This window comes from Psychrobacter sp. UBA2769 (genome assembly GCF_002352555.1).
Lineage (GTDB): Bacteria > Pseudomonadota > Gammaproteobacteria > Pseudomonadales > Moraxellaceae > Psychrobacter > Psychrobacter maritimus.
Window position 1 is genome coordinate 86,949 of the sequence record NZ_DEIR01000014.1, and the last position, 57,671, is coordinate 144,619.

At 43.5% G+C, this 57,671-nt stretch carries 38 protein-coding genes (2 of these 38 cut by a window edge); 27 read left to right on the top strand and 11 right to left on the bottom strand.

Annotated elements, in window-relative coordinates:
• Both B3Q63_RS06020 and B3Q63_RS06025 read right to left on the bottom strand, forming a co-directional pair.
• Nucleotides 1-1,376, bottom strand: partial view of a peptidylprolyl isomerase gene (locus tag B3Q63_RS06020; protein ID WP_296174870.1) — the 5' portion only. 43 nt of this gene lie to the left of the window's left edge; 1,376 of the gene's 1,419 nt are visible here — the first part of the coding sequence; the start codon lies at nucleotides 1,374-1,376; the stop codon falls past the left edge of the window.
• 198 nt (nucleotides 1,377-1,574) lie between these two features.
• Nucleotides 1,575-4,757, bottom strand: coding sequence for an LPS-assembly protein LptD (locus B3Q63_RS06025; RefSeq protein ID WP_296174872.1), 3,183 nt, complete (start codon nucleotides 4,755-4,757; stop codon nucleotides 1,575-1,577).
• A gap of 412 nt (nucleotides 4,758-5,169) precedes the next feature.
• On the opposite strand from B3Q63_RS06025, the gene B3Q63_RS06030 reads away from it, so the two are divergent.
• Together B3Q63_RS06030 and murU are read left to right on the top strand one after the other, a co-directional pair.
• On the top strand, nucleotides 5,170-6,279 hold the full coding sequence (locus B3Q63_RS06030) for an aminoglycoside phosphotransferase family protein (RefSeq protein WP_414706316.1): 1,110 nt from the start codon (nucleotides 5,170-5,172) through the stop codon (nucleotides 6,277-6,279).
• Between the two features lie 112 nt (nucleotides 6,280-6,391).
• Nucleotides 6,392-7,120 carry an N-acetylmuramate alpha-1-phosphate uridylyltransferase MurU gene (gene murU, locus B3Q63_RS06035; RefSeq protein ID WP_296174877.1) on the top strand — a complete coding sequence of 243 codons (729 nt, stop codon included), beginning with the start codon at nucleotides 6,392-6,394 and terminating at the stop codon, nucleotides 7,118-7,120.
• 109 nt (nucleotides 7,121-7,229) lie between these two features.
• On the opposite strand, the gene B3Q63_RS13090 is transcribed toward murU, so the two are convergent.
• The 7 genes from B3Q63_RS13090 to B3Q63_RS06065 all read right to left on the bottom strand — a co-directional run bounded on the left by B3Q63_RS13090 (nucleotide 7,230) and on the right by B3Q63_RS06065 (nucleotide 17,333).
• A complete protein-coding gene (locus tag B3Q63_RS13090; RefSeq protein WP_372829867.1) occupies nucleotides 7,230-7,346 on the bottom strand; it encodes a DUF2474 domain-containing protein in 117 nt (38 codons plus the stop codon).
• A gap of 103 nt (nucleotides 7,347-7,449) precedes the next feature.
• Complete coding sequence (gene cydB / locus B3Q63_RS06040) at nucleotides 7,450-8,466, bottom strand: cytochrome d ubiquinol oxidase subunit II (protein WP_201565654.1); 1,017 nt, start codon at nucleotides 8,464-8,466, stop codon at nucleotides 7,450-7,452.
• Complete coding sequence (locus B3Q63_RS06045) at nucleotides 8,466-9,971, bottom strand: cytochrome ubiquinol oxidase subunit I (RefSeq protein ID WP_414706317.1); 1,506 nt, start codon at nucleotides 9,969-9,971, stop codon at nucleotides 8,466-8,468. Before B3Q63_RS06045 ends, cydB begins: the two co-directional genes overlap by 1 nt.
• A gap of 627 nt (nucleotides 9,972-10,598) precedes the next feature.
• Nucleotides 10,599-13,163 carry an esterase/lipase family protein gene (locus tag B3Q63_RS06050; protein ID WP_296174880.1) on the bottom strand — a complete coding sequence of 855 codons (2,565 nt, stop codon included), beginning with the start codon at nucleotides 13,161-13,163 and terminating at the stop codon, nucleotides 10,599-10,601.
• A gap of 492 nt (nucleotides 13,164-13,655) precedes the next feature.
• Nucleotides 13,656-14,834, bottom strand: a complete 1,179-nt coding sequence (locus tag B3Q63_RS06055) for a tetratricopeptide repeat protein (RefSeq protein ID WP_296174883.1) — start codon at nucleotides 14,832-14,834, stop codon at nucleotides 13,656-13,658.
• 260 nt (nucleotides 14,835-15,094) lie between these two features.
• Nucleotides 15,095-15,733, bottom strand: coding sequence for a 2-polyprenyl-3-methyl-6-methoxy-1,4-benzoquinone monooxygenase (gene coq7 / locus B3Q63_RS06060; protein ID WP_265089279.1), 639 nt, complete (start codon nucleotides 15,731-15,733; stop codon nucleotides 15,095-15,097).
• A gap of 259 nt (nucleotides 15,734-15,992) precedes the next feature.
• Nucleotides 15,993-17,333 carry an MFS transporter gene (locus B3Q63_RS06065; RefSeq protein ID WP_296174886.1) on the bottom strand — a complete coding sequence of 447 codons (1,341 nt, stop codon included), beginning with the start codon at nucleotides 17,331-17,333 and terminating at the stop codon, nucleotides 15,993-15,995.
• Nucleotides 17,334-17,657: 324 nt separating this feature from the next.
• On the opposite strand from B3Q63_RS06065, the gene B3Q63_RS06070 reads away from it, so the two are divergent.
• Entirely contained in the window at nucleotides 17,658-21,251 is a 3,594-nt protein-coding gene (locus tag B3Q63_RS06070; RefSeq protein WP_296174889.1) for an autotransporter assembly complex protein TamA, read from the top strand.
• Nucleotides 21,252-21,349: 98 nt separating this feature from the next.
• Complete coding sequence (locus B3Q63_RS06075; RefSeq protein ID WP_296174892.1) at nucleotides 21,350-26,359, top strand: translocation/assembly module TamB domain-containing protein; 5,010 nt, start codon at nucleotides 21,350-21,352, stop codon at nucleotides 26,357-26,359.
• Between the two features lie 123 nt (nucleotides 26,360-26,482).
• Here B3Q63_RS06075 and hemP read toward each other — a convergent pair whose 3' ends face one another.
• Nucleotides 26,483-26,647 (bottom strand): hemin uptake protein HemP, encoded by a 165-nt coding sequence (hemP, locus tag B3Q63_RS06080; RefSeq protein WP_296174895.1) that lies wholly within the window; start codon nucleotides 26,645-26,647, stop codon nucleotides 26,483-26,485.
• A 249-nt stretch (nucleotides 26,648-26,896) separates the two neighbouring features.
• On the opposite strand from hemP, the gene B3Q63_RS06085 reads away from it, so the two are divergent.
• The 19 genes from B3Q63_RS06085 to B3Q63_RS06175 all read left to right on the top strand — a co-directional run bounded on the left by B3Q63_RS06085 (nucleotide 26,897) and on the right by B3Q63_RS06175 (nucleotide 50,672).
• The gene (locus B3Q63_RS06085; protein WP_296174897.1) at nucleotides 26,897-28,075 is read left to right on the top strand and encodes an NUDIX domain-containing protein; all 1,179 of its coding nucleotides are present in this window, start codon (nucleotides 26,897-26,899) and stop codon (nucleotides 28,073-28,075) included.
• A 503-nt stretch (nucleotides 28,076-28,578) separates the two neighbouring features.
• Nucleotides 28,579-30,003, top strand: a complete 1,425-nt coding sequence (locus tag B3Q63_RS06090) for a lipocalin family protein (RefSeq protein WP_296174899.1) — start codon at nucleotides 28,579-28,581, stop codon at nucleotides 30,001-30,003.
• 440 nt (nucleotides 30,004-30,443) lie between these two features.
• Entirely contained in the window at nucleotides 30,444-31,889 is a 1,446-nt protein-coding gene (locus tag B3Q63_RS06095; RefSeq protein WP_201620204.1) for a glyceraldehyde-3-phosphate dehydrogenase, read from the top strand.
• Nucleotides 31,890-32,238: 349 nt separating this feature from the next.
• The gene (cgtA, locus tag B3Q63_RS06100; RefSeq protein WP_201565473.1) at nucleotides 32,239-33,453 is read left to right on the top strand and encodes an Obg family GTPase CgtA; all 1,215 of its coding nucleotides are present in this window, start codon (nucleotides 32,239-32,241) and stop codon (nucleotides 33,451-33,453) included.
• 140 nt (nucleotides 33,454-33,593) lie between these two features.
• Nucleotides 33,594-34,766 carry a glutamate 5-kinase gene (proB, locus tag B3Q63_RS06105; RefSeq protein WP_201625671.1) on the top strand — a complete coding sequence of 391 codons (1,173 nt, stop codon included), beginning with the start codon at nucleotides 33,594-33,596 and terminating at the stop codon, nucleotides 34,764-34,766.
• A 289-nt stretch (nucleotides 34,767-35,055) separates the two neighbouring features.
• On the top strand, nucleotides 35,056-36,192 hold the full coding sequence (hemE, locus tag B3Q63_RS06110) for a uroporphyrinogen decarboxylase (RefSeq protein WP_296174905.1): 1,137 nt from the start codon (nucleotides 35,056-35,058) through the stop codon (nucleotides 36,190-36,192).
• Between the two features lie 193 nt (nucleotides 36,193-36,385).
• Nucleotides 36,386-37,453, top strand: coding sequence for an N-acetyl-gamma-glutamyl-phosphate reductase (gene argC, locus B3Q63_RS06115; RefSeq protein ID WP_201620202.1), 1,068 nt, complete (start codon nucleotides 36,386-36,388; stop codon nucleotides 37,451-37,453).
• 103 nt (nucleotides 37,454-37,556) lie between these two features.
• Nucleotides 37,557-38,453 (top strand): hypothetical protein, encoded by an 897-nt coding sequence (locus tag B3Q63_RS06120; RefSeq protein WP_296174909.1) that lies wholly within the window; start codon nucleotides 37,557-37,559, stop codon nucleotides 38,451-38,453.
• 160 nt (nucleotides 38,454-38,613) lie between these two features.
• Nucleotides 38,614-39,021 (top strand): ATP-dependent Clp protease adaptor ClpS, encoded by a 408-nt coding sequence (locus B3Q63_RS06125; RefSeq protein WP_201565456.1) that lies wholly within the window; start codon nucleotides 38,614-38,616, stop codon nucleotides 39,019-39,021.
• Nucleotides 39,022-39,719: 698 nt separating this feature from the next.
• On the top strand, nucleotides 39,720-42,284 hold the full coding sequence (locus B3Q63_RS06130; protein ID WP_296174911.1) for an AAA family ATPase: 2,565 nt from the start codon (nucleotides 39,720-39,722) through the stop codon (nucleotides 42,282-42,284).
• A gap of 158 nt (nucleotides 42,285-42,442) precedes the next feature.
• Nucleotides 42,443-43,180 (top strand): uracil-DNA glycosylase, encoded by a 738-nt coding sequence (locus B3Q63_RS06135; protein ID WP_201620198.1) that lies wholly within the window; start codon nucleotides 42,443-42,445, stop codon nucleotides 43,178-43,180.
• Nucleotides 43,181-43,283: 103 nt separating this feature from the next.
• A complete protein-coding gene (tadA, locus tag B3Q63_RS06140) occupies nucleotides 43,284-43,835 on the top strand; it encodes a tRNA adenosine(34) deaminase TadA (protein WP_296174915.1) in 552 nt (183 codons plus the stop codon).
• Nucleotides 43,836-44,022: 187 nt separating this feature from the next.
• Nucleotides 44,023-44,781: a (d)CMP kinase gene (gene cmk, locus B3Q63_RS06145; RefSeq protein WP_296174918.1), complete on the top strand. Its 759-nt coding sequence runs from the start codon at nucleotides 44,023-44,025 to the stop codon at nucleotides 44,779-44,781.
• Nucleotides 44,782-45,015: 234 nt separating this feature from the next.
• Nucleotides 45,016-46,707: a 30S ribosomal protein S1 gene (gene rpsA / locus B3Q63_RS06150; protein ID WP_201565441.1), complete on the top strand. Its 1,692-nt coding sequence runs from the start codon at nucleotides 45,016-45,018 to the stop codon at nucleotides 46,705-46,707.
• Between the two features lie 254 nt (nucleotides 46,708-46,961).
• The gene (locus B3Q63_RS06155) at nucleotides 46,962-47,267 is read left to right on the top strand and encodes an integration host factor subunit beta (RefSeq protein ID WP_183620940.1); all 306 of its coding nucleotides are present in this window, start codon (nucleotides 46,962-46,964) and stop codon (nucleotides 47,265-47,267) included.
• Between the two features lie 263 nt (nucleotides 47,268-47,530).
• On the top strand, nucleotides 47,531-47,941 hold the full coding sequence (locus tag B3Q63_RS06160; protein WP_201565439.1) for a lipopolysaccharide assembly protein LapA domain-containing protein: 411 nt from the start codon (nucleotides 47,531-47,533) through the stop codon (nucleotides 47,939-47,941).
• A 76-nt stretch (nucleotides 47,942-48,017) separates the two neighbouring features.
• On the top strand, nucleotides 48,018-48,716 hold the full coding sequence (gene pyrF / locus B3Q63_RS06165) for an orotidine-5'-phosphate decarboxylase (protein ID WP_296174922.1): 699 nt from the start codon (nucleotides 48,018-48,020) through the stop codon (nucleotides 48,714-48,716).
• 215 nt (nucleotides 48,717-48,931) lie between these two features.
• Complete coding sequence (locus B3Q63_RS06170; protein ID WP_296174925.1) at nucleotides 48,932-49,726, top strand: metallophosphoesterase; 795 nt, start codon at nucleotides 48,932-48,934, stop codon at nucleotides 49,724-49,726.
• A 109-nt stretch (nucleotides 49,727-49,835) separates the two neighbouring features.
• Nucleotides 49,836-50,672, top strand: coding sequence for a histidine phosphatase family protein (locus tag B3Q63_RS06175; RefSeq protein ID WP_201565434.1), 837 nt, complete (start codon nucleotides 49,836-49,838; stop codon nucleotides 50,670-50,672).
• 176 nt (nucleotides 50,673-50,848) lie between these two features.
• Here the strand turns inward: B3Q63_RS06175 and rpsT are convergent, their stop codons facing one another.
• The gene (gene rpsT, locus B3Q63_RS06180) at nucleotides 50,849-51,115 is read right to left on the bottom strand and encodes a 30S ribosomal protein S20 (RefSeq protein WP_010200097.1); all 267 of its coding nucleotides are present in this window, start codon (nucleotides 51,113-51,115) and stop codon (nucleotides 50,849-50,851) included.
• A 575-nt stretch (nucleotides 51,116-51,690) separates the two neighbouring features.
• On the opposite strand from rpsT, the gene B3Q63_RS06185 reads away from it, so the two are divergent.
• The 4 genes from B3Q63_RS06185 to B3Q63_RS06200 form a co-directional block, all read left to right on the top strand.
• A complete protein-coding gene (locus tag B3Q63_RS06185) occupies nucleotides 51,691-52,392 on the top strand; it encodes an NAD-dependent epimerase/dehydratase family protein (RefSeq protein ID WP_201565432.1) in 702 nt (233 codons plus the stop codon).
• A gap of 109 nt (nucleotides 52,393-52,501) precedes the next feature.
• The gene (gene rraA, locus B3Q63_RS06190) at nucleotides 52,502-53,017 is read left to right on the top strand and encodes a ribonuclease E activity regulator RraA (protein ID WP_227670523.1); all 516 of its coding nucleotides are present in this window, start codon (nucleotides 52,502-52,504) and stop codon (nucleotides 53,015-53,017) included.
• Between the two features lie 238 nt (nucleotides 53,018-53,255).
• Complete coding sequence (gene mfd, locus B3Q63_RS06195) at nucleotides 53,256-57,029, top strand: transcription-repair coupling factor (RefSeq protein ID WP_296174936.1); 3,774 nt, start codon at nucleotides 53,256-53,258, stop codon at nucleotides 57,027-57,029.
• 253 nt (nucleotides 57,030-57,282) lie between these two features.
• On the top strand, nucleotides 57,283-57,671 hold the 5' portion of the coding sequence (locus B3Q63_RS06200; protein WP_183620932.1) for an HIT domain-containing protein. Its footprint extends 46 nt past the window's final position; 389 of the gene's 435 nt are visible here — the first part of the coding sequence; the start codon lies at nucleotides 57,283-57,285; its stop codon lies off the right edge, out of view.

Genomic DNA, 57,671 nt, shown 5'->3' on the forward strand with positions numbered 1-57,671 from the left:
AGCCAGTCTTCTTTGGCTTGTGGGGCAAGACGCTGATATAGCGCTTGGCGTGCCATATTACGACGATACTCATCGCTGACATCTTGTTGACGCTTACCTTCGACTTTTAAGATATGCCAGCCAAATTGCGTTTTGAATGGTGCAGAATAATCGCCGACCGCAGTATTTTTCATCATCGCTTCAAACGGACCAATCATTTGCTCTTCACCAACCCAATCCAAATCGCCACCGCGTCCTGCTGAGCCGGGATCATCTGAATAAGTCGAGGCTAGGCTAGCAAAGTCAGCGCCATTACGTAATTGAGCATAGAGATCATTGATTTTTTGTTCAGCAAGGGCATCCGTTTGCAGCTCATCGACTTTGACTAAGATATGGCGCGTATTCCATTGCGGTACTAGCATGGTATCACTGGATTTTTTATCAGCCAGTTTAATGATATCAATGCCTTCAGGCGTGATTAAAGGCGCACTCACAGCACCGACCTCAAGTTTGGTGATTTCGCTTGCCAGTTCAGTCGGTAAGGCTGCCGCTTTATGAAAGCCCATATCGCCACCCTGCAACTGAATAGGATAGCTGCCTTGGCTTGCTGCGATAGCTTCCGTCACATCAGCATTTGGTGCTTGCAGGCGTGTACGTAGACGCTGCGCGACTTTTAATGCCTCATTACGTTGAGCTTCTGACAAGCGGCTATAGTCATCCATATATGGGATACGCACGTGGACAGTTTGATATTCGCTTTGACTTAAACGCTTGGCTTCAGGAGATGCCAAAAATGCATCGATATCTTGTTCACTGATACGTACACGGCTAGAGATTTGGCGTTGTTGCAAGGCTTGGATAGCGGCATCTTCAATCAATTGCGCGCGTAAGGTGGCATAGCTGCCCGGTTTTGCAGCGTCTAAACGTTGCTGCAGCGCACCAATGCTATTAAGTCCTTCCGCTTGGGCGATTTGAGCCAAGCGTTGATTGATGGCGGCTTCATCAGGATTTAAGCCAACACGTTTGACCAAAGACAGCTGTAATTCGCGCAAGATAAGAGCGTTTAACACTTCAGACTGTAGCTGTGCTGAATTGGCAATCGGTTCACCAGCCGCTTGAGCACGTGCTTGGGTTTGCGCGATAGCAGCGATTAAATCACTTTTTAAAATAGCATTTTCATTAATCAATGCAATGATGCCGTCTGTACTATTGGCAGGCGTCAAACGGTTCACGCTATTTTGTCCAGCTGCGGCATTTGCTTGAGCTGCTTGGGAGGCTTGTGCTTTTGCAGGCTTCACGGTTGCTGCTTGTGCGCTAAAACTTAGGGCAATAGCGCCAGTCATAGTCATAGAAAGCAATACAGCTCGGCTAGTTTGACCTAAAGAAAAAAATCTCATGATGCTCCTCATCAATGTCATTGCATCGGATGGTAATCGGTTAAGCCTATTGACGATACTTTGAATATTCAAGTAGCGGCTAAGGTTGTCTATAATAAATAGGGTAAAAACAATGTTGTAGACTGTTATATCACAAATAACAGTCTATAAATAATGCCATCAATCATACGTTAATCTAATCGTATAGACGATGCTTTATTAATCCTTCCATGCGCTTTGAACGGGCTCAAATCCTAACACTTTATCAGAAAGCAAGCGCGTTAAACGGCTGCTGCCGCTACCAAGACCGTTAAGTCTGATTTCTGCCATAATCGCTTGCGTTGGTTTGTCTTTGATATTTAAGTCATTATAGTAACGACGACCATAAACGGCAAAACCAAAACAGCAATCCTCATAATCGACACCAATTAACGAATCAAGCATCTTATCACGATTATAATCATACTGACCTTGCGCCAATACGCGCCAGTTATTATTAATAGGGAACACGGCTGACGCGGTAAATGCTGACAAGGGTAATTGGTCGGTGTTTTCATCACGCATACGCTTCACAAAACCGACGTTAAATAAGCTGTTGTCAGACGGCTGATAACGCAGCTCGGTGGTGATATAGTTTAAATCATAGCTATTGGTAAGCGCGCCACTCATATCTATCCAGACGTTATTATAAGGCTGGGTACTGGTATCCCATACCATCCCTGAAGACGATGATGTCAGGATAGGTTTCTCTTCATCAAGTGTCACGCGTCCATCATCGATGTAAAACTGCTCTGCAATGCTACCATCAAAACGTGTCACACCCGTTGCATCGATGTAACGATAGTTAATACCGGGGGTAAAGGCCTGCAAATCTTGCAAACGATCATGACCTAAAAACCAGCTGTCCGAAAAAAGCTGCTCATAGTTAATAGAGGCAACACGGGTATTAAAGTTAGGAATCTCGTTTTGGTCTTTATAGGGCGAATAGGTGTATTTTAAGCGCGGACTTAATAAGCGATAACCGCCCAAGGTATCGTCAAATGCACCAAAAGGTGAACCTGCTTGATAAAAGTGCAAACCGGCGTCAATACTGGCCTGTGGCACCAATACTGACTGGCTGCCATCGTCTTTATTAAGCTCGTTATCTGCTAAGCTGTCTTCATCATAAGAGGTATACAGATGCTGTAAGCTGAGCTTAGGTTTAATATAGCCCCAAGATCTTTCCATGGGGTAAACGGCGCTGAGTTTATTATAAATCCGCGTGCCACTTTTTTCATTTTCAGAGCCGTCATCGATAGACTTTTTAAAATAAGCGGTATCACTAACGCCGGTGATATCAAAGCTTTTTGCCCACGGTAAACGATAATCAAGCTTGAGCTGCGGCAAGCGCGAATAAGGTTTATCTTTATCTTGTAATACCTGTCCATTATTGGTGATGGCGTCTAGAGTCTGAAAAGTTTCTACCTTTAACTCGCCATTGACATAATCATTATAGTAATTAACCCGCGCACTGCGTGGTAGGTTTAAGGTATTGTCTGATAAACCTAAGGTATCAAAGTCATTGAGATAGTCTGCATCAGATACATAACTGTATTTTGCATCACCACTTAAGCGCGGAATGCTTTTAGATGACCAATAATGTTCATAAAACAAACTGCTGCGATCTTCGCCGTCATACTCTTTATCATTGGGCAGATATGAGCCATTAAAAATACCTTCGCCATATTCTTCAGTCAAATAACGAAATTCACCTGAGAGCATCGGGTTACGATTGGTATAAACACGGGTATTAAGGGTCGCATCATAGTTCGGCGCTAAATTAAAGTAATAAGGTACATCAACCTCAAGACCACTTTCGCTACTGATACTAGCATTGGGCAGTAAAACTCCGCTACTGCGTCGATTGTCTATAGGAAAGTTAAAATAAGGCAAATAGAAGACAGGCACATCAGCGATACGGAAGGTCGTATTATAAGCTTCGCCGCGACCGGTTTCGGTATCTAAGTCGATACTTTTGGCATCAAACTGCCATTTTCGGTTGGTGGGCGGGCAAGTGCTGAACATCACCTCATCAAGCTCGTATTGTGTCTCATTCGGTCGATTTAAGCGCTTGGCATAACCGTGTGCTTGTAGCTCTACACTGGCAAAGGCCACGTCTTTGGCCGTTGATTGTCCCGTCTCAGTATTATAATTTAAGCTGTCAGCAACCCCAATGAGACCACCTTTTGACGCTTTATCAGTAAGGCTGGTCTTATTATTTTTGCTATTATTGCTTTGAATGTTTCCAGCTTGGGGTGGAATAGTGGATGAATTGCCATTGGAAGTGGCTTGGTCGGTAAACATCACTTTACCTTGCGCCGCTGCCACGCCATTGGTTAAGTCTAGAACAATCTTGTCCGCTTCGATATGCTGGGTGCCTTGGTCAACTATGACATTGCCTGATAGCTCGGCATAATCGACATTATCATAGTAACCATAATCCGACTCGGCAAATAGCGGTGCTTGATTATTCGGAATGCCGTTTAGATTGGGTGCTGGCTGGCCATTACTCTCGCCTGTTTCATTAACCGCTCGTTGATAATTGGGGTTTTTCTTGGGGTAGACCCATTGACCTTCGCAGCGTTGGGCGCTGTCGATGGTATTTGGTAGCAGCTTTAAGTCGTTGCCTACGGGCGGAATGGTTTGCGCGGTAAACGTATTTTGAATATCATTTTGGTTGTTATCTGCTACATTATCATTGCTATTATTGTTTAACGTTGCAGGGTCAGTTTCAGGCGTTAATTCATAAAATTCTGCCAAGCGTCTGAGGCTTTCTTGGATGCTTTCATCACTGTCGTTAACTTGGCGGCTGTTAACTTTAGTCTCAGCTGTAGTAATATTATTTACTGGCGCAGCGGTATTTTTTTGATTGTTGTCATTAGCATTGGCATTGGCATTATTACTATCACTGCTGTCATTAATTTCTGTGACATCTATACTGGCATTATAATTGTTATTATCTAAAGCATTATAATTGTTATTATCTAAAGCATCATCATTGTCAAAGGTAGGATTAGTGGCTACAGAGTTATTTGTCCCTATATGATTAGCACTAGCTGCTGCATTTTCTATTGCTATGTTGTCAGTTAATCCATTGGTATTGTTATAGCCCGTATTTTGCTTATAATCGCTTTGATAACTGACGTCTTGATTGACAGTATTAATGTTGTTATTGATATTGTTATTGACGTCAGCCGCAACCTTTGGGGCATAAGCGCTAGCACTATCGACCGCTAACGGCTCAGTGGTCTGCGTATCTATCTGTGCATCATTATTAATAGCGGCACTGACGGCTAGGCTTGATAAGCCTAAGGCGCCAAATAAAATCAAACGGATGCTTTGGTAAAGCGGAGAATATAACAAGGGCACACCTATGTATGATTGTAGAGCCTATTGGATTGCGATCATTGGATTACTAGGAGTATTTTAGCGATATTTAACGGCTAATAAACCAGTAATTCATACGATAATCTCGAAAATCAGAACGTTTTACGTATAATGACGACTAATCATAGTCAAAAAAAACCAAATCAGCTACACTATTTAGCAAAATTTATCATATAGCTAAATATAACTGGGCGAGCTATTGTTAATAGACAGCTCAGATAGTAGCTTATAGACAGACTAGATCTATACTGAGTAATATAATATGGCTCGATGCATTAATTAACTTGCTTAGAGCCGTTGTTAGGCTAAGCCAAGCGCTTCCTATTTTAACAACTATTTGCCCCACTTATCACTACTTTAGTCATTTACGACTGATATTTAACCTGCGATGTTTTTTATGACCGATAAAACTATGTTAGAACCTAGCGTACCCGCTACTCGCCAGCAGCAATTAGAACAATGGCTGCAAGAAGTATTTGCCAATCAACCATTCATTCTTGATAGTTTGCCCGGTGACGCCAGCGCACGCCAATATCACCGTATCCAGCTACTTGACAATAATGAGGTAGAAACGGCGCGCTATATTGTCATGGATTCTGCTGATGAACAAGAGGCGTTGCAGCAGTTTATTAATGTGGCAAAACTGATGTCACCGGCAATCAATGTCCCAACGCTGGTCGCTCAAGATATAGAAAAAGGCTTTTTGGTATTACAAGACTTTGGGGCGGTAGAGTTTGCGCATCTATTAGTAGATGCGCCGCCTGTACAGATTAATGATTATTATCAATTGGCGATGCGTACTTTGGTTGACTTGCAAACAGTGCCAGTAGCCACCGCAAAAGCTGAGCACCAATTGCCAGATTATGATACGGTACTTTTAACCCGTGAGATGGATTTGTTTAGCGAATGGTTTATCCCTTATATTGGCGTGGAGCTTGAAGAGACGCTATGGGAAAATCTTAAAGCTGTTTTGATAGCTGAGATTTTGGCACAGCCGCAGGTGATAGTGCATCGTGATTATCACAGTCGCAACCTTATGCAAGACCAGGCAGATCATACGCGCTTAGGCGTCATTGATTTCCAAGATGCGGTAGTAGGCTCGTATACCTATGATTTGGTATCGTTAGTACGAGATGCCTATGTAGAATGGCCGGAGAGTCAAATCACAAGTTGGGTGCAGGATTGTTGGCAATTACAAAAGCAGGCAGGGCTTGTGACCGCTGATAATGCGGCTCAGTTTGAAAACGATGTCAATGTCATGGGCGTACAACGGCATTTAAAAGTGTTGGGTATTTTTATCCGTTTATTTGAACGTGATGGAAAGAGTCGCTATTTGGCCGATATCCCAAAAGTCATGCGTGACTTGATTTTTGAGCTAGAATGGCTGGCAGAATATGGTAATCCTGATATGAAGCAGGCAGTCGGCCCGTTTAATGAATGGTTGCGAGAGATTATCTTGCCTGCTTATCAAAGTAAATTTGTGCAACAATATATCTAAATAAATACATCTAAATAGCATTAATAAAGTAAAAGTGGTTAAAACATTAACCGCCTTTATAGTGTTTAAAAGTCAATAATTAACAATAGACAGCCAACAATAAGGAGCGCGTATGTCGGTAATAACGCAAGCAATGATTTTGGCGGCTGGCAAGGGTACGCGCCTGCGTCCGCTAACACTTGAGACGCCAAAGCCTTTGGTTGAAGTCGGCGGGCAACCACTGATTGTCTGGCATATTAAAGCGCTACAAGCTGCTGGCATTACTGATATTACTATTAATGCGTCATGGCTTGCGGATAAGCTGATGCAGGCACTGGGCGATGGAGCCGAATATGGCGTCAAGCTCCATTGGTCGGTTGAAGATGATGAGCCGCTTGAGACGGCTGGCGGGATTTTTAACGCGCTACAAACAGGCAAGCTGCAAGATGCGCCCTTTATCTTAGTCAACTCTGATGTTTGGACGACCTATGATTTTGCTCAGTTGCAGGACTATACGCTGGGGCCTGACCAATTGGCTCATTTATTGTTGATTGACAATCCTGAGCATAACAATGGTGGTGATTTCGCGATCAATAATGGACTGGCAATCGAGCAGCCGATTGCTGATGCCGACAAATATACTTTTGCGGGTATCAGCGTGGTATCAGCTAGACTGGTCGATGGGCTGGTCTCAGGGCAGCCAGCGCCACTTGCACCACTGCTAAAGCAAGCAATGCTAAAATTTCAAATTACCGCTGAAGTAATTAAAGACAATTGGATAGATGTTGGTACGCCTGAACGCCTAATGCAAGTGAACGAATTTATCGAAACTCACGGCGTCGATGATCATCGCGGCGCATAAACTGTTCTACGACAGTTAAGATTCAAGCAAATAAAAAAGCAGGGCTGAATATTATAATATTCAGCCCTGCTTTTTTATGGATATAGGAATGTAGGTATAAGGATAAGTTTTAAACACCCATTGCCAGTTTAATTAACTGTGCAATGGTAAAGATAACCAAAAACCCCGCCACATATAAGCCAATAAACCATGCCCATTGTGACTGTTTTTTACTGAGCTTTTTCATAACTATTTCTCCGTAATCTCCTATAACGTATTCTTAAGCTCATTGAGCCAAGCACAGCTATTATCCATTATGTGCAATAGATAATAGCCAAGGCTATTCTGCTTTAATACATATGCTCATGGTCAGTTTTGCCCTTAAAGGTATAATAAGCAAAAGCGGTGTAGCTCAAAATGATTGGCAGCATAATACCGGCACCGATGAGCATAAAGGATAGCGAAGTATCGGCAGCAGCAGCTTCATAGATGGTCATCTGATACGGTACGATATACGGGAATATGGCAAAACAAACCCCGATATAGCCCATCAAAAATAGTGCGACAGTCAATAAGAACGGACGATATTCACGTTCGCTGGTCAGATCTTTACGCATCAAGAAAAATAACAGCACCACGATAATTGGCATCGGAGCAAGATACAGCAGACCTGGGAAACTAAACCAGCCTTCAAGCGCATCAATCCCTGAGAAATACATAAATACCGTTACCGCAATCATCGCCACAATTAAAGCAGAGAGCAGCCAGCCTGAGACTTTACGTGCCCATACTTGTAGGGTATGTTCGGTTTTAATAATCAACCACGTAGAGCCCAATAAAGCATAGCCAATTAATAGGGCAAAGCCACACATAATTGAGAAAGGTGAGAACCAATCAAAAGGACCACCGGTATATAAACGATTACTGGCTTCTAAACCTTGTACCAATGCCCCAAGCATAATACCTTGGGCAAAAGTCGCCACGACAGAGCCGATAAAGAAGAAACTATCCCACACATAGCGGTGCGAGGTGGCTTTAAAGCGGAACTCAAACGCCACGCCGCGCATAATCAGACCAAATAACATAAAGATGACGGGCAAATAAAGACCGGTCATAATGATGCCATAAGCGACAGGGAAGGCGGCGAATAAACCACCTCCGCCGAGCACTAGCCACGTCTCATTACCATCCCAAAAAGGGGCGATAGAGTTCATCATGCGGCTGCGGTTTTTATCGGAGCCCGCAAATGGAAACAGAATACCGCAGCCCAAGTCAAAGCCATCAAGCAAGACATAAATAAACACAGATAGAGCAATTAAGCCGCCCCAAATTAAGGGTAAATCTAATACATCACCATAGTTAAACATTAGCGTAACCCTCCATCATCGACATCGTCAGCAGGTTTATCCAAGTCGCCTTCACGCCCTTTGGTTTTATCAGCCGCCTGCTTATCACCGCTCAAGGTACGACCTTGTCCTTCAGTGACAGAATGCTCATAGAATTGATCTTCCGACGGATCTTCGTACGGTTTTGGTCCTTGGGCAATCAGACGTAGGATATAAAAACTGCCCGCCCCAAAGACAAAGACATATAGCACGATAAAGCCAATCAAGGTTGTCGCAACTTGCTGCGCCGCAACCGGTGACATACTTTCAGCGGTACGAATGACACCATATACTGTCCATGGCTGACGACCCGTTTCGGTCACAAACCAGCCAGCAAGTAGCGCGATAAAACCAAGTGGTGTCATCATCATCCATGCTCGGTGAAATAGCTTACTCTCAGGGTTGAACTGTTGTTTTTTAAAGTACTTATAAAGACTAAACAGACCGACGAGCAACATCAACATGCCGATAGCAACCATGATACGGAACGACCAAAAAACAATAGGAACGTAAGGTCGATCTTCTGGTGCCCAGTTCTTAAGTCCTTTAACTTCACCGTCTAATGAGTGCGTTAAAATTAAACCTGAGGCATAGGGGATTTTAATTTCGTAATGGTTTTTTTCCGCTTTTTGATCTGGGATGCCAAATAAGACAAGAGGCGCACCGCGCTCGTTTTCCCACAGACCTTCCATCGCCGCTACTTTAGCTGGCTGATGTTCTAAAGTGTTTAGACCATGCATATCACCAATCAGTACCTGTGCTGGTGCGACAAATATCGCCATAATCATCGCCATGCCTAGCATGACGCGACCGTGTTGTCGATGTTCAGCATGTTTTCTGGACTGTAGATAATAAGCACCAATACCACCAATCACAAAGGCGGTGGTCAAAAATGCTGCCGTCATCATATGCGCATAGCGGTAAGGGAATGATGGGTTAAAGATAATCTCAAGCCAATTGGTTGGATATAGCAGCCCATCAGCGCCCATCAAAAAGCCTTGCGGCGTTTGCATGAAGCTGTTGGCGGCCAAAATCCAAAATCCTGATATCATCGTACCGATAGCGACGATGGCGGTTGAGGCAAGGTGCATACGCTTACTTACCCGTCCCCAACCAAATAGCATAATGCCTAAGAAAGAGGCTTCTAAGAAAAACGCTGTCAATACTTCATAGGCGAGTAGCGGACCTAGGATATTACCGGCTCTGTCTGAAAACACCGCCCAGTTGGTACCGAACTGATAGGACATTACCACGCCCGAAACCACACCCATACCGAACACCACGGCAAATATTTTTACCCAGTGTTTATAAACTTCGGCATAAATAGGCTCACCGGTTTTCAGCCAACGATACTCAAGCACCGTCAGCCAGCTGGCAAGTCCAATAGAAAAAGCGGGGAAAACAATATGCCATGAGATAACGAAGGCAAATTGGATACGCGCGAGCATCAACGCATCAAGTTGATCAATCATAAATGTAGCAAACATAAACGGTTACCCTTATCTGTTAGCTGAATAGCGCTGGCTTCCATGATACGCTCAAGTAACTGTCCGTAACCGTCCATCAATCAGGGCGCTCATTATTACGGGCAATGGCTAAGTATTATTTAGCGGCAAATGTGGTTAAGACAAAACCTTTGGCTAACATAGCGTCAATAACGGCTAGGCTCTAGTAACTACTAATCAGTCATCTAAGCAGTAATCGCTGCTATATCTTTATAACTACTAGTTTATAATTACTAAATAGTTACTATTTAGCTAAAGTAAATAATTCATATCCTTACAAATTATTAAATATTCATCAAATGACGGTATTGCTGATATTTGGTACTTAAGTATTATGCGCCCGCCCATTCGTACACGCAAGTTGCACAATATGGTTATCGCACACCTATTAGTCATAAAGTATTTACAATGTTAGTCAAATAAATTTCAAATAACAGTCATTGTTTAAATATTGTTATCAATATATACATAACAGTAATATGAAAATACATGTTTTAACAATAGGCGTTTACCTTTTTAGGAGTAATAAAAAGTTGAGGGTGTGTGCTATTAGCTAGGTGTGGGCGCCTAGCTAATAGTAAAACCATATTCATGTCCTAATACTGTGTTTTATTGCTGTAATTGTTGATGCAAAATACGGCGTAAGGTTAAAATGGTTTGTGGGTTTTCTTGAATGCTATGACCACCATTAATCACCGTCTCCGACGCTGCACCATCAAGATGCGCACTGGTATAAGGTACGATACCGTCTGATAAGCGCTCTGTTAAGGCTTGCCCAATCTCACCATCGACCGTCACTGCCGCAATGAGCGGCTTGCTTGGTAATTTATCTTCATCAGATGCTAACTCATTAGTATTATCGGTATCGATAGTTCTAGTTAAACTGTCGTCATCTTCTGCTATCTCATGCGATAAATCGAGCTTGGCGCCGGCGGGTTGCATTTCTGCCAAGCCTTTGGTGATATCGGCATCGTTATTGGCGATGATTGAATGATAGGTGATGCGCTTATTGATACTGATGTCTTTGGTTAATTGAATAAAAGAAGATTTGTCGCTTAATTGACTGGCGCCATTTTGTAGATATAGCGCACCGAGCGGGTTTTGTGCCAAGTCGCCTTGAATAGCAAGCGTTGCTAAGTTATCAGTGACTGTTTTTACCAAACCAACGGGCAAATAAACAATGCGGCGTAGCGCACGGGTAAACCAACGGTCGGCATAATCGGTACCGCGAAAAGGCGACGATAAAAATACTGCTGTATCGACTTGCGGTAAGGCTTTTAGCTCAAAACGCTCTCGTAGCTGCTGTTGGCCAAATGATTCTTTCAGCGCGTCACGTATTTTGCGCTTCTCATTCATTGACAGGACATTTTGGTCGTCCAGTCTGTCCAAGTCATCGACCAAGTTCTCATCAGAAAGCATCATACGGGCAATGATACCGCCCATACTATGGCTAATAATGACGCTATTTTTGCTAGCAATATTTTGCCCTTTAGGGTCTGTTTGCTCATAAGTTGCATTGATGAGCTTTTGGATTTGGTAACGATTTTCTAGTATAGGCAAGTTGGTTGGATAAAAAATTTGCCAGACTTGATAATTATTACGCAATTTATCGTCATTAAAAATATCGTTGGTCAAATTGACCCACGTTGCTGGGCTTGATGCCAAACCATGTAGCATAATGATGACACGCTTATCAGGGTCATAAGGCTCTAACATAAAGAGTTTTGGTAAGCTGGCTTCTTTTTGGCGGGTAATCAGGTTTAAATAACCGACGCCATCGAGCTGATTTTCTGCCAGCCATAAGCCGTACCCTGCCGAAAAGTTGGCGGCAAGCGGATAGTCATCGCCCAAGATATTGGCGCTCTCACTGCGGTACGGGTTATATAGATGAATATCGAGCTGCTTGCTGCTCAAGGTATCGAGCACGCTATCACCAGCAGGCTTAATCAAACCGGTCATCAGTAAATGTCCGGTTGGATAAATGCGTGTGCTGGCATCATCGCTGTCTACATTTGCCTTTGCTAAGTTGTCCTTTACTAAATCATCCTTTGCGCTGTCATCTGCATTACCATTACGGGCTTTTTGAGGGCTGGCTTCTTGATTGAGCCTGCCTGACAACGAGGACACCAATAGTTGGCGAATGGTGGTGGTATAGCGATCATCTAGTGAGGCGACCAAGCTGATACCCAAACCTGGGCGTTTACTAATGGAGTTCAATCCGGAGAGGCGCAGCTCGTAGGTCGAGACCAAATCCGCTAAGGCAGAGGTTTGTTGATTGGCGTTTTTTAGATAGTTATTTTCATTGGGCAAATAGACATTGAGATTATAGTCGTCTATTTGCATTTTCATGACTTTGATTTGATCGGTTGGCTGACCGGTTACGGCGGTACGATTGGCAATCGCGGCTTGCTCGCTGTTATGACGGCTACTTGCTGTGGTTGGTAAATATTCTGTTTTGGTATTGCCCATCATTTTATTGCTGCCGTCAGCCGACTGATAGAGCTGGGTGATGACATCGTTACTGGCGGCGTTATAAATATCTTGGGTTTGGATATCCACATCGCTTGGGATACGGCTTTTCGCCTGTGACCGAGCGATCTCTTTATCCGCGCCTTCAAAGTCATGTTCTAGGCTGTCATAAAATAAATAGGTATAACTGGATTTGATGGCATCAAAAAGCCTGCCTTGATAACCAACCAAGCAGCTATCGGTTCTTTTTTGCTGTGCCTTGGCATCATCATCGCTTAAAGGGGCGTTGGCATAGTAAGGGTCAAGTGGTGGGCGGGCAAGGGCATTGCGGCAGTCTTTGGATGCTGCAAGCTGGCGTGCTTTGGCATAATGCAATTCGGCAAATACCGCCAATGCGGGACGATAGTGCTCATTGAGCATGCTGTCCGTAAGCTGCGTTAAGCACAGATCAAACTGATGCATACAAGCTTGCTCGTTGAGCCCTGCTGACAATAAAGCCGAGGCCGTATCACTACTGAGTTTTTTATCGGTGACGATGTTGCCGCGCTGAGCAGAAATGGTCTTGGCCGACGCCTGTTTATTGACAGAAATAGTACTACAAGCGGGCAATATTGCCATTGCTGCAACTACCGCCAATAGGGCAATAGGTTTTTTATTTTTAGAGGTTGGCGTCAGTGCCGCATTGGCAGGGTCAGCGAAAATCATAGGTAATTCCAGTGAATAATAGTCAGGAATGCATCATGAATAAATGACAAATCACTCATTCATATATCAGCATGAGTGTAGCGTAACTTTTGTGCTGCGCCTATCGTATTTGATGGCTTATATTCAAATATCGCAAAATACTGTCGGTTTTTAATGCCGCATTGTGGGGCTCAAATAAAAGCGTTTGGAATTTAATATTTAACTAAGTGTTTGAAAAAAATAGCATAGGTTAAAACATAAAAATTGCCAGTTCGGTGCAAGGCGCGTGCTTAGCGAATAAATAAATCCGTAAATAATCTAGTAATAGTTAGCTTAGCGTTTGTATTAGACGAAAAAAAGCGTCTTTATTTTATACTGCCATCATAGCAATATAAAACAAAGACGCTAGAGTTGCGCGCTCAAATTATTGATAACGAGGATTTAAGCGCGATTTTTAGTAATGAATGTTACTTTGCTTGATATGTAAACTATCAATACTTAAACAACACTTTATTAAGTACTTGGTTTAATATTTACATCTGGTGCAGGGATATCCCAAATATAGAACTTACCATCTTCGATAAGTTTGATTTGTTGGCGAATCACCGCGTTGTCAGGCACTTGTTGTGCTAAACGGCGCAAACGCTCTAAGGCTTTATCGCGGCGATCACTTAATACGTCAGATTGCGCCAAGCTTTGTTCGGCTTCGGTATAGCCTAGGCTGACCGCTTGATCGAGATATTTTTGACCTTCTTTAAAGCCGCCGCCTTCTGAGAGCATCATGCCATAGATGAAATTGGCTTCACCACTATTAGGTTTCAGTTTAATCGCACGGTCGACATATTGCCCGCCGCGTACTGTGTACTCTGAGCCTAAGTCTAAGTTGCGTCCCATGCCATTGAGCTTGGCTGCACGAATCAAGACGTCATAGGAAGCATTTGGCGCTTTGGCATACGGCTCAATCCATTCGGTCATGACTTTGATTTTTTCACGGGCGTTATGACGTTGGGTGCGGTTAGGGAAGTTTGGCGGATAATGGCGCGCATTTGGCGACACCTCTTTAATAAAGTCATCGAGTAAGCTGACGTCCAGCTTATCGGTACCAAGTCCTTGCTGCTGCGGTATTAGCACGGTCGGCACAAAGCTAATATCTGAGATATTGACTTGCGGTGCTGGGATGTTTGGCAGCTGACCGCTACGTAAATCGATACCCGTTGCAGTCATTGGTCCACGCTCATAAACACGTGTGGTGCCTGTCAGTTCAGGGGCGTTTGGTGCTGGTACGGCTGGTGGCTGAGCCATGTTAGTGGTATTTAAAGGCGCACGGTTTGGTTGGGCGTTAGCCTGTTGAACATTGCTTTGTTGCGCATTGTTGCCTTGAGTAAACGTTGGTTGCGCCACGTTATTTGGTTGAATGCTATTCTGCTGAATGTTAGTTGGAGTCTCAGTATTCATTTGCGCGTCAGCTTGAGCTGTACTGACAGCAGTATTCGGCTTGGCTAAGCGAATCACACGTTTAGTAGAATCGATTGCGCTAGGTACTGCGGTACTAGTAGAGGCAGCTGCTGCGGTATCAGCTTCTGCTGCATGAACAGGGGGAGATAGCATCATGGCACAGGCAGCGGCTAATGCAGTTAAAGTCGCAAACTTCGGCGCTTTGTGAGAGGTAGTAGGGTGGTTAATCGCTTTCATAAAAATAGTTACCTTATTTATTTAATAATCATTTTGTTTGCTGAATCGTTAGTTATCAATCCATCCGTTGATTAGTGGTTATGTTTTAGTATTCCGTAAAATCGTACAAATTTTTCATACCCTAGCAAATTAATCTGAGTGCTAACAGTAGTAGGATTGTTAAAAATGAATAATAACCCGTTATCGCTAGCTGTTATCGCAAAGACTTATCCTAATATAATAGTGGCTATATGCTAGTGCTTATTATAGAGGATAAACGGTTATAGATGATAAGCGGTGGCTTTCATGCGATTGGCCATCCAGCGCATGCTATGACGTACCGGTGGCGACAATGCCGCGCCGCCATTGGCCAGTGCTAACTCGCGATGGTGCAATTCCTCAATGTCCATTTGCGCCAGTATTTCTCTTGAACGTTTATCTTGTGGTGGTAATTGCCCAATATGGTCTTGCAAATGCTCGCTGACTTGTGCTTCAGTTTCTGCGACAAAGCCCAAACTAAACTCATTGGAGATAGCACCTGCTACCGCGCCAAGCCCGAAAGACATGCCATACCATAATGGCGTAAAAATACTAGGGTGGCTGCCAAGCTCATCCAAACGGGTCTCGCACCATACCAGATGATCGACTTCTTCTTCAGCCGACTGTTGCATCGCTTGCTTGACGTTATCGTCCTTTGCCGCAAACGCTTGCCCGTGATACAGCCCTTGAGCGCATACTTCGCCAGTATGGTTGATACGCATCAATCCTGCGACATGACGCGCCTCAGTAATACTGAGCTCAGGAATCTCATCACTACTCACGGGCAGGGGGCGGGTGCTAGGATTTGAATGCGGCACGACCGCTCGCAATGCCTTGTCCACCCCAAGTAATAGCTGATCAATTTTTGATAAGGGACGCAGGGCCATGGTTCACTCCTGATGGCTGTGTTTATTATAAATATATTTACGATTAACAGGTTTTAGCTATCTACATTTTTCTTACGACAGCACGTTTAAGCGTATAGCAAGCACTGTTTGTAAGCTGCCTGATTTGCTGATAAGCCTTACTATAGCAAACAACTATAACAAACAATATAGAATGTCGGCAGCAAAATTAATGGCTTAACGATTCATTTATCATATCTATTCGCAGGGCTATTAGCTCATATTGCCAACATCTTTAATCTTGTCGATTACGTTCGTCATCATGGGTTTGGATGACCGCTTGCTTAATATGTTTATTAAGCTTCAGGTATAAAAACACCCCAAAGACAAGATTTAATATACCGGTGACTAAGAACAATTGCGGTAGGGTCAGGCCTAACGCATTTAACACCACAATCGAAAAAATCGCCGAGCTGACCATAAAGATGGCGTTAAAGATATTATTGGCACCGACGATGCGTGCACGATGGCTTTTTGGCGCATAAGCCTGCATAGAGGCATATAAAGGCACGATATATAAGCCGCCACTAAAGCCCAAAAAGAACAGGTCGGCAAACACACGCCAGCTACCGCTCATACCCCATAAATCACTAATACCAAATAGTGCTTCGGTATTAACATCAATATTTAACCCTGATAAAGAAAAATATAAATCAATCGCAAATATACTAAGACCAGCGATACCAAAGGGTAATAAGCGCAGACTGACTTGGTTTTTGGTCAATGATTTACACAGCAGCGAACCAATCGATACGCCAACCGAGAATAGCGTCAATAGGAAAATAACCACTGACTCATCGCCATGCAAAATGACTTTGCTGAACTCAGGGGTTTGGGTCAAAAACGTCGCCCCATAAAACCAAAACCAGCTATTACCAAGTATGACAAAGAATAAAAAAGGCAAGGAGTATAAATAGCGCACCGTCGCCATGCTGGTGGTAAAGATGTTCCAGTTAATCTTTAGATCAGGCTGCATCGCTGGCATGGTTGGAATAAAACGGGCGGCAAAATAACCTATCGCCGCTACAAATAGCACAGTGACACTGATCCAAAATAGCGGCTGTGTTATCTGGGTCAATACCCCAGCGATAATCATACCGAGCAAGATGGCAAGCGAGGTGCCCATTTGGAACAAACCATTGGCACCGACCAGCTCATCTTCTTTCATCGCTTGCGGCAAATAGGCATACTTAATCGGACCAAAAAACGTCGATTGTGTCCCCATCAAAAACAGCGCCACAAATAATAGCGCATACCATTCAAAGACAAAGCCTACGGCGGCAATGATCATGATGGATATCTCAAGCAATTTAATCAATCGCGTCAGTTTTGATTTTTCAAACTTATCGGCGATTTGACCTGCCAAGGCTGAAAATAAAAAATACGGCAAAATAAACAACATCGCCGCTAAGTTATTTAAGATACTGACTTCCATGCCCAGCTGACTGGCAGCGGTATAGGTCAGCACCAATATCAGCGCTTGCTTAAAGATATTGTCATTGAACGCGCCCAAAAACTGGGTGAAAAACATGGCGCTAAAACGGCGGCGCTTAAATAATTGAAACTGATTGGCCATGAAAATTCCTACAGATGGGTCGCAGCTAGTATAGTGAGAACAAGGTAAAATGCAGTGATTGATATATAAACAATTATCAACAGTATCAAAAACTTATCGAAATATAGCATAGGTTTTATCAATGTTAAGCCGTATAATAGCAAGGGTTTGGTAAAAATACATGCGCCCGATGCTATGATTTGATAATTAACTAAGTTATGATTTGTAAATTTTAGCCGACCAAACCCATAATCTCAGTTAACTGCTCTACGTTTATTCACCGGTAAAATGGGGCGATTGTAATCGACCGTAACCTTGTGCCGCGTGAGGTGATAGGAACTAAATATGAAACATCAGCCTTCAACTCTAGCGCGCCACTTATCGGTTATGCCGCGTGATACGTCAGACATGCCGCCGCACTCCGTTAAGCTTGCTCATCTTAGTTGCGTTAATCACATTCATCGTAACGGTAATCCGCGCGTTTACTTTACGCGGACGGCAATTTTTAGTGCGTTGACCACAAGCTTGGTTGGTTTTGGCGTGAGCGTTGGTATGGCACCTGCCGCCTTTGCCGCTACCGATTTAAACACTAGTACTGCCAATAATCCAAGCAGTAGCCAAGTTATTAAAAATATCGAAGATGATGCGTATGAAGATAGCCAGCTTGATATCGCTTTAGATGCCTTGCGCCTAAAAAAGGCCGTCGAACAAGGTATTATCGATCAATCGGTATTGGATGATTATAGCGAGCAAAACCTAGGTATCAAAAAGCCTAATGCAAAAAAATCAGAAACTGACGCTAAGAAAAACCCTAGCACGCAAACAAATAACACGGATAACTCGCAGTTATCAAATAATGATATCGATAGTGTTAATGACTTTGCTAATAACATTGCTAACAACATTGGTGAGGGCTTGGATAATCTAGGTAACAACCAAGCATTTGATAGCAATGAAAACTTAGAGCAGCAAGTCAATAGCGTGCAGCAGCAAGGCTATCAGATGATGACGCCTGCAGAGATTGACCGTGAATTGGCGGCAATGGATAGGCAGAATGCCCAAGATATTGACAGCCTTAATAGTAGCGCTGGCGTGAATAACATCGATGGCATACGTCATAATGATAGCGACTTTGATAGATTGGATGGATTCGATGCGCCAGTGGCGACGTTAAATGATACGACGCCACCGATTGGTCTGGACGTTGGCTTGGATGCGACTACCCTGCCAGCACCAAGCAATCTTGACACCTTAGGTAGAAGTGAGACGGCAGGTAAAAGTGAGACGGCTGCTGCTAAACAGGCAGAAACTGACGATACTAATGATGTGATGTCACGTCCTATTAATGTCAGTGATTCTGTCAGTAGCGGCACTATCGATGCAGAAGTGGATAACGCTATTTTAGTGAATGATGCTTTAGAAGATAGTAATGATGCCATTAATATAGAAAACGCCCAGTCAGGTAGCATTAATCCTGATGATTATTTGCCTAATTATGAAAATGATATTGATGCAGTAAAAGAAAGTATCGAGCAAGCGGCAAAACCCAAACCGAAGGCACGCAATAAAAAAGGCAATATCGTTAAGCGTCTTTATAATCGCTTCTTTAATGAGGGCGCGATAGCATTACCGCATGTCGAAACAACGATTTATTTGCAACAAGCCACGGCGGACAATTTAAATAGTAATACTGAAGACAATACTGAAGACAATACTGCAAACAGTACCCCAAATACTACGCCAAAACTGACCAAAGCGGATGATGATATTCAACCCTTTAAGAATATCAAAGCTGCGCTCGATGACACTACCGTTCAGTCTGTGGTTGATTTTACCGCTGCGCTACCGCGTTTACGCCAAACGGCATTAGATGCGGCAAAAGCCGTTGGTTACTATGAAGTAACGTTACGTTTACGCCAAACCAATAGCGATACTATTGACGTTATCATTGAGAAGTTGGGCGAGCCAGTACGCGTTGATAGCCGCATTGTCGATATCCGCGGCGAAGGTAGCGAGCAAGCAGAGTTTGCCGAGCTTGAGAAAGACTTGCCACCAAAAGAAGGCGATATCTTTAATCACCGCGTTTATAAAGACAGTAAAGCAGCACTTGAGTCGCTCAGTAATACCTATGGTTACTTTGATCAATATTGGCTAAATAAATCGGTCGATATTATCTTGCCGGACAATACGGCCGATGTGTCGCTGGTCTACAATACCGGCGAGCGCTATGAATTTGATGAAGTGGTGTTTTTTACTTATGATCAAGAGTCGGGTACGTTGACGCGTGACCCGGAAAAACTGCCGGTGGAATTGTCCTTATTGCATCAGCTGCTTGGCTTTAAAGCGGGCGACCCTTTTTATCGTCCTGCAGTGACTAAGTTTAGTAATGATTTATCGGCGACCCGTTACTTCAATACCGTCAACGTCGAGTCGATTTTGCCACCCGATGAACGTACTGAAAGCAGTACCTTGGCGTTTGATAATTCCCCTAATGCCAATATTGCTGATAATAATACTGACGCTATTGATAATGTCTCTTATGTCAGTGATACTGAGCAATATAGCGATAACAATAGCCAAAATGAGGGTGAGCGCTACGCCAATAGTGGCGAAACTGTCAATCCAGCTGACATCGCTGCTATTGAGTTTAAAGCTGATGAAGAAACACTGGATAAACTGCAAGCCATTAAACAAAAAGCTGAACGTTTAAGCCGACTGCCAAGCGATCGGGTATTGGACGAAAAAGACCAAGCAACCAATAGTATTTTGGGTAAAATCAGTGACTCTATTAGTAATATTGCGCAAAAGATATTCCCTGATGAAAAAAGTATCCTTGCTGATGAAAACTTTGTCCCACCGACACTTGCCGGACGTAAAACCCCGCAAGAAGTGTTAGAAAATAAAAAAGTACCGCTGTATGTCTTTGTTTCTGCCAATAAACCACGCGATGCCCAAGTCGGTATTGGTTATGGTACCGATACGGGCGTACGTGCAACCGCCAAGATAGATTATAATTTGCTCAATCGTAAAGGTTATCAAGCAGGGGCAGAGGCCGAAGTCTCACGAATCACAAAAAATGTCGCCCTTTATGCCAGCCGACCATGGAAGCATCCGTTAAATGACAAGCTAGATGCACGTTTGACCTATGAAGAAGAGGTCATCGACCAAGGCGAAGGCAACTTTGATTTGTCTACCAGAACCTTAAAAGCGGGACTAGCGCGAAATATCCGCCGTGAAAACGGCTGGGATCGTAGCTACTCTGTGCGCTATCGTTTAGATGAGCTAGCGACGGGCATTGATGAGGCCGAGTTGGACAATCTTCCGGTACGCTTTACCTCGTCTAAACCTACGCAGCAAGCCTTGTTGTTCGGTTATGGTATGAGTAAGACTGATGTCGATAACGCTGCCAATCCTACGCGCGGGTTCCGTCAGTATTATTCGCTTGAAGCTGGTTCAGAAAGTGCATTAAGTGATACCGATTTAGCGATACTACGCGCGGGCGTGAGCGGTCTTTATAGCTTTGGAACTGATGATAAACACCAAATTCTAGGCAGCTTAAATACTGGTTATATTTGGGCCGATGATTTTTATGAAGTGCCCTATAAACTGCGCTTCTTTGCCGGTGGCGACCAAAGTATTCGTGGTTATGATTACGAGAGCTTATCACCGATTGATAAAGGCTATCTGACAGGCGGACAAATCCTAGCCGTCGGTAGCGCCGAATATAATTATGAGTTTAAACCGGGTTTCCGTGGGGCGTTTTTCACCGATGTCGGTAATGCTTATGATAAAGATTTTGAGACAGATACCAAAGTTGGCGTCGGTGTCGGTATCCGCTGGGCATCACCAGTTGGTGTGGTACGTGTCGATGTGGCGGCTGGTGTGACGGAGGAGAGTATTCCGGTGCGACTGCATCTCTTTATCGGCTCGCCTTTATAAACAGTAAGCAGCAAACAGTCCTAACTACAGTCTTAAATATAGTTCTATTTTTTATCCTAGCGCATGCTGGTAATCATTCTTTAACGTAGCTGAGTGTCATGTTGACCAAAAATACCCCGCCAAACAAGCCATCAGATGAAGATCCAGCACAACGCGATGCCCGCGCCGTAAGACGTTGGTATCCGCTGTCTTTTTTACTCAAATTGACGGTGCTTATTCTTATCGTACTGGCGATTATGTTCGCCATTTTTTTGTATGCGGCGGGTACTGAATCAGGTACCAAGTTTATTTTAGAGAAAATCAGTGCTGAGACGGGTATTAAATTTAAATATGGTCGTGGCAATCTGCGCGATGGTCTTTGGCTTACGGATATCGATATCGAGGCAAACGAAGACCTTGAGATATTAGTCGATAAAGCCTACGTTAAAATAGGCTGGCGCGCGGTATTTGCCAAAGAAGTGCATCTGCGTGACGCTGATATCCAAACCATTGAGATTATCAATAACAAACCGCCAACGGGTGAGCCGTTCGATTATCGAACCCTCAGCTTGCCAGTCAATTTGCGTTTTGATCAAGCAAAAGTACAAACCATCATTTATAAGCAAGTGACCAAAGAGCCTATCATCGTACATGATATTGAGGCGCGTGATTTGACGTGGGTCGGTAGCGTGGTGAACGTCGGTCGCGGTAAATTGCAGTATGCTGATATTGTCAAAGTCAGTGCTTTACAAGGTCATGCAGATTTACAAGGTGACTATCCTTTAGATTTGAGCGCTATAGCTGAGGTAAGCGCGCTAGGAAAGGCTTATATTGACCCATTGAACATTACCGCAACTGGTACGCTCAAACGCACCGTCGGTAAAGTCCGTAGCCGCTATAACGACAGCGATGTCAGCGGCGATTTTGTGGTGCAGGGTTTAGATAGTGACTCGCCATTTCATGCGAAGCTTGAATGGGATGATATTCTTATTCCTTATGCCGACAGCCAAAATATCCATCTCAAAAGTGGCATGGCGACGGCATCGGGTGTCATCTCAGAGATACGTCTGCGTATCAATACTGAGCTGACTGCCAAAGATATCCCGTCAGGACACTATCAAGGTCGCGGCATCATTGCTGATAGCCAACTGCGCGTTGATCGCTTAGATGCTCAGGTGCCAGCGGGCAATCTGGTGCTACAAGGTATTTTAGACTGGAAGGGCAGCTTTGATGCAAAGGTGCGCGCTACTGGCAGTAATTTTGATATTCGACGGGCGATTCCTAAGGATTACGCTGATTTTAAAGCGTATGCGCCGCAAAAGCTCAATGGTCGTTTGTCGGTACATTATCAGCATAAAAACAAAGCTGGCAATCTAGAGATGGATGCAGATTTGCGCCAGCGTGATGGTGAACACGTTAATGCCAATATCGTGCAAGGTAAACCCTTAGCCCGTGGCAGAACCTCTAAATCTAAACAAATAACGCCTTGGTATATCGATGCCAAATGGCAGAACCTTGTACGTCGTAATGTGCCTAATATCGGTAATATTAATAGCCCAAGCGGACAAGCAAATGTCATCATGCGCGGCGCGAATTTATCAGTTGACGGCAAGGCGGTGATTAATGAGCTAAATGCCGCCCCTAAAGGCAACTACGATTTACGTGTGCGTAAAGCGGGCGATGTCATCGATATCAACCGTCTTAATTATAAAGGCGTAGTAGGCGACTTATCTGGCACAGGACAGATTCAATTAGCGAGCAAAAAACGTCCGCTAACTTGGCAGATTGATGCGCGTACCACGGGTTTATTACCCAAGAAATATCGTAGTGATTTACCACTTGAGCGTCTGACAGGACGTATCAATGCACGCGGGCGCATGCTCAATATCAGTAAAAACCGCGTCAAAGGTCAGCGTCATATTGTCAGTTTTAATAATACCGATCTGCAAGCAAACCTCGATGCCAGCCAAGATAGCCGCGCTATCGGTATCACAGGTAGCGGTGATGCCAGCGTTGATATTATCGGCGGTGAGCTATCCGTCTTTGACGCCCGTTTCGATGGGCACATTGATACCGCTGATGTACCAAAAGGCAGCTTATCGATTGATGCCGCTGGGACGCCCAAGCTGATTCGTATCCGTAAGCTCAACTACAACGGTGAAGCTGGTGCAGTAAAGGCGAACGGAGTTATCGACTTACGCCAAAATATCGGCTGGACGGTCGATGGTCGCTTTGACAAATTTAACCTCGGCTATTTTTTACCGAATAACGCGGCCATTATCACCGGCGACTTAAAAACCAGCGGCGTGTGGCAAACCGCGCCAAAAAATAATGCTAATGCGAAAGGTAAGCTTAAAAACTTTGCGGTAAATTTTGATGGTGTATTAGACGCTGAGCAATTACCGGCCGGTAAACTTACCATTGATGCCAGTGGTGACGCTCAACTTATTCGTATCAAGCGTTTCCGTCATGTGGGCGCGGCAGGCAGTATCGATGCTAATGGTACGGTCGATGTGCGTAAAGGTATCGCTTGGGATATCAAGGCGGTGATGAATCGCTTTAACTTGGGTTATTTCTTTAAAGACATCCCAAGTACCATCACTGGCAGCATCGATACCGATGGGCGCTGGGGCGATAACCAGCAAATCATTAATATCAAACAAGTTAACCTAAGTGGTATGTTAAAAGGCCAGCCGCTAAGTGCCAAAGGTAGTTTAGCGGCGAAGATGCGCTTACCAAAAGACTTGGCCAGTTATTTCAAACGCTTGCAGGCGCAAGATGCACAGGCGCAGTATAAGCAAGTCAATGCCTTAATCGACAGCTTAAATGCCAATAATTTGGTGCTGCGTTGGGGCGATAATTATCTTACCGCCAATGGTAACGCGAAGCAGCTACAAGCTAAAATTAATATCACCAGTCTCGACCAGCTCTCAGATAAGCTTGCTGGTAAAGTGACGGGCGGGGCGACCTTATCGCAGGCAGCAGGACAGGCGCTGCCAACGATTTATATCGATTTGGTTGGTGAGCGTCTGGCGCTACCGGGCTTTATTTTGCGTCAAGGTCGTATCCGCGGCAAGCTGGTCAATTTATTCAATAGCCCAAGTCAGCTTATTATCAGTGCTGAAGGTTTGGATGTTGCAGGGCAAAGCTTTAAGAAGATTAATGCAACCTTTAATGGGACTGAACAGGCGCATGTGGTCAATCTTGATGTGGCCAATGACGAGCTTGATATCTCTGCCAAGCTCAAAGGTGGCTTTAATCGCGATAAGCTCAGCTGGTCAGGGGTGATTGGTAAAGGCCGCGTCAAATCAAAATATGCGACGTTAAATCAATTACAACCTGCCCAGCTCATTGTGAATTTACCCAAAAAACAAGGCAATCAATCAACGGATTTAAAAGTACAGCTCGCCGCTCACTGTTGGCAAGCGGCTGATCAAACGGGCAAGCTGTGTTTACGTGAAAACTTAATTGCCTCACCTGCCAGTGGTCAGGTTAATTTGGCCGTACAAAATTTGGATACGTCTTTGTTTGCAGTATTTTTGCCAAAAGACATTGATTGGCATGGCAAGATTAATGGTAAAGCCATCGTCGGTTGGCAACGTGGTCGTCCGCCAACGATTAATACCACGCTGTACTCTGATAACGGCAAAATCGGTCTCATTCAAGATGGCGATAGTCAGCCGGTTACCTTGCCTTATAAGCGGGTATCACTGATTGCCGTATCAGTACCGAATGGTCTAAAAATACGTACGGATATCAATACCGGTCATGGCGCACGTGGCTATGCCGAAGTCATTATTGACCCCTATAAAACACCGAAACCCATCTCGGGCGCATTAGTACTTAACGAGCTTAATTTGGCGGTATTTAAGCCATTTTTCCCTGGTATGCGGGTGCTCGAAGGCAATATTACTATGGCGGGCGGCTTAGGCGGCACGCTCGATAAGCCGCAGTTCTATGGTGATGTGAAATTGGTTAATGGTCGCATTGCGATGCTTGATTTACCCGTGAATTTAAGAAAGGTCAATGTCGATGCCAAAATTCGCGGCACGCAAGCGACTATCGATGGTACCTTTAACAGTGGTACAGGCACGGGTACGCTAACAGGTACGGTTAATTGGCAACAAAAACTACAGGCTAAGCTTAGTATTGTTGGCGAGCGTTTGGTCTTAACACAGCCGCCATTATTGCTTGCTGAGGTTAATCCTGATATTGACATCATCGTGCGACCGGGTGACCGTTACGTCAATATCACTGGCGCCGTGAGTGTGCCATCAGCGACCATTCGCCCACCAGAAACCAGTGAAGATATTATTACCCAAACCGAAGATGCCGTCGTGCTTGATCGGCGTTTGATTGGTAATATTGATGAGGTTTTAGCCATCTCAAAACCTTGGTCAATCAATGCTGATATCGGTATCGACTTGGGCGATGATATTAATTTCCGTGGTTTTGGTGCGGTGATTCCTTTAGCCGGTGCGATTCATATCACGCAAAATGGCACGGGTGTTATGCGCGCCAAAGGCGTGGTGCAAGTATCGCGTCGTACCAATATTGATGCCTTTGGGCAAAATTTAGAGCTCAATTATGGTCAAGTGCGCTTTAATGGCGATGTGATGAAACCCAATCTTAGCATTGAAGCCGCTAAAAACATTAGCGGTAAAACAGTCGGTGTGCGCGTCAAAGGCAACACGGAAAATCCAAATATCATTGTGTTTAATAACGCTGGTCTCACCCAGCAGCAAGCGATGAATGCCTTGATAACCGGTCGTATTAATAATAAGAGCGCCACGCAAATCAGTGAGCAGGGTTTTAAATCGCAGGTGACCAATAACCTTGCAGCCGCAGGCTTAAGCTTTGGGCTTAGTGGCACGCGCACTTTGACCAACCAGATAGGTCAAGTGTTTGGTTTACAAAGCCTGACCGTTGATGCTTCAGGCAGTAGTGAGGATACCAACGTCAACGTTACCGGTTATGTGACGCCTGATTTATATATTCGCTATGGTGTCGGTGTCTTTAATGCCCAAAACAGCCTGTCTATCCGTTATCAGTTGACGCGGCGGATTTATGTCGAAGCAACTTCAGCAGCGGAAAATGCGGTTGATGTGGTTTATAGCTGGCAATTCTAATGGTTTAATTGTCTAGCGGTCAGTTGGTTGGTTAGACAGTCGAGAGTTAGAAAGTGATTTCATTTTATCCAATAAAAAAACGCCTTTATCCAAAGGCGTTTTTTTATGAGATGGGCAGTCTGTTTATTTGGTTAAAATTAAGCGGTTGTTACGGGTTAAGCGTAGGCGGTATTCTTCGCCTTCATGCTCAATACGTACCTCTTTGGTCAGCGCAAATAGGTGCTGTGACTGTAGCGTAGGTAAGCGGTTTTCACGGCAGTTTAAATAACGAGAGATGACTATGCTCATAGTAAATTCCTTTTGATAAAATGGTTCAGTACGAAAAGTGATATAAAGTAAGTTATTAACGATAATAATTATCATTTACATTGGCGGTTTTTGCAAGCTCTTTGATAAAATAAATGACGGCTATTATGTAAACTTATATAACGCCGTATTTACAAAGGCTATAAAGTCTACCAAGGCTATAAACCAAAATAATAAATATCGATGTATTGATAATACGCACCGATAAACGCATTGATAAAGGGCATCAAGATGGCAAATCAAACAATAACCGCAATAAAGCATCCATTAGATGAAAATAAAGTAAGCGAAACCAAGGCAGTAACTGTCGTCAATGTCGCGGTGGCGGTCATTTATTATGAAAATCAGTATTTGCTAGGGTTTAGAGATGGCTCACAGCATCAAGGCAATCGTTATGAGTTCGTCGGCGGCAAGATAGATGGTCATGAAACTGCCAAGCAAGCGCTTATTCGTGAAGTCGCTGAAGAGACGGGCATCGATATTGCGAGTAATATCGCAGTCAAGCTTGGACGGTTGCATCATGACTATGGTGACAAGCAAGTATGCTTACAGGTCTATAAAGTAGCACTGAGCGCACAGCAGTACGAAGCGCATAAACATCGTAAACAGGGTTTGGAAGGGCAAGCGCTAACCTGGGTGGATAAATCGAAGTTACTGGCGGGAGATTACCATTTGCCAGCCGCCAATAAGACCATTCTTGCATGGTTACGCTTACCGGCACAGATAGCGATTACCTATCCGTTGGCACACTTTAACGATGCAGCTGATTCTGCCGCAGCATGGTTGCAGTATCACGCGGCGCATCTAGTGCAAGACGCTTGGGTTTATATCAGACCAAAAGCCACAGATACAGATACAGAATATAGTTTGGAGCAGTTGTTGCGCTTACGTCCTGATATCCATGCGATTGTGCCTGATGCGTTAATTGATAAATTAACTGATAAATTAACTGATAAATTAAGCGATGTATTCAATAGCAATGAGGCGAATGAGATAGCTATAAACCACCAAATCGTAGCGAGTCATTTAACACAGACGCAGCTTATGCAATGGTCAAATAGTCATCAGAGCAAGGATGTATCTGACTGCAACAATGCTTTAAGCCATTCTTCAAGTTATCCATTAATAGTAAGTTGTCACGATGCCGATAGTATTGATGCGGCGAATCAGTTGGCACATATGCGTTTAGAGCAGCAATTACCGCCTGTCATCGGTATGTTTCTGTCACCTGTTTTAGTCACTCAAAGCCATCCTGAAACTGCGCCGCTAGGCTGGCAAGCATGGGCAGAATTGGCCGCGTTAGCAGATATGCCAGTGATTGCTTTGGGCGGTTTGTCACCAGTGTTGCATGTGCAAGCGCAACAATACGGCGGCATTGCTGTCGCTGGCATTCGACGGTTTTTTCAATAGTATTTCGTGTGCTTTTTGCGCTATTTTTATAAGCATTAATTAATGGGGAAGCGCTCGTTAATTAAGGCGCTGATACAAGAGATTAGGTTGCTTGAGAGCAGGCGTTAACTCATGACAAAACGCTGATTTTAAAACTCTTTTAACAGTCAGTAACTATGTGTTTACTCTATGTGGCAAACATAGAATTACTTACAAACCGTTGCGTTTTCCTACATTGCGACACTGTTCTCATTGAGCCATTGCTATTACTATAAACCATCAAATTATCAAACGGCGCTGAGTCAGTTTTTAGCAAGCATTATCTAAAAATGGCTTATCTATCATTATCCTTTACCCAGCGCTTCTAAGGTTATGACGCATACTGGTTATAACCGCATTTAATTTTCAGTTATTCTTCTTTTGTATTGATAGTGAGTATTGAAAATTATTTTGCACTTATCTGCTAAACAGAGAATTTGATCATAAAGAATTTTTAACTATTACTATTAATAAATGGTACTCCTATGAAAACCAATAAGTTACCTAAGTCAGCATGGTCTGATTCTCAGGCAGCTGGTTCTCAATCGCAGCAGACTGGCCAGTCAAGTCAGCACTATCTTGGAAAAAACTGTCTTGAAAAAAGCTACCTTAAGAAAGATTATCTAAGTAACGGTCATCTTAAAGCGGATAGTGCTTTACAAACAGGTTATGCCAGTAATGACGCTAGCTATCATTATGACCACTTTGACAGTGCTAACGACTATGACAGTGCTAACGAAGAATATTCCGAGCATTTGGCGACAGATACGTCAGCACATGACAGCTATTTTGGCTACAAACGCGTTGAAAAAAGCCTTGCCGAGGCAACAGAGTCTGCAATGATTAAGAAGAGCAATCGTAAAGCCAGTAGCAGCAGCCTTAAAGCTAGCGATATGAAAAGCTATCCTATTACAAATGAGGTGAGCAGCAATAACAATAATAAAAGCTCACAACCTGCTCACGGATATAAAAAAGCCCATAGCTATCAAAAGGTGAAAAAAACAACTGCCATACATATTGATGAAAATGTAGATGCCGATGCAAATACTAAGTCATTAATGCTGCAGTCTATTAAAGGTGATATGGCAGCAGGGCAGGCTGATGCTATAAATAGCTTAACTAAAAAAAATGACTCTAAAACGAATCACTCTAAAACTAACACCCACCTTTCTTCTGAAACTGCTGACGCAGCGATAACAGAGATACCGGAGCGCATATTTATGAATGGACTGATTAAACACACAGGTATTGCTTTAGCAATTATCATACCGCTGGCGGCGTTTTCAGCGTATGCGGCGACGCCATCTGTCAATACCGCGGCTAAAGCTAATGTGACGGCTAATGCAACGACGGATAAAACCAGCACCGAGACATTAGCCATTAAGCCGAGTGCTATCATTCATAAGTCTGCAAGTGTACCAACCACAGTTGATAGCGTTGATCTGAAAAAATACGCCGGCACTTGGTATGAGATAGGTCGTTTACCGATGTATTTTCAGCGCAATTGCGCCAGTGACGTGACGGCGACTTATGTTGAAAAGACCGACGGTTCAGGCATCAAGGTGATTAACCAATGCAAAGCGCAAGACGGTTCAGGCATTACCGCTGAAGGCTTAGCCAAACCAGCAGATAGTACGGGCAGCAAGTTAAAGGTGACTTTCTTACCCTCTTGGATTCGCTGGTTGCCCGTCGGTCGTGCCGATTATTGGATACTCGCACATGATGCAGATTACAAAACAGCATTGGTTGGCACACCGGATAAAGACTATCTATGGTTACTAGCGCGTTCACCAAATGTGAGTCAAGAAACCTATGCCAAATACCGTCAGATTGCTCAGCAACAGGGCTATGATTTAAAAGAGTTTAAACTTACCACGCAGACCAATCAAACGGTGAAGTTGGTTCCATAAACGAGTCATTGTCTATTATGACTAATTATCAATTATTAATAGTCTGTTATTGACAGCTAGTTGTTGGTAGCTCGTTACTGAAAGCCATTTAAGTATTTTATATTAATCAGTTTTTTACATTGGTTTTAGTCGATTAAAAATGGGATAGCAGCATAAGCTGTTTTTATTTTTTATTCAGTAACTTATAGAACAATGAATAGCCCAATGAATAGTGCAATGAAAAATGCGATAAGTTGGACAAATTCGGTTATCACTAGCAAAATAGGGCGTTTTAAGCTAAAATCTCCCTTATCTAAAGACTGCGCTGATAAAAACGGTGACGATAACCACTGCCGCAATAGTCGAGCGTTATCGTTTTAGAATCATTACCTAACTTAGTGATGACCTATCTATTTATATTTCTTTATACTTTACTGATTACCTAATTACTGACCATAAGGATGTTTCTCGTGAGCAACGCTGATACCTTACGCCAATTACATCAAGACCACTTGAGCAATTATAACCAACAAGAGCAACAAGCCATTGAGCTGATGGGGCTTTTGAATAAGCTTTATAATGAGCAAGATGTACAAGTGACTTTGTTTGGCGACACGCTAGATACGACTTCTGTAGGTCAAATATTGGCATTGCATCAAAAAGTGGCGCTACGTGAGCAAGATGCCAAATCTATCGATATCGCAGACACGTTAGCGATGGTGAAAGCGCTTGCAGAGAGCAAAGATATCCAAGCGGCGCGTATCGATGTCGGTCAGCTGATTGCTAATGACAGTGATTTACAAGCGGCTTTACAGTCTATTGGTACTGATAAAGGTGCTAGCAATGGCGCAACGGATGTCGTGTTATATGGTTTTGGCCGTATTGGTCGTATCTTAACGCGTCTATTATTGTCACAAGCATCAAGCGCCAAGGGTATGCAGCTAAAAGCGATTGTCGTACGTCCTGCAGCAGCGGGTGATTTGGCCAAGCGTGCCTCATTGCTAGAGCGTGATTCAATCCATGGTAGCTTCGCTGGTGGTGTGGTTGTTGATAATGAAAACAACGGTTTGATTATCAATGGCCGCTTTGTGCAAGTTATCTATGCCAAAGACCCAAGCGAGATTGATTATACTGCTTATGGTATCAAGGATGCATTGGTCATTGATAACACGGGTATCTGGAAAGATGAAGCCGGTCTTGGCAAGCATCTGCAGTCTACTGGCGTGAAAAAAGTATTGTTAACGGCTCCTGCAGGCGGCGATATTAAAAACGTCGTCTATGGCGTAAATAACGATACCGTTGGCGATGACACTATCGTCAGTGCAGCCAGCTGTACGACCAATGCCATTACCCCAACGTTAAAAGTTTTAAATGATGAATATGGTATCGAAAACGGTCACGTTGAAACCATTCACTCGTTCACTAACGATCAAAACTTAATTGATAACTATCATAAAGCCGATCGCCGTGGCCGCAGTGCGGTATTGAACATGGTTATTACCAGTACTGGCGCGGCAAAAGCCGTTGGTAAAGCACTACCAGAGCTGAGCGGTAAATTAACCGGTAATGCTATCCGTGTACCAACGCCAAACGTCAGCTTAGCCATTTTGAACTTAAATCTAAAAACTGCCCCAGCTAGTGCTGATGCGTTAAATGAGTTTATGCGTAAGGTTTCTAATAGCAGTCAGTGGCAGACGCAGATTGCTTATACGGATTCTACTGAAGCGGTATCGACTGATTTTGTCGGTGATACGCATGTCGGTATTGTCGATGCTCAAGCAACGATTTTGACCGATAACCATGCTATCGTTTATATTTGGTATGATAACGAAGTAGGCTATAGCACTCAGGTATTACGTTTGGCAACGCAAATGGCTGGTATCAGCTATACGCAAATCCCAGCGTAAAACATTGCACGGCTACTATTTTAGCTGCTTTTATTTAGATGAAACAGCTATACGAAAGTAAGTTTCATCCTAGATAAATCGGTGTAAATGGTTAAAGGTAGTATTCAAACACCCGATAGTCCGAATGGTTATCGGGTGTTGTTGTCATAATAAATGCTAAGTTAGAGTGGCATTACATTCTAACTGGCACACTTTTTAAAGAAGTTTTATAAACTCGAGATATTTTATAGTTATTAATTTTTATAATTATTAAGTTTTTCACAATTACCCAAACATATAGCTACAACCTAAAATACAGTCGTTGACTGTAACCAGTTGATAAACTGGATGGTAAATAAAGGAACGTAAGATGCGATTTATTGATGAAGCCGTCGTAACGGTAAAAGCAGGTGACGGTGGTAACGGAATCGCCAGTTTTCGCCGAGAAAAGTATGTCCCACGCGGTGGCCCTGATGGTGGCGATGGTGGTAAGGGCGGAGATGTCTATGTCATTGCAGAAGACAACACCAACACCTTAGTGGACTATCGTTATACCCGTCGTTATGACGCCATGCGCGGTGAAAACGGTCATAGTAAGAACTGTGCCGGTAAGGGTTCTGATGACATCTATTTGCCAGTCCCAATTGGTACGACTGTGGTCGATACTGAGACCGACGAAGTACTAGGTGATTTGATTGAGCTTGGTCAAACTTTATTGATTGCCAAAGGTGGCGATGGTGGTTTGGGTAATACCCATTTCAAAAGCTCGACCAACCAAGCACCGCGCAAAGCCACATCAGGTTTTGAAGGCGAGTTAAAAGTGCTTAAGTTTGAGCTAAAAGTTGTGGCTGATGTGGGTTTAATTGGTTTGCCTAATGCTGGTAAATCGACCTTTATCCGCCAAGTCTCTGCTGCTAGACCAAAAGTGGCCGATTATCCATTTACCACGTTAGTACCAAATTTAGGCGTGGTAGATATCGGTCGTCATCGCTCATTTGTCATGGCCGACATTCCAGGTTTAATCGAAGGCGCTTCAGAAGGCGCAGGACTTGGCATTCGCTTTTTAAAGCATGTCGCTCGTACGCGTCGTCTGTTACACTTGGTTGATGTAAAACCAATCGATGGCAGTGACCCAGTAGAAAACGCCCGTATCATTTTAAATGAGCTTGAGCGTTTTTCACCTGAATTGGCCAATTTGCCACAGATTTTAATCTTGAATAAAATCGATCAGGTTGCCGAAGAAGACCTAAATGAGCTTTGTACCCATATTGTGGCTGAGCTTGGTTGGACAGGTATTGTATTCCGTACCGCGACATTGACTGGCGAAGGCGTCGATGCCGTTAAATACCATTTAATGAATGAGATTGAGCGTGAGCGTGAGCGTGAAATCGAAGACCCTATTTTTGCTGAAGCACAAAAAGAGCGTTTTGAGCGCTTAGAAGCAGAAGTGCGTCTGAATACCGAAGCACAGCGTGAAGCATATCGTGCAGCTCGCAGAGCGGCGCGTGAAGGCATTGACTTAAACGACGATGTCGATGACGACGACCTAGATGATGATGGCGTTGAAGTGGTTTACGTGCCTTAAGTGTATTTGCTTTAACTTTATGAGCTTTAAGTTCACAAGTTTTAACGTTAGGTGCTTTAAGTTTACGTTCTTTGAATAGGTGTGCGCACAGTTTTTAATTTAATCCCCGTAATTACTTTACACTAGCAACAGGAGTTTATATGGCAGTTGACATAGAGAACACGACCGAAGAAGCAAGGTTTGTTAAGCAAGCTCGCAACTTTGATATTCAGCGCGTTATTGTCAAGATTGGCTCATCGTTATTAACCAATAATGGGCGAGGGCTTGATCGAACTGCCATTTACGAGTGGGCAAAGCAGATTGCCAAGCTGCATAAGCAAGGCGTTGAAGTATTACTAGTGTCATCAGGTGCGGTTGCTGAAGGCGTGGTACGCATGAATCTTGATGAGCGTCCAAGGAAACTGGCGGCGCTACAAGCTTGTGCGTCTATCGGTCAGATGGGCTTGATTGAAACTTGGTGGTCAGCGTTGATTCAGCACGGTATTCAAAGCTCGCAGCTGTTACTGACTCATGATGATTTGTCTAATCGTAGTCGCTATTTAAATACCACGGGGGCGTTGACGCAATTATTAGAATGGCGCGTGCTGCCAGTGATTAATGAAAACGATACTATTACCATTGACGAGATTAAATTCGGGGATAATGACACCTTGGGCGCGATGGCAGCGGCGATGGTCAATGCCGATTTATACATTATCTTAACCGATCAAGAAGGCGTCTTTACCGATAATCCTCGTAATAATCCGAATGCCAAAATGATCCGCCAAGAGCGGGCAATGGCTGATTATTTATTTGATATCGCTGGTGACGGCGGCAAACTTGGTCGCGGTGGTATGCTGACCAAAATCCGTGCCGGTCGCTTGGCTGCGATGGGCGGTTGTCCGACGGTCATCGTGAGTGGCGCTATCGACGATGTTATCACTCGCGTGGTATCAGGTGAAGCCGTCGGTACGTTATTGACCACCAATGACGAAGATAAAATCATTGCACGTAAACAGTGGCTAGCGGCGCATTTGCGTATGTCAGGTTCTCTGCTTGTTGATGCTGGTGCTGCAAAAGCGGTCGTTGAACATCATAAAAGCTTACTACCGGTCGGTGTGGTAGAAGTCCGCGGCGATTTCGATGAAGGTGATGTGGTTGAGATTGTCCATCAAGATACAGGCGAGCGTATCGCTGTCGGTCAAGTGAACTTCTCATCGCGTGATGCTTGCCGTGTGGCTCGTGAGCGTACGGAGCAGTTTGATAGAATCCTTGGTAACAATGAAGAGCGCGTGGTCATGGTACACCGTGATAACTTAGCGCTGACTATGTAGACCGTTTAAGTTATTTACCCTATTTTACATGTAAGTACGATAGATATAAGCACGATATTATTGATTAAAGGCTAACAGCAAATGACGCTCTAAAAATCCTAGATATTATTTAATGAAGGCTAATCTGATGCCTGTTAACCAATCATTTAGCATGTTTGGGATTTTGTAATAGAGTGTCGCTATCTGAGCGTTTTAATATTCTTTTATTTAACTTATTTTATCCAGCCCTGTTATTCAATTGCTTAACTGTTCATTTGAATAATGATGGGGCTGTTTTGGAGATTTGTACATGAGTGCTTCAGACAATAATAAAGCGCTAGAGCAGAATTTTGCGCCTTTAAAGAACGATAGATTGCTACGCGCCTTGCGCTTTGAGCCAATAGATACCACGCCTGTGTGGATGATGCGCCAAGCCGGTCGTTATTTACCAGAATATAAAGCCACCCGCGCTGAAGCGGGTGACTTTATGAGCTTATGTAAAGACACTGCACGTGCTACCGAAGTCACTTTGCAGCCATTACGTCGTTATGACTTAGACGCTGCGATTTTATTCAGTGATATTTTAACCATTCCTGATGCGATGGGATTGGGCTTATACTTTGAAACCGGTGAAGGCCCAAAGTTTAAACACCCTATTCGTACGCAAGCAGATTTGGATAGATTGCCAGTACTCGATGTCAATGATTCGCTTGATTATGTCATGCGTGCGGTGACAAGTATTCGTAAAGCCTTAAACGGACAAGTGCCATTATTTGGTTTTTCTGGCAGTCCTTGGACGCTAGCGACTTATATGATTGAAGGCGGTAGCTCAAAAGATTATCGTTATACCAAAGGTTTCTTATATAGCAATCCTGAGTTTTTACATCAATTATTGGATAAGTTGGCAACGTCAGTAATCGATTATTTGGATGCGCAAGTGGTTGCTGGGGCGCAAATATTACAGATATTTGATAGCTGGGGCGGGGCGCTTGGCCATCGTCAATTTGTCGATTTCTCTCATGCTTATAATAAGCGTATTGTCGCTGAACTAAAGGTACGTCACCCCGAAATACCAGTGGTATTGTTTACCAAAGGTGGCGGGTTGTGGCTTGATGTGCAAGCGGATAGTGAAGCCGATGCCTTGGGTTTAGATTGGACAATGCCTATTGATCGTGCCCGTCAAGTCTTGACCGAAAGTCAGCGCCAGTTGACCAAGCACCATAAAAAACTACAAAGTAGCAAAGCCATTCAGGGTAATTTAGATCCTGCGACTTTATATGGTTCGCCTGCGACTATCCGTGCTGAAGTCAATGCCATGCTAGATAGCGCTTATGCCAATGGTGAAAAAACAGGCTATGTGGCAAACTTAGGTCACGGTATTACCCAGTGGGTCGACCCTGATAATGCCAAAGTCTTTATCGATGCGGTACATGACTATAAGATTTAATATTTAATGTGGCTAGTTTTTAAAATTAGCGAACATTAAGAAGCGTGAGTTTATTAAAAGCGATAAATTTAGACGTTATTAAATTTAGACGCTATTAAACTTACACCCTATAATGTTTATACTTAGGTGTAGACATTATAGCTATCTACCATTCATTGAGTAAGAAACTGCATAAAAGAAAAAGGGATATCTTATGATTTCAGCAGCGATTGTCGGCGGCACAGGCTATACAGGTATTGAGCTGATTCGCTTATTATCTGCCCATCCTGAAGTGTCTATTGATTTGCTAACCTCACGTAGCGAAGCTGGCACCCGAGCTGATGAGATATTCCCAAGCTTACGCGGCATCTCCGATATCGTTTTTAGCGATTTAGGTGATGAGACGCTAGCGACCTTGCAAAAATGCGATGTGGTATTTTTTGCGACCCCGCATGGCGTGGCAATGAAGCAAGCAGAGGCATTAACGGCAGCGGGCGTAAAAGTGATTGATTTGGCCGCCGATTTTCGCTTGCAGTCATTAGCAGATTTTGAGCACTGGTATCAGCAAGCCCATGCCTGTCCTGAATTATTAAAGACAGCCGTTTATGGTTTACCTGAAGTCAACCGTGAAAAACTTGCCGATGCTTTGGTGGTCGGTAACCCTGGCTGTTATCCAACCACAGCTATCTTGGGCTTAAAACCCATTATCGATGCGCAAAATAAGCAAGCCCAAAGACTGGTTGAATCACGTATCGTTATCGATGCGAAATCTGGCGTTTCGGGCGCGGGTCGTCAAGCAAAGCTTGCCCTTAACTATGCTGAAACCACAGACAATTTCAAAGCCTATAGCGTTGAAGGTCATCGGCATTTACCGGAGATTGAGCAGGGTGTTGCTCAGTTATTAGAGAGTCAATTTAGCCATCGTATCCGTTTTCTACCGCATCTTGTGCCGATGATACGCGGGATGCTCAGCTCTATTCATCTTGAGCTGACGGATGCAGGCGCTGCTATTGATTGGCAGCAAGTATTTGAGACAAGCTACGCTGCAGAACCCTTTGTGGATGTGATGCCAAAGGGTCTTTATCCTGATACGCGCAGTGTGCGTGCCAGTAATCGCCTGCGTATTGGTATCCATCAAGACAATGCGCGTGCCGAGCTGACGGTGATTGTCGTGCAAGACAACTTGGTGAAAGGTGCGGCTGGGCAAGCGGTGCAAAATATGAATGTGATGTTTGGTTTCGATGAATCAATGGGCTTAAACTTTGCTCCTATCGTTCCTTAACAGATGTCTAGCCATTAACAAATCCCTCATATTTATGGCGCTAGGTATTGATTATAAATTCCGCTATAATAACCTGCCCTTACTGTTAAGAGATACTGTCTAAATGCGTTTGAAGAGTGTACTACGCCTTTGTCCACAGCCCGCACGTTTAGCGTGCCAAGACTCTATTTCTTATGATTTGGAGGGTAGTCTGCATCTCTCTTACCCTGATTATCGTAATTGTTATCGTAGTAATACTGCGGCTATCAGTCGCCATGGCATCAGTCAGTCACAGCAAGGTGCGTCTACTTTAGTATTGGCATTATTTGTGGTGGCGATATTGGTAACTGCGGTGGTTGGGCTGTTATTTGGTCATAAGCTTGGCTATCAGCGCGGCTATTATTCGATGCAAACGGAAGCGAAGCAAGCAGTTATTACCAGTAAAGAGGCGACGCAAGAGCTAAAAGATTTACGCCTTAGCAGTAAAATCGCGACCAATGAAGCGGCTACCGCTAAGCAAGAGCTAGAAATAAGTTTGGCAAACCTAAAAGAGCTACGCGAAAATCAGCAAGAACTGACGGTTGAAAACAAACAAGTGGCGCAGCTTAATGAGATATATGCCGAAATCATTAGCGAACAAGGCGGCATGCCATTACAGATACTTGGCGCGAAAATTGAACCTTTACCTGAGAACGCTTTTGAATATGGCTTCGATATTGGTATGCTTGCCAGCGATGGTAAAGCCAAGCGCTTAAAACCAACGTTAACCTTGCTCAATGACGATGACTTTGTAGAAGTGCCATTAGAGCCAGCAAGTTATACCATTGAAGGAATCACGCGCATTCGCGGACGCTTTATGATGCCGTCAGGCTTTAAGCCGTTGCAGGTTAAGCTGAGCTTGCGAGCAGGTGGACAGGAAGTAGAGCAATTATACGATTGGAAGCTTGGCGACAAGGTCGATAATATGCCGCTGTCGTTATTAGACTTACCAGAGGTTGATGAAAGCCCGATTGAACCTTAATCTTTTAAGGTTTGATTGAGAGTTATTGTTTGCATCTTTTACTATTTTTATGTTGCTGTCTCCCATGGCTGACACCTAATGACATATCGATATGTCTGCCAATCTTTTTTAATCCCCCTTTATGTTGTTATAAACACACCTATTAATTTGTATTCTAATTATGATAAAACAAACCCTATTACAATCAACGCCCACCGTTGCGGATTGGCATTTCCCCAATATACCGACGCATTTTGCGCAAGATGGCGATCCCGAAGGTGAAACCACACCGCAAGCTGACGTATTAGTGGCAGAGCCAGAAGTGGCAAAACCACCGATGTATGCGGTGGTGATGTATAACGATAACTACACGCCGATGGAGTTTGTCGTTTATGTGCTGCAGTCAGAATTCCGTCATAGTATGGATTCAGCGGTTGAGATTATGCTGACCATTCATAATAGTAGCAAAGGTATTGCGGGTATTTATCCAAAAGATATTGCTGAAACCAAAGCTAAAAAAGTTAATAGCCTTGCGCACCGTGAAGGCTATCCTTTATTGACTCAAATCGAGCCGCATCAAGGCGAATAGTTTTTTAGCACGCTTCTGTGATAAGTTTTCTACATTTTCCCTGTTTATATGACCTCAGTTTCTAGTTCAATTGCTACTATCTTATTTATACCATTAGCTTTTACCCTTCAAAATACTTTCTAACCTAGAGCAATAGAGCAAGCCTGATGAGTTATTTAATGGTTTGCTCTAATATATCGACTCACTTTAAGTCTAATGCCTGCAAATTTAGTATCTCGCCAGTTATTATCTCTTTAATATGTATAACCCTTTCATTTTAGACTTGATTTTCCTCTGATACAGCCCTATATATTAAAGTATACTCTTGTACACTTAATCTCAGTTTATCCCTCGTTTTTTTAAATCGTTTTAGTATTTTTAACTCTGTTATATTCAACAGCCAATCTCGAAAATAGACGCTCACATTACTTTATTGCTTATGGTTTTTTGGCTGTATCAATGCTTCTAACAAGCTTGGTGGACACTTCGATACATTTTAATCGGCGTTAATAGATTGACTATCTTTAAGTATCATGTTGATATAAAGGTAAGCTGAAAATAATGTCTACGTCATGGAAGCCGGTATTGAATAACATTGAGTAAAGTCTCTTAATAAACCTAACATAGCCCTTGAACAATCCATCTATCGCCCTGATTTAGTTACTAACTCATTCATAAAGCTATCAATAATAAGATAGGTACAACCGTAGGAAGTCCTTATGTTAAGTCGTCATCTTGAAGTTTCTTTGCGTTTAGCAATGACACTTGCGCGCCAAAAATCGCATGAGTATCTCACTGTTGAACATCTACTACTGGCATTATTAGAAAATACCAATGCTGCCAATACGTTGACTGCTTGCAATGCCAATGTCTCAACCTTGCGTAGCGAGCTTGAAGCTTATATCAATAAGCATACGCCAACGGTCGATGCTGAGACTGAGCAATCACCACAACCGACCCAAAGCTTTGATCGTATCCTGCAACGGGCTATTTTCCATGTGCAGTCTATTGGTGGCGGTCGTCTGGTTGAAGGGTCTGATATTTTGGTATCGATGTTTTCAGAGCATGATACTTACGCGGTTTATTTGCTCAAAAAACAAGGCATCAGTCGCCTTGAGCTGACTCAGTATTTATCACACGGTCAAGATAAAGACGAGCCATCTGAGCCACGTGCTTCGATGACAGGTGAGCGCCGTAGTGCCTCAGAAAAGACCAGTAAAGACCCTTTGGTAGAATTTGCAACCAACTTAAACCAACGCGCCGCTGAAGGTAAAACCGATCCATTAATTGGCCGTGGCCCTGAAATTGAACGCGCAGCGCAAGTATTATGTCGTCGCCGTAAAAACAACCCGTTATTGGTGGGTGAACCAGGCGTGGGTAAAACCTCGATTGCAGAAGGCTTGGCGTGGTTGATTATCAATGATAAAGCACCGAAGCCACTCAACGGCTGCGTGATTTATAGTCTAGATATTGGCTCGCTAATCGCCGGTACTAAGTATCGTGGTGATTTTGAAAAACGTATGAAGTCGCTGCTTGATGCGCTAAAGAAAAAGCCCAATGCAATTTTGTTTATTGATGAGATTCATATGATTATTGGCGCAGGTTCGTCAATGAGTAGCAATATGGATGTGTCAAACTTAATCAAACCGGCACTTGCCAATGGCGAGCTGCGCTGTATTGGTTCAACGACCTTTACTGAATATCGTCAGGTTTTTGAAAAAGACCATGCATTGTCACGTCGTTTCCAAAAAATCGATGTGAAAGAGCCAAGTGTTGATGACAGTATCGATATCTTACGTGGGCTGAAGCCGCGTTATGAAGAGTTCCATAATGTCGAATATACCGACGAGGCCTTGGTAACGGCCGTTCAATTATCAGCCAAGCATATCCATGAGCGTTTTTTACCGGATAAAGCCATCGATGTCATCGATGAAGCTGGTGCGTATAAGCGTTTGGGTATCGTCGCTGATTTGGACGATATTGATGCCGAAGAAAGCTTTATCGCTGATTTAGAGCAAGATTTTGATGCGCAAATCGATGCCGATGAAGAAGGTTTTGAGGGCGTTGATGATGACAGTATTGATGACACAGGCACGGTCAATGAGATGCAGGACGAAGCAAATGCTGCCAAAGCCAATGATAGAGCAAAAGCCGATGGGTCTAAAAAATCTAAAGGCAAACGTGCACCGATAAAAATCGATGTCGCCGATATTGAAGCTATCGTTGCCAAGCTTGCGCGTATTCCACCCAAATCCGTATCCAGTGATGATAAGAGTATTCTTCAGCATTTAGACCGCGATTTGAAGCACTTGGTGTTTGGGCAAGATGAAGCGATTGAAACCTTGGCCGATGCAATTAAATTATCGCGTGCCGGTCTTAAAGCACCTGATAAGCCAATTGGCTCGTTTATGTTTGCTGGTCCTACCGGGGTTGGTAAAACAGAGGTCTCGCGTCAGCTAGCAAACTTATTGGGTGTCGAGTTGGTACGCTTTGATATGTCAGAGTACATGGAAGCGCATACTGCTTCACGTCTGATAGGTGCGCCTCCAGGTTATGTTGGCTATGACCAAGGCGGTTTGCTTACCGAAAAAATCAATCAGCATCCGCATTGCGTGTTGTTGCTTGATGAAATCGAAAAAGCCCATCCAGATGTCTTTAACTTGTTATTGCAAGTGATGGATCATGGCACCTTGACTGATAACAACGGTCGCGTCGCTATCTTTAAGCAAGTGATTGTGATTATGACCACCAACGTCGGTGCAGATAGTATCAGTCGTTCTTCTATGGGCTTCACACAGCAAGACCATAGCCGCGATAATACCGAGGCGCTCAAACGTGTGTTTACGCCTGAGTTCCGTAACCGTCTTGATGCCATCATTCAGTTTAATCCATTGGATACCTCTGTCGTCGTCTCTGTAGTCGATAAGTTCTTGGTTGAGCTACAAGTCCAGCTTGATGATAAACAAGTAACACTAGAGATTGATGATGAGGTACGTGATTACTTAGCGGATAAAGGTTATGATCGCCTCATGGGTGCGCGCCCAATGCAGCGTCTGATTCAAGACGAGATTAAGAAACCATTGGCAAGCATGATTTTGTTTGGCGACTTGGTAAACGGTGGGGTCGTCCATCTGACCTTGGAGCCTGAGGACGCTAAAGATCAAGACGGCAATGCGGTTAAGCTTGAGAAAGGATCAGATAAAGGCTCCTCTGACAGTCGTATTATTCTAACGGTTGTTGAGACACATGAGCCGCATCCAGACTCTGAATCATTAGCCAGCTAGGTAGTTTTTGCTGTTAGTATCATAAGAATGGTTACTGCGTTATAAAAACGGTTACTGCGGTAGCCGTTTTTTTTATTGCTAATTATCACGTAGCAGCGCCAATATTTTGCTAATATCAGTGTTAGCGTATCCTGATAACAAATAAAAAAGGATTGATTATGACATTACTTGATGTACAAGCAACAAAGACAGAGGCACAAAAACAAGCGATTTTAGACAATGTACGCTTACCAGAAGACTGGAAAAACGCCTTAGCAGAAGAATTAACTTCTGACAATATGGATAACTTGCGCGCATTTTTAAAGGAAGCCTATCAATCAGACGATAGTATCTATCCACCAGCCCCTTTGATGTTTAATGCGTTAAATTTAACCCCTTTATCACAGGTTAAAGTCGTGATTTTAGGTCAAGATCCTTATCACGGACCAGGACAAGCAATGGGTTTATCATTTTCAGTGCCCAAAGCCATTCCAAAACCACCGTCACTGAATAATTTATTGAAAGAGATGGCAAGTGACATAGGTATTACGCCGTCAAAACATGGTGACCTGACCTACTGGGCACAGCAAGGCGTGTTGTTATTAAATAGCTCATTGACCGTGAGAGAAGGGGAGCCAAACAGCCACCAAAACAAAGGTTGGGAGCAGTTTACCGATGCGGTCATTGATGTCGTCAATGAACAAACAGAGCATACGGTATTTATATTGTGGGGTAGTAAAGCCCAGAAAAAAGGCAAATATATTAATACTGATAAACATCTGATTTTGACGGCTGTACATCCTTCACCGTTGGCTGCTAACCGTGGTGGGTTTTTCGGCTCTAAGCCATTTTCTAAAACCAATGATTATCTACTACAGTATGGTCGAACGCCAATTGACTGGCAGCTGCCACAGTAGTTATTAACAGTAGCTGTTAAAAAAAGCTATTAAAAATAATCGTCAAAAGTAGTTTTTAAAATAATAGTTCTATTAATATTCAAAATAATAGTTGTACTGATAAATGAAACATAGACAAACGATAAGCTTGCAGCCTTATCAATTAGCGAGCAGCCTGATATCGGCAAGTACCTTTTGGTTGCTTGAAGATTTTAAGTGGATGCAAAAAGCCCTTAAGCTTGCCAAACAAGGTGCCGCGCGTGAAGAAGTGCCAGTAGGGGCGATACTGGTGCACAATCAGCAAGTAATTGGGCAAGGATTTAACGAGCCGATTGGACGCCATGATGCGACGGCTCATGCTGAAATTGTCGCTTTAAGAGATGCTTGCATGCGTTTAAACAACTATCGCTTGCCATTACAGACGACGTTATATGTGACTTTAGAGCCGTGTACCATGTGTATCGGGGCGCTGATTCATGCTCGCGTGGATAGACTTATTTATGCGGCAAGTGAGCCGAGGGCTGGCATGGTTGGCAGTCAAATGAACTTGGCTGCCCAGCCATTTTATAATCATAGTATTCAAGTACATAAAGGCTTGTGTAGTGAGCATAGCAGTCAGATGTTAAAGGCTTTTTTTCGTGAGCGCCGTCAAGCGTTAAAAAAGGATAAGCGCTAAAAATAAAAGTGAGCATAAACCATTAACAAGATATTATGCTCATTGCTAGTGATAGGAAGGTTTGTTTGCTATACTATCGCCCTATTTGCTTACGAACAAGTTTATTGGCGTGCAAGCGTTTGATAAACCAGTGGAAATTTACGCCATTTGCCATTTTGTAAGTTGTACCGACGATTAAGTGACTGTTATGACTGCTTTTACACCCAATACTAATGATAATAATAGCGACATTTCGTCATTGCGCTATCCGGTTATCTGTATTGATGGTCCAAGTGGGGCGGGTAAAGGCACGGTGACGTGGCGCTTAGCACAAACGTTAGGGTATCAGCTGCTAGATTCAGGGGCGTTATACCGCATTGTTGGTCTAAAGGCATTTGAAGCCGGTTTGCTCAATGTAGATGGCGAGCAAAGTATTGATGAGGCGGCGCTATTAGCATTGACTCAAAGCTTGCAAATAGTTTTTGAGCCTAATAGTGATTCAGGACGCGTGGATATCATTGTTAATGGCGCTAAGATTGGCGAGCAAGTACGCAATGAAACCGTCGGTGGTTATGCTTCACGAGTCGCAGTTTATCCAAAGGTACGTCAAGCCTTGCTTAAATTGCAGCAAGATATGGCGACTCAATCAGGATTGGTTGCCGACGGTCGTGATATGGGTACCGTGGTTTTCCCAGATGCCGATGTTAAGGTCTATCTGACGGCAAGTGCCAAAGCTCGCGCAGAACGCCGCGTAGCACAGCTTTTACAAGCGGGACAAACTGCCGATTTTGAAGCAATTCTTGCGACGATTAAAGCGCGTGATGATCGTGATGAAAACCGTGCAACGGCACCGTCGAAGCCTGCAGAAGATGCGCTGGTTTTAGATAGTTCTAACCTAGACGCTGATGCGGTTTATGAGCTTGTGAAAAAACATTGTCAAGATCAAGGTATTTGCTTTAATCGTTAATAAAAACAACATATTAAGTACTAAAAAGTTTCCTATGGCTTTCATTTTAGTATAAAATTATATAAGTATAAGTAAGACAGTTGTTGCTAGTGAGTTCGCTTAAAAATCGCTTATTAGCAACAAAGGTTTTTTTATATGACTATATAAGATATAAAACCAGTATTTCGTTTTATACAGTCATAAATTTGATCCGTACTGTGCTGGACAGGATACGGCTATACAAAGGTAGACATAATGGAATCATTTGCTGAACTATTTGAAGCGAGCATCGAAGAAACAGGTCTTGATATCGAGCGTGGCTCGGTTATCACAGGTACTGTTGTGGCCATCGATAGCGATTGGATCACAGTAGATACTGGTCTTAAATCTGAAGGTATCGTCGCTCGTGAAGAGTTTTTAAGCGAAGAAGGCGAACTTGAAGTTGAAGTTGGCGATAGTGTCGATGTTGTGGTTGAAGCGGTTGATAACGGTATGGGTCAAACCTTACTGTCACGTGAAAAAGCCAAACGCGTTGAGACTTGGAATTTCCTTGAGAAAATCTCTGACAATGATGAGATCGTTAAAGGTATTATTTCTAGCAAAGTAAAAGGCGGCTTTACCGTTGATATCGGTTCAGTTCGCGCGTTCCTACCAGGTTCATTGGTAGACGTCCGTCCGATTCGTGATACTACGCATCTAGAAGGCAAAGAGCTAGAATTTAAAGTTATCAAACTTGATCAAAAACGTAACAACGTTGTGGTAAGTCGCCGCGCTGTTATGGAAGCTGAAAACTCAGCTGAGCGTGAAGAGCTATTGAACAAGCTTGAAGAAGGTATCGAGATCGAAGGTATCGTTAAGAACCTAACTGATTATGGTGCGTTCGTTGACCTTGGTGGTATTGATGGTCTATTGCACATCACTGACATGGCATGGCGCCGTATCAAGCACCCATCTGAGGTGGTTGAAGTTGGTCAAGACCTTAAAGTTAAAGTACTTAAGTTTGACCGTGAGCGCAATCGCGTAAGCCTAGGTCTAAAACAACTTGGTACTGATCCTTGGGATAACGTTGGCGGCACATACCCAGTCGGTAGTGTGGTTAAAGCACGCGTAACCAACCTAACTGATTATGGTTGTTTCGCTGAAATTTCTGAAGGTATTGAAGGTCTAGTACACGTGTCAGAAATGGATCACACCAACAAAAACATCCATCCATCGAAAGTTGTTCAAGTGGGTGATGAAGTTGAAGTGATGATTCTTGATATCGATGAAGAACGTCGTCGTATCAGCTTAGGTATCAAACAAACTCTAGCCAATCCATGGGATGAGTTTGATAAGAAACATGAGCGCGGTGATAAAATCACTGGTACGATCAAATCTATCACTGACTTCGGTATCTTTATCGGTCTAGATGGTGGTATCGATGGTCTTGTACATCTATCTGATATCTCTTGGAACGAAACTGGCGAAGAAGCTATCCGTAACTACAACAAAGGCGACACCGTTGAAGCAATGGTATTGTCTGTAGATTCAGAAGCCAACCGTATCAGCCTAGGCGTGAAGCAGTTAAGCTCTGATCCATTCAACGAATACCTAGTCAACAATGACCGCGGTGCTATCGTTAATGGTAAAGTAAAAGAAGTAGACGCTAAAGGTGCTACTATTGAGCTTGCTGACGAAGTTGAAGCATATCTACGTGCCTCTGAAATTCAACGTGACCGCGTTGAAGATGCGACTAAGCATCTAACAGTTGGTGATGACGTTGAAGCGAAAATCATCAGTGTTGATCGTAAAACTCGCAACATCAGCTTGTCAATCAAAGCGAAAGACGAAGCTGAAGAGCGTCAAGCGATTAAAGAGCTAAGCAGCACTAGCACGACTAGTACTACTGCCGGTTCTGATGCACAGCCAAAAACTATTGGTGACTTGATCAAAGAACAAATGCAGTAAGCTGTATATTGTTGATATAATTAGTATATAAAAAGAAAGCGACTCCGGTCGCTTTTTTTTGTGATTAAATTTGGGTATGAAGCAAATGCTTAACGATTTCCTGTAAAAGGGGAAACTCTTATTTCCATTTGCGCCAATATCCGCTATCATTTGCAACATTGAGTAACGAGATGTGAACGTAAACCTAAATAGTCATAAAATGATAGTTTACCTCACAACCATCTTATCCATTAATCAATAAGGCCAGTGTGATAATGCAGCAAGCAATTAACAAGTCCGAATTTATTAGTAATCTGAGTGCGAATTGTGACAACATGACAGATACCGTTGTCGATGATGCAGTACGCGAAATATTAAATTTGATGACCGATACTTTAGCCAACGACGGCCGAGTAGAGGTGCGTGGCTTTGGTAGTTTTTGTCTCCATCATCGCCGTGCACGTATGGGACGTAACCCTAAAACAGGCGAAAGCGTACCAGTACCTGCCAAAGCCATTCCACATTTTAAACCTGGCAAAGCACTACGTGAAGCCGTCAATGATAAAGTAGCCCACGGTTAGGAACATAAGCAGAATAGTAAGACGTTTAATTTTATAATTATTAAAGTTGCTGATTACTAGGACGTCTTACTATTAAAGCTGTTTCTGATTAAAGAATCTTATTATTAACGCTTTTTATCATTAAACCAAAACGAATAAGCTAAGAGATATAAAACCAGTCTTTTTATATAAGAGGCTAGATATTGAAAACCTTTACTAGCAGTCGCTATGGCTGCGTTATTTGCTAAACTGTTCATACTATTCAACATACAAGGATACGTCTGATGCGCATTTTACTGCTGGTATTACTGTTTTTGAGCTTTGCTTATTCGCTAGGTTTAGTATTGGCCAATAATACTGAAGTTGGGGTGAACTTATTATTTTCTCAAGCACCGACGATGAACCTGGGCTTATTGTTGATTCTGTGCCTGATACTCGGCATCATCATTGGTATGTTACTAGCTTTACTCATGTTCCGTGTGCTACAAAATAAGTGGGAAATCTCACGTCTACAAAAATTAAATGCCAATCTGCAAGAGCAGGTGACACAAGCCAATATTGTTATTGACCGTCAAGCAAACGCGCCGTCGGTAGAAGAAGCGGTCTATGGCACGACAGCGACCAATGTACAAGATGGTAGCGTCAGCGATGTAGATGATGGTGCAATGTTAACCAAGCAAAAGCGCGACTATTAGTCGGTCAGATGACCATTCTATTTCTAATAGCTCTATATACAATCATTTGATAAACCCGATAGAAAGTGGCACAACTATGAATAACGCAAATACCTCTCCCGTCGTCGTTGCTTTAGATAACATGACGAGAGATGCCTCGTTAGCACTGGCTGACCAATTAGATCCGGCGTTATGTCGCTTAAAGGTAGGTAAAGAGCTGTTTACCCGCTGCGGTCCTGAGATAATTAAGGCGCTACATCAGCGTGATTTTGAGGTGTTTTTGGACTTGAAATTCCATGATATTCCTAATACCACGGCACAAGCGGTATTGGCGGCAGCTGAGCTTGGCGTATGGATGGTCAACGTCCATGCAAGCGCGGGCTTAGAGGCGATGTTATTAGCCAAACAACGATTGTTAGACGGTAATTTTGAAACCCTGCTAATCGCTGTTACCGTACTGACCTCTATGGACAATCAAGCATTGATGCAAACGGGCATCACGGACGGCTTAGATGTACAAGTAAGCCGCTTAGCACAATTGACTAAGCAAGCAGGTCTTGATGGGGTGGTATGTTCAGCACAAGAAGCCAAAACGCTTAAGCAGCTATGTGGTCAAGATTTCAAGCTAATTACCCCGGGTATCCGCCTGTTAGACGACAATGCCGATGATCAAAAACGCATTTGCACGCCGAAACAAGCGTTAAATGATGGCTCTGATTATTTAGTAATTGGGCGCTCAATTACCCAAGCAGCAGATCCTGCTGCTAAATTACAAAAGATACTTCAAAGTATCTAGCAGATTATAAAATCTCTAAAATCTTATAATCTGTTTAGAGGTTTTTAGCAGCATCACTATAGAAAAGACAGCCTAACACGCTGTCTTTTTTACTTTTTGCCAGTCATGAAAAAAGTGCTACACTGGTCAAATTTATGTTGATAGTAAGCCTAGATATAGACAGTTTTTTATCTTCAAGTTTTTGCAAATGGCATGATGGGACAATAGTAAAACCTATGAAATTACAGATTTTGAGTGACTTACATATCGACAGCTATGCTCGTCAATCGCACCCGATGGGACATATCCCGAAAACGGAAGCAGATGTGGTGCTAGTAGCGGGGGACACTGCCAACAGTGATAGTGGTATGCCATGGCTACAAGAGCAAGCAGCGCGCTTACAAGTGCCATTAATTACCATCTCTGGCAATCATGAGTACTTCAATGAAGATGTGCTGCACTTTGATAAGAAGCTTGCAACTTGGGATGATTATAATAGTGAATTAAAGCAAGGCGTGCGCGTATTACAGTGTCAGCATATCGATATTGGCGAGGTGCGAATTCTAGGCTGTACGCTATGGACGGATTATCGGTATCAAGCTAACGAAGATACCATGGCAGCGGCTAGGCGTTTTATGCGTGATTATAAGCAAATTTATGCCGGTGGCGAGCTGTTTTCACCTGAAGTATCAATGCAAATCCATGCTGAGCAGCGCCGATGGTTGCAGCAAGCATTAATAACTGCTAAAGCACTGGGTAAGAAAACTGTGGTCATGAGTCATCATAGTATCAGCCCGTTATCTGTGTCTGAGAAGTATGCTGAGCTGCCAAGCAATGCCGCTTTTGTCAGTGATTTATCGAGCTGGATGTATGAAGATTGGGCGCCCACGCTTTGGGTGCATGGCCATACCCATGAAGCCTTTGATTATCAAATCAATAAGACGCGAGTCATCGTCAATCCGCGTGCCTATCCGAATGAGGTGAGCAGTACTGCATTGGCATTTGCTTGGGATAAGGTGATTGAGATTTGATAAATCGTCTTAACTAAGCACTTATACTGATATTTATAAAAATACGCTATATTGCAACTGAACTTATATTTTGTTCATTGATGTCAAAAAATCTGCTACGCTTGCTATCATGAGTAAACTGCCTAATAACACCCTATCAAAACTATCCGCTGCGCAGCGTGCGAGTCACACGCCAAGTGCACCAGCGCCCTCACACTTACCTGACAGTATGATGTCTTCGGTCGGCTTACTGCCTACGGATAAACGGCTGATTTTATTTACCAGACATTCTTTACGTGAGCGCTCTGACGGTAATGGTTTTGCCAGTTATCAGTTGCCGCTGACCCAAAAAGGTCGCGTTTTAGCGAAGTCTTGGGGGCGCTGGTTGGCAGGACATCTGCCGTATTCGCTCGATGTTGATAGTATCTCAAGCCCGATTGGGCGTTGTATCGATACCGCGCAGCTGATGCAAGCAGGCGCGGGGCTACAACGTGATATCTCGCATCAATCATTATTGGTCGAACCCGGTAGTCTGGTGACAGAACCTGAGATTGCCACTCCCATATTTAAAGAAATTGGCGTGCTCAATTTTATCAATCGCTTTTTACAAGGTAATCTTGAAGGTACCAAAAACGCTTATCAAGGTGGGCTTGATCTTTTATCGCTATTTTACCAGAATCAGCCTGAGCATGGGCATTTAATGCTTGCCGTCAGTCATGATACGCTGCTGTCAGCTTTTTTGGCGGTGATGTTTGATGTGACTGAGATTGATTGGAATGACTGGCCAAAGATGATGGAAGGAGTGTTCTTGTGGTTTGATGATAAGCCATTTGAGCAGGCCAGTGCTTATTTCGTCTGGCGCGGTGAAGTTTATGTGCGCCCGATTCATACTTTGCTTGACAGTTACCGTGCGGCCGGCTTCCATCCTAATAAACTGCTATTGCCACCAGAAGTAAAATGGACCTAAGTGTTTTTTGCTAAACATCATTTTCTAAAACTGTTAAACACTTTTAAGCAGTTATAAATGATAAATAAAGTGATAAATAAACAGGCATAAAAAAACCTTGCCCCAGTATTAGAACTGGTAACAAGGTTTTAGTCATCACGCTATAAAAGCGCAATGCGGTCTAAACGCAACCAATCTTAAGCTTGTAAGCCTTTGATGGTTTTGTTTAGGCGGCTCTTACGACGAGCAGCTTTATTCTTATGAATAATACCTTTGTCAGCCATACGATCAAGAACCGGTACCGCTTTTTTGTAAGCTTCGGTAGCCGCGTCATAATCTTTAGCAGCGATAGCCGCGTCAACACGTTTTAGATAAGTACGAACCATAGAGCGTTGTGACGCAGAGTTCTGACGACGTTTGGTGTTTTGACGGGCGCGTTTACGAGCTTGTGCAGTATTAGCCACGCGTATCTCCTTGATAAAGACAGATAAAAATATGAATGTTGATTGCAATAATAATGGGTTTAACAATCATCGGTGACGAGCAGCCTCTCGCCAAACATGATGTCGATGTCTGATATTAGAATACCTATCTGTTATTAAAGGCACCTAAATTAGTAATAGATCATCGCAAGCGCCAGAACTGTTTGGAATAATTAAACAGCGTTGACGTGTAAAGCCGGTTATCTTAGCAAATTATTGCGCTTAGAACAATATATTTGATGATTAATGCGTAAAGAAGTTATGCTAGCACACGGATAGCTGGTTTTTAGGGTGGTTAATAAGCGTTTCATTAAGCAAACGAGCAAAATATCTAGCAAAAGTGGCGGCTTAAAACGGCTGATTGGTGCAATCAATTTGATGGCGGATAAAATCTCTTACAATAAATTGTGTAGAATAGCGTCAGTTATCTCTGAATTTAGGTATGATACCTATGATACAAGGGACAAAGACATTGGTGGAAAGCGTAGATGATAAGCGTTTACCCCTCATCTTTCTTCTTATTATACATATTCCAACATTATATAAATGGGTAGGTTATGCAGCGAAAAGCAATTGTGATTGGCGCAACAGGATTGGTCGGGCAGCATCTTGTTAAGCAGCTTAGTGAGCTTTATGACACGTTAATTGTGATTGCACGGCGTCCGCCTCGCTATATCAATGCCAGCATGCGCTTTTATCAGGTCAATGATTTTGATAACTTGGCTGAAATATTTGCCAGCGTTGGCGCTGATAATAAGACAGATGCTTTTAGCTGCCTTGGTACCACCAAAAAGCAGGCGGGTAGTGATGAAGCTTTTCGAAAAATCGACCATGATTATAATGTCAATTTTGCCAAACTCTGCCAAGAAAAAGGTGTTGAAAACTTCTTTTTATTGTCCTCAATGAATGCAGACATCGACAGTCGCTTTTTATACAATCGGGTCAAAGCGGAAACTGAGCAGTCTATTATGGCGCTAGGTTTTAAGCAGCTGGTGATTCTGCGTCCTTCTTTATTGCTGGGCAAACATAAAGGTCGCCCGCTTGAAAGTATTGGTCAAAAAGCGTTTAAACTTATCTCGCCTTTGGTCTCAGAGTCATTATCACTGCATCCTATTTCTGCAAAGCGCGTTGCCAGTGCGATGGCAATGAGTGCACATGATGTCTATCAGCGTAATAAATACCGTAATGAGCCTGCGATTCAAACTACAGATATCATCGAAAATAAGCAGATGCTAGCGATGACTAAGGTTAAAAAATAGCCTAAGCATTAAATTAAAAACACTTAAAATTAAAACTCAGTCATAAATGATTTAACATAAATAATTTAATCATACACAACAAGGAGCGTCAGACATGTCAGAATCGACCATGAATAAAGAGAACTTTGTGACTTGTGATTTACTGGATGCCAATCCTGAATCACAGGTATGTTTGCCTAATATCGAAGGCAAGTCTTTTTATAGCTTTGGTGGCAAAGATAGATTTTGCGGTGAAATCGTGACCGTTAAATGCTTTGAAGACAATAGCCGCGTAAAATCGTTATTAAACAGCGATGGCAAAGATAAAGACGGTAATGGCAAAGTATTGGTCGTTGACGGCGGTGGTTCGATGCGTTGCGCGTTGCTCGGCGATATGATTGCACAATCAGCGATTGATAATGGCTGGGCGGGGGTTGTGGTTTATGGCTGCGTGCGTGATGTTGATGATATGGCAGCAATGGACATCGGTGTTATGGCACTCGGCTGTATCCCGCGTAAATCAAATCGCCGTGACGAAGGTCAAACCGATCTTGAAATCAGCTTTGGTGATTTAACGCTAAATTCTGGTATGTTTGTTTATGCAGACAATAACGGCATTATCGCTAGCGACAAACCATTAATTTAAAAACAGCTTATAATTTAAAAACAGCTTAATGCATATAACTCAAAAACCTCAGCTTAACCGTTGAGGTTTTTACATTTACTCATCCTGTCTTTATATACGAATATAAGTTTTATCAACTATTTGGCTATTGGTTTTTTCATAAGAATGCTAAGTGACAAACCGTTACGGCATAAATTTTGGTAATTGCTGAAATATTCGTATAATAGCTTTCTGACTCTTAACGTTGACCCTATTCTTTATGCCTATCACTGCTTTAACTGACGCCTTTGAACCGATTAACCAGCAGTTGTTTCCTATCCAGAATGCCCAGCGCCGTTGGCTGGCACCTGTGCATGGGGCAGTCAGTAGTTTGTGGCTGGCAAGTCTGGTGCAAACATCGCTATGGAATGTTGCCGACCGTCTAAAGGTTGTGGTAACGCGTGACCAAAACCAGCTTAATCAGATAGAAACAGAATTGGCATTTTGCGGCGTCGATGCTTATGTATTCCCTGATTGGGAGACATTGACCTATGATGAGCTGTCACCGCATCAAGATATCGTCAGCGAACGTATCAATCTATTAACCGATATGCAAACGTCAGGCGTGCTGCTCATCTCGGTACAGGCGTTGATGCATCGGGTCGCACCGCCAAGCTGGCTGATAGGGCAGCATTTTGATTTGAGTGTCGGTGATAGATTTGATATCCATACCCAACGTGGCTTATTGGCAAGGGCCGGTTACCGTGCGGTTGAGAACGTCTTTGAGCCGGGCGAATTTGCCGTACGCGGTAGCATCATTGATATCTTTGCCATGGGTCAGCCGTTTCCGCTACGTCTAGATTTGTTTGACGATGAAATTGAAACCATTCGCTTCTTTAATCCGCAGACCCAGCGCACATTGACCGTTGATGACCTCAAAACGATGATGAGCGGCAACGATAGCAGTATGGGCAAAGAGTCGCTGTCACTACTGCATAAACTGCCAGATATCTCAAAGCCTATTGAGCAATTCCAGATATTACCAGCAAAAGAGTTTCCGCTTGATGAAGGGCGGGAGACGTTTCGCACCAACTTTGCTGCTATGTTCCCTAATACCAGCAGCCGTAAGTTTGAACTACATAAAGATGTTATGGCGGGTATCGCCAGTAGTGGACTTGAATATTATCAGCCACTATTTTTTGACTTAAAGGATTGGGAAGCTGAGAGTAGCTTATTTGCTTACCTACCAAGCGATGCACTATTTATCACAGATGAACTAATTAACGAAAAACAGGCAGATTATTGGTCACAGATTCAGCGCCGTTATGAAGAACGTCGTCATGATATTGATAAACCCATCGTCGCGCCTGAATTGTTGTATTTATTATCAAATACTTTAAACGAGCACCTCAATCATTATCCACGGGTGATACTCAGTGCGCGTAATGAATTGGCTACCATGACCGATGTTGCTACGATTGATAGCGATGCTTCGTTATTAGAAGATGCGTCATTGTTAGCAGACAAATCATTGCTGCAAGTTGAAGAGCAGTCAGATTCACAGCCACAACTGCCGCTTACGGCAAATAAGCAGCAAGGCTTGGTGACGTTAAGTGCGCAAGAGCCGCCGCAATTATCAGTCAATCATCAAAAAGCTGAGCCTCTTACCGAACTGTTAGAATTTTTAGCGCTGCAAGCGCAAACAGAAACACCTGTATTGATTGTCGCTGAAACAGCGGGTCGCCGTGAGATTCTCATCGAGCTGTTTAAAGGCAAAATCGATATCAAAGCTTATGACAGCTTTGAGGCGTTTTTAGCCGCCGATAAAACTACTGGTCTTAATGCTAAAAAGCTGCCGCAGGTTGGTCTCACAGTTGCACCTATTGAGCGCGGGGTTTATGTTCCTGAACGTTTGGTATTAATTAGTGAGACACAGTTATTTGGTCGGCAAGTATTGCAAACGCGCCGCCGTCGTCAAAGCGGTGTGTCAGAAGAGTTTTTGGTTAAAAGTGTCACCGAAATAACCGAAGGCAGTCCAGTGGTGCATATCGAGCATGGTATCGGACGTTATCACGGGCTGATTACGCTAGATGTCGGCGATGGTGAACAAGAATTTATTCATTTGAAATATGCCGATGATGCCAGTATTTATGTGCCGGTTGCCAATTTACAGATGATTAACCGTTATAGCGGCGGTGATCCTGCGCTTGCGCCATTGCATAAAATCGGTAGCGGCAAATGGGATAAAGCCAAGCAAAAAGCCCTCGAGCAAATCCATGACGTGGCGGCTGAACTACTTAATATGCAAGCACGGCGTGAAGCCAAAGTCGGTATTCATTTTAAAATAGATTCATCACAGTATGAGCTGTTTGCCAGTCAATTTGCTTTTGAAGAAACGCCCGATCAGGCCAATGCCATCCATGCGGTGATGGAAGACATGAGGCAAAACCAGCCAATGGATCGTCTCATTTGCGGTGATGTCGGCTTTGGTAAAACAGAGGTCGCCATGCGTGCGGCGTTCATTGCGGTCAGCGCCGGCTATCAAGTAGCAGTATTGGTGCCGACAACCTTGCTAGCCGGTCAGCATGAAGACAATTTCCGTGACCGTTTTGCTGATTGGCCAGTGCGTATCGAAACGCTATCGCGCTTCGGCGGCAAAAAGCATCAAGAAACGGTTTTAACAGACCTCGCAGCAGGCAAGGTTGATATCGTTATCGGTACGCACAAACTATTACAGCCTGATGTGAAATTCTCTAATTTAGGCTTGATGATTGTCGATGAAGAGCATCGCTTTGGCGTGCGTCATAAAGAGCGTATCAAGGCGATTCAGACCGATGTGGATAGTATGTCGATGACAGCGACGCCAATCCCTAGAACGCTTAATATGGCGCTCTCGGGTATGCGTGATATGTCGATTATTGCCACGCCACCGGCACGTCGTTTGGCTATTAAAACCTTTGTCATGCAAAAAACAGAAGCCCTAATGAAAGAGGCCATCTTGCGTGAGCTACTGCGCGGCGGACAAGTTTATCTATTGCATAATGATGTGGCGAGCATTGAACGCATGGCAGAAACCGTCCGTGAACTGGTGCCTGAAGCACGAGTAGGGGTCGCTCATGGACAAATGCAAGAGCGCCAACTTGAACAAGTCATGCAGCAGTTTTATCATAAAAAGTTCAACGTGCTAGTCTGTTCGACCATTATCGAAACCGGTATCGATGTACCCAATGCCAATACCATTATCATTGAGCGCGCCGATAAGTTTGGCTTGGCGCAATTGCATCAGCTGCGCGGTCGTGTTGGCCGTAGTCATCACCAGGCTTATTGTTATCTGCTAGTGCCTTCTATCAAAGGGCTTAAAGGCGATGCTAAGCGCCGATTACATGCGATTGAACGCGCTAACACACTGGGCGCAGGCTTTATGCTGGCAAGTGAGGATTTAGAGATTCGTGGTGCCGGTGAGATACTTGGTAAGCAGCAAAGTGGTAATATGCAGGCGATTGGCTTTAGCCTATATATGGATATGCTGGAGAGAGCAACTAAGGCGATTAAAGCGGGTAAAGAGCCTGATTTAAGCACACCATTGTCGCTGACCAGCGAGATTAATCTGCATAGCTCGGCGTTGATACCAGAAGATTATTTACACGATGTACATCAGCGTTTGTTATTTTATAAGCGCATCAGTAATGCTGATGACAAAGAAGCTCTGACCGATATTCGTACCGAAATGATTGACCGTTTTGGCATATTACCTGAGCAAACCAAGCAGTTATTTGCCATCCACGGACTGCGTATACAAGCTGAGCCGCTAAAGATTAATAAGATTGATGCCAACAGCAATAGCATGACGTTAGAATTTGCACCTGATACGCCAGTCGACGCCTTAGCAATTATTAAGTTGATTCAGAGCAATGGGCAGCGCTATCGTATGAATGGTGCCTCTGGCATTCGTTATCAGGATGCCGATAAACTGGCAACACCGCAGCAGCGCGTCAGCGCAATTCAAGAGCTATTACGCTATTTTAGTGAGCATATGGTGGCAGAGTCAGCTTAGCTTCATTGATTTATATTTTTAAACTGAACAGATTCGCTAAATAATTTAAATAAGGTGAATGTTGCATCCTAAGACAATCAGTCATGGCGCTATTTTATCGGTTAGATAACTGATAAAATAGCGACACCCTATATTTAGCCTACTATTTTTATAGCACAATGTTTTTAAGCGTATTATTCTTTAGTAAATTAAATTCTGCTTTTCTAGATTTCCATTCCTTTTATTTAAGCGTCATAACAAGAGAACCGTCATTATGTTCCAACTTCATCATAAACTTGCTGCTGATAGTTTTTTAGTGGGTGATTTCCCATTATCGACCTGTCGTTTAATCAATGATTGTCAGTTTCCTTGGTTGATATTGGTGCCGCGGGTATCAGGTATCAAAGAGTTATACGAGCTATCTGAGGCAGACCAAGCGCAGTTTTTGCGTGAATCGAGCTGGTTATCAAGCCAATTGGCCAAGACCTTCCAAGCCGATAAAATGAACGTGGCGGCATTGGGCAATCAAGTGCCGCAGTTACATTTCCATCATATCGTTCGCTATCAAAACGACATGCAGTGGCCAAATCCAGTATGGGGCGTGCCAGCCATCCCTTATACCAAAGAAGTATTGGCACAGATGCAGCAGACATTGATGATGGC

Bases quoted from the DNA above. Each gene is read 5' to 3' on its own strand.
- B3Q63_RS06030 (WP_414706316.1), top strand. From the start codon at position 5,170: ATGTTTTTTATGACCGATAAAACTATGTTAGAACCTAGCGTACCCGCT.
- B3Q63_RS06055 (WP_296174883.1), bottom strand. From the start codon at position 14,834: ATGAAAGCGATTAACCACCCTACTACCTCTCACAAAGCGCCGAAGTTT.
- B3Q63_RS06125 (WP_201565456.1), top strand. From the start codon at position 38,614: ATGATAAAACAAACCCTATTACAATCAACGCCCACCGTTGCGGATTGG.
- rpsA (WP_201565441.1), top strand. From the start codon at position 45,016: ATGGAATCATTTGCTGAACTATTTGAAGCGAGCATCGAAGAAACAGGT.
- B3Q63_RS06075 (WP_296174892.1), top strand. From the start codon at position 21,350: ATGTTGACCAAAAATACCCCGCCAAACAAGCCATCAGATGAAGATCCA.
- murU (WP_296174877.1), top strand. From the start codon at position 6,392: ATGTCGGTAATAACGCAAGCAATGATTTTGGCGGCTGGCAAGGGTACG.
- B3Q63_RS06085 (WP_296174897.1), top strand. From the start codon at position 26,897: ATGGCAAATCAAACAATAACCGCAATAAAGCATCCATTAGATGAAAAT.
- hemE (WP_296174905.1), top strand. From the start codon at position 35,056: ATGAGTGCTTCAGACAATAATAAAGCGCTAGAGCAGAATTTTGCGCCT.
- hemP (WP_296174895.1), bottom strand. From the start codon at position 26,647: ATGAGCATAGTCATCTCTCGTTATTTAAACTGCCGTGAAAACCGCTTA.
- B3Q63_RS06045 (WP_414706317.1), bottom strand. From the start codon at position 9,971: ATGTTTGCTACATTTATGATTGATCAACTTGATGCGTTGATGCTCGCG.
- B3Q63_RS06160 (WP_201565439.1), top strand. From the start codon at position 47,531: ATGCGCATTTTACTGCTGGTATTACTGTTTTTGAGCTTTGCTTATTCG.
- B3Q63_RS06050 (WP_296174880.1), bottom strand. From the start codon at position 13,163: ATGATTTTCGCTGACCCTGCCAATGCGGCACTGACGCCAACCTCTAAA.
- cgtA (WP_201565473.1), top strand. From the start codon at position 32,239: ATGCGATTTATTGATGAAGCCGTCGTAACGGTAAAAGCAGGTGACGGT.
- B3Q63_RS06155 (WP_183620940.1), top strand. From the start codon at position 46,962: ATGCAGCAAGCAATTAACAAGTCCGAATTTATTAGTAATCTGAGTGCG.
- B3Q63_RS06065 (WP_296174886.1), bottom strand. From the start codon at position 17,333: ATGGCCAATCAGTTTCAATTATTTAAGCGCCGCCGTTTTAGCGCCATG.
- proB (WP_201625671.1), top strand. From the start codon at position 33,594: ATGGCAGTTGACATAGAGAACACGACCGAAGAAGCAAGGTTTGTTAAG.
- B3Q63_RS06095 (WP_201620204.1), top strand. From the start codon at position 30,444: ATGTTTCTCGTGAGCAACGCTGATACCTTACGCCAATTACATCAAGAC.
- B3Q63_RS06130 (WP_296174911.1), top strand. From the start codon at position 39,720: ATGTTAAGTCGTCATCTTGAAGTTTCTTTGCGTTTAGCAATGACACTT.
- rraA (WP_227670523.1), top strand. From the start codon at position 52,502: ATGAATAAAGAGAACTTTGTGACTTGTGATTTACTGGATGCCAATCCT.
- mfd (WP_296174936.1), top strand. From the start codon at position 53,256: ATGCCTATCACTGCTTTAACTGACGCCTTTGAACCGATTAACCAGCAG.
- argC (WP_201620202.1), top strand. From the start codon at position 36,386: ATGATTTCAGCAGCGATTGTCGGCGGCACAGGCTATACAGGTATTGAG.
- cmk (WP_296174918.1), top strand. From the start codon at position 44,023: ATGACTGCTTTTACACCCAATACTAATGATAATAATAGCGACATTTCG.
- B3Q63_RS06175 (WP_201565434.1), top strand. From the start codon at position 49,836: ATGAGTAAACTGCCTAATAACACCCTATCAAAACTATCCGCTGCGCAG.
- B3Q63_RS13090 (WP_372829867.1), bottom strand. From the start codon at position 7,346: ATGAAAAAGCTCAGTAAAAAACAGTCACAATGGGCATGGTTTATTGGC.
- tadA (WP_296174915.1), top strand. From the start codon at position 43,284: ATGAAACATAGACAAACGATAAGCTTGCAGCCTTATCAATTAGCGAGC.
- B3Q63_RS06120 (WP_296174909.1), top strand. From the start codon at position 37,557: ATGCGTTTGAAGAGTGTACTACGCCTTTGTCCACAGCCCGCACGTTTA.
- B3Q63_RS06070 (WP_296174889.1), top strand. From the start codon at position 17,658: ATGAAACATCAGCCTTCAACTCTAGCGCGCCACTTATCGGTTATGCCG.
- cydB (WP_201565654.1), bottom strand. From the start codon at position 8,466: ATGTTTAACTATGGTGATGTATTAGATTTACCCTTAATTTGGGGCGGC.
- B3Q63_RS06135 (WP_201620198.1), top strand. From the start codon at position 42,443: ATGACATTACTTGATGTACAAGCAACAAAGACAGAGGCACAAAAACAA.
- B3Q63_RS06090 (WP_296174899.1), top strand. From the start codon at position 28,579: ATGAAAACCAATAAGTTACCTAAGTCAGCATGGTCTGATTCTCAGGCA.
- pyrF (WP_296174922.1), top strand. From the start codon at position 48,018: ATGAATAACGCAAATACCTCTCCCGTCGTCGTTGCTTTAGATAACATG.
- B3Q63_RS06170 (WP_296174925.1), top strand. From the start codon at position 48,932: ATGAAATTACAGATTTTGAGTGACTTACATATCGACAGCTATGCTCGT.
- B3Q63_RS06185 (WP_201565432.1), top strand. From the start codon at position 51,691: ATGCAGCGAAAAGCAATTGTGATTGGCGCAACAGGATTGGTCGGGCAG.